50 protein-coding genes (1 of these 50 cut by a window edge) are annotated in these 55,141 nt (G+C 68.1%); 24 read left to right on the top strand and 26 right to left on the bottom strand.

Going from position 1 to position 55,141, the window contains the following annotated elements; genetic code table 11:
• The 3 genes in view from PMI12_RS00240 to mltG are tightly spaced (each overlapping or abutting the next) and all read right to left on the bottom strand, a layout consistent with a single transcriptional unit that may run on beyond the window.
• Positions 1 to 695, bottom strand: partial view of a DNA polymerase III subunit delta' gene (locus tag PMI12_RS00240; protein ID WP_007827706.1) — the 5' portion only. Its footprint begins 319 nt before the window's first position; only the first 695 of its 1,014 coding nucleotides appear in the window; the start codon lies at positions 693 to 695; the stop codon falls past the left edge of the window.
• Positions 692 to 1,348, bottom strand: a complete 657-nt coding sequence (tmk, locus tag PMI12_RS00235) for a dTMP kinase (RefSeq protein ID WP_007827704.1) — start codon at positions 1,346 to 1,348, stop codon at positions 692 to 694. Before tmk ends, PMI12_RS00240 begins: the two co-directional genes overlap by 4 nt.
• Entirely contained in the window at positions 1,345 to 2,370 is a 1,026-nt protein-coding gene (gene mltG, locus PMI12_RS00230; RefSeq protein WP_007827703.1) for an endolytic transglycosylase MltG, read from the bottom strand. Before mltG ends, tmk begins: the two co-directional genes overlap by 4 nt.
• A 113-nt stretch (positions 2,371 to 2,483) precedes the next feature.
• On the opposite strand from mltG, the gene ygfZ reads away from it, so the two are divergent.
• The gene (ygfZ, locus tag PMI12_RS00225) at positions 2,484 to 3,410 is read left to right on the top strand and encodes a CAF17-like 4Fe-4S cluster assembly/insertion protein YgfZ (protein ID WP_042672528.1); all 927 of its coding nucleotides are present in this window, start codon (positions 2,484 to 2,486) and stop codon (positions 3,408 to 3,410) included.
• Between the two features lie 147 nt (positions 3,411 to 3,557).
• Positions 3,558 to 4,466, top strand: a complete 909-nt coding sequence (locus PMI12_RS00220; RefSeq protein ID WP_007827701.1) for a hypothetical protein — start codon at positions 3,558 to 3,560, stop codon at positions 4,464 to 4,466.
• Here PMI12_RS00220 and PMI12_RS00215 read toward each other — a convergent pair.
• Together PMI12_RS00215 and PMI12_RS00210 are read right to left on the bottom strand one after the other, a co-directional pair.
• Positions 4,460 to 5,350, bottom strand: coding sequence for a YbgC/FadM family acyl-CoA thioesterase (locus PMI12_RS00215; RefSeq protein ID WP_007827699.1), 891 nt, complete (start codon positions 5,348 to 5,350; stop codon positions 4,460 to 4,462). The genes PMI12_RS00220 and PMI12_RS00215 overlap by 7 nt on opposite strands.
• Complete coding sequence (locus PMI12_RS00210; protein WP_007827697.1) at positions 5,347 to 6,261, bottom strand: alpha/beta hydrolase; 915 nt, start codon at positions 6,259 to 6,261, stop codon at positions 5,347 to 5,349. The genes PMI12_RS00215 and PMI12_RS00210 overlap by 4 nt, the downstream gene beginning before the upstream one ends.
• Positions 6,262 to 6,395: 134 nt before the next feature.
• Here PMI12_RS00210 and PMI12_RS00205 point away from each other — a divergent pair, with 134 nt between their 5' ends.
• From PMI12_RS00205 to PMI12_RS00175, 7 genes are all read left to right on the top strand, one after another.
• Positions 6,396 to 7,532 carry an iron-containing alcohol dehydrogenase gene (locus tag PMI12_RS00205; protein ID WP_007827695.1) on the top strand — a complete coding sequence of 379 codons (1,137 nt, stop codon included), beginning with the start codon at positions 6,396 to 6,398 and terminating at the stop codon, positions 7,530 to 7,532.
• A 141-nt stretch (positions 7,533 to 7,673) separates the two neighbouring features.
• Positions 7,674 to 10,016 (top strand): type VI secretion system Vgr family protein, encoded by a 2,343-nt coding sequence (tssI, locus tag PMI12_RS00200; RefSeq protein WP_007827693.1) that lies wholly within the window; start codon positions 7,674 to 7,676, stop codon positions 10,014 to 10,016.
• Between the two features lie 8 nt (positions 10,017 to 10,024).
• Positions 10,025 to 10,462, top strand: coding sequence for a hypothetical protein (locus PMI12_RS00195; protein WP_007827692.1), 438 nt, complete (start codon positions 10,025 to 10,027; stop codon positions 10,460 to 10,462).
• A 24-nt stretch (positions 10,463 to 10,486) separates the two neighbouring features.
• On the top strand, positions 10,487 to 13,126 hold the full coding sequence (locus tag PMI12_RS00190; protein ID WP_007827691.1) for a DUF2169 family type VI secretion system accessory protein: 2,640 nt from the start codon (positions 10,487 to 10,489) through the stop codon (positions 13,124 to 13,126).
• Positions 13,123 to 14,241 carry a pentapeptide repeat-containing protein gene (locus PMI12_RS00185; RefSeq protein WP_007827690.1) on the top strand — a complete coding sequence of 373 codons (1,119 nt, stop codon included), beginning with the start codon at positions 13,123 to 13,125 and terminating at the stop codon, positions 14,239 to 14,241. The genes PMI12_RS00190 and PMI12_RS00185 overlap by 4 nt, the downstream gene beginning before the upstream one ends.
• 2 nt (positions 14,242 to 14,243) lie before the next feature.
• Positions 14,244 to 14,984 (top strand): DUF3540 domain-containing protein, encoded by a 741-nt coding sequence (locus PMI12_RS00180; RefSeq protein ID WP_193386523.1) that lies wholly within the window; start codon positions 14,244 to 14,246, stop codon positions 14,982 to 14,984.
• Positions 14,985 to 15,007: 23 nt separating this feature from the next.
• The gene (locus PMI12_RS00175; protein ID WP_007827688.1) at positions 15,008 to 15,394 is read left to right on the top strand and encodes a DUF4150 domain-containing protein; all 387 of its coding nucleotides are present in this window, start codon (positions 15,008 to 15,010) and stop codon (positions 15,392 to 15,394) included.
• A 17-nt stretch (positions 15,395 to 15,411) separates the two neighbouring features.
• Here PMI12_RS00175 and PMI12_RS00170 read toward each other — a convergent pair whose 3' ends face one another.
• From PMI12_RS00170 to PMI12_RS00160, 3 genes are all read right to left on the bottom strand, one after another.
• Entirely contained in the window at positions 15,412 to 16,392 is a 981-nt protein-coding gene (locus tag PMI12_RS00170; RefSeq protein ID WP_007827686.1) for a tripartite tricarboxylate transporter substrate binding protein, read from the bottom strand.
• A 78-nt stretch (positions 16,393 to 16,470) separates the two neighbouring features.
• Complete coding sequence (locus PMI12_RS00165) at positions 16,471 to 17,892, bottom strand: sensor histidine kinase (RefSeq protein WP_007827684.1); 1,422 nt, start codon at positions 17,890 to 17,892, stop codon at positions 16,471 to 16,473.
• A complete protein-coding gene (locus tag PMI12_RS00160) occupies positions 17,885 to 18,589 on the bottom strand; it encodes a response regulator transcription factor (RefSeq protein ID WP_042672540.1) in 705 nt (234 codons plus the stop codon). The genes PMI12_RS00165 and PMI12_RS00160 overlap by 8 nt, the downstream gene beginning before the upstream one ends.
• A 209-nt stretch (positions 18,590 to 18,798) precedes the next feature.
• Here PMI12_RS00160 and PMI12_RS00155 point away from each other — a divergent pair, with 209 nt between their 5' ends.
• From PMI12_RS00155 to PMI12_RS00135, 5 genes are read left to right on the top strand one after another with little or no spacing between them, the layout of a single operon-like run.
• Complete coding sequence (locus tag PMI12_RS00155) at positions 18,799 to 19,929, top strand: efflux RND transporter periplasmic adaptor subunit (protein ID WP_237726021.1); 1,131 nt, start codon at positions 18,799 to 18,801, stop codon at positions 19,927 to 19,929.
• Positions 19,922 to 23,017, top strand: coding sequence for an efflux RND transporter permease subunit (locus PMI12_RS00150; RefSeq protein WP_007827678.1), 3,096 nt, complete (start codon positions 19,922 to 19,924; stop codon positions 23,015 to 23,017). The genes PMI12_RS00155 and PMI12_RS00150 overlap by 8 nt, the downstream gene beginning before the upstream one ends.
• A gap of 16 nt (positions 23,018 to 23,033) precedes the next feature.
• Positions 23,034 to 24,539, top strand: a complete 1,506-nt coding sequence (locus PMI12_RS00145) for an efflux transporter outer membrane subunit (RefSeq protein WP_007827676.1) — start codon at positions 23,034 to 23,036, stop codon at positions 24,537 to 24,539.
• Positions 24,536 to 24,916: a RidA family protein gene (locus tag PMI12_RS00140; protein ID WP_007827674.1), complete on the top strand. Its 381-nt coding sequence runs from the start codon at positions 24,536 to 24,538 to the stop codon at positions 24,914 to 24,916. The genes PMI12_RS00145 and PMI12_RS00140 overlap by 4 nt, the downstream gene beginning before the upstream one ends.
• Positions 24,916 to 25,281: a hypothetical protein gene (locus PMI12_RS00135; RefSeq protein ID WP_007827672.1), complete on the top strand. Its 366-nt coding sequence runs from the start codon at positions 24,916 to 24,918 to the stop codon at positions 25,279 to 25,281. Before PMI12_RS00140 ends, PMI12_RS00135 begins: the two co-directional genes overlap by 1 nt.
• Here the strand turns inward: PMI12_RS00135 and PMI12_RS00130 are convergent.
• From PMI12_RS00130 to PMI12_RS00115, 4 genes are all read right to left on the bottom strand, one after another.
• Positions 25,245 to 26,318, bottom strand: a complete 1,074-nt coding sequence (locus PMI12_RS00130) for a patatin-like phospholipase family protein (protein WP_007827670.1) — start codon at positions 26,316 to 26,318, stop codon at positions 25,245 to 25,247. The two genes, PMI12_RS00135 and PMI12_RS00130, sit on opposite strands and share 37 nt — an antisense overlap.
• A gap of 34 nt (positions 26,319 to 26,352) precedes the next feature.
• The gene (locus PMI12_RS00125) at positions 26,353 to 28,728 is read right to left on the bottom strand and encodes a Tex family protein (protein ID WP_007827667.1); all 2,376 of its coding nucleotides are present in this window, start codon (positions 28,726 to 28,728) and stop codon (positions 26,353 to 26,355) included.
• A 79-nt stretch (positions 28,729 to 28,807) separates the two neighbouring features.
• Positions 28,808 to 29,776 carry a sensor histidine kinase gene (locus tag PMI12_RS00120; RefSeq protein ID WP_007827665.1) on the bottom strand — a complete coding sequence of 323 codons (969 nt, stop codon included), beginning with the start codon at positions 29,774 to 29,776 and terminating at the stop codon, positions 28,808 to 28,810.
• Between the two features lie 8 nt (positions 29,777 to 29,784).
• A complete protein-coding gene (locus tag PMI12_RS00115; RefSeq protein WP_007827664.1) occupies positions 29,785 to 30,579 on the bottom strand; it encodes a LuxR C-terminal-related transcriptional regulator in 795 nt (264 codons plus the stop codon).
• Positions 30,580 to 31,093: 514 nt separating this feature from the next.
• On the opposite strand from PMI12_RS00115, the gene PMI12_RS00110 reads away from it, so the two are divergent.
• From PMI12_RS00110 to PMI12_RS00095, 4 genes are read left to right on the top strand one after another with little or no spacing between them, the layout of a single operon-like run.
• Positions 31,094 to 31,600: a hypothetical protein gene (locus tag PMI12_RS00110; RefSeq protein ID WP_007827663.1), complete on the top strand. Its 507-nt coding sequence runs from the start codon at positions 31,094 to 31,096 to the stop codon at positions 31,598 to 31,600.
• On the top strand, positions 31,597 to 32,103 hold the full coding sequence (locus tag PMI12_RS00105; RefSeq protein ID WP_237726020.1) for a GIY-YIG nuclease family protein: 507 nt from the start codon (positions 31,597 to 31,599) through the stop codon (positions 32,101 to 32,103). The genes PMI12_RS00110 and PMI12_RS00105 overlap by 4 nt, the downstream gene beginning before the upstream one ends.
• A gap of 55 nt (positions 32,104 to 32,158) precedes the next feature.
• Positions 32,159 to 32,734: a DUF2239 family protein gene (locus PMI12_RS00100; protein ID WP_007827654.1), complete on the top strand. Its 576-nt coding sequence runs from the start codon at positions 32,159 to 32,161 to the stop codon at positions 32,732 to 32,734.
• Entirely contained in the window at positions 32,731 to 34,146 is a 1,416-nt protein-coding gene (locus PMI12_RS00095; protein ID WP_007827652.1) for an MATE family efflux transporter, read from the top strand. Before PMI12_RS00100 ends, PMI12_RS00095 begins: the two co-directional genes overlap by 4 nt.
• A gap of 17 nt (positions 34,147 to 34,163) precedes the next feature.
• Here PMI12_RS00095 and PMI12_RS00090 read toward each other — a convergent pair whose 3' ends face one another.
• From PMI12_RS00090 to PMI12_RS00040, 11 genes are all read right to left on the bottom strand, one after another.
• Positions 34,164 to 34,640, bottom strand: a complete 477-nt coding sequence (locus PMI12_RS00090; RefSeq protein ID WP_007827643.1) for a VOC family protein — start codon at positions 34,638 to 34,640, stop codon at positions 34,164 to 34,166.
• A gap of 106 nt (positions 34,641 to 34,746) precedes the next feature.
• Positions 34,747 to 35,748 carry an NAD(P)-dependent oxidoreductase gene (locus PMI12_RS00085; protein ID WP_007827642.1) on the bottom strand — a complete coding sequence of 334 codons (1,002 nt, stop codon included), beginning with the start codon at positions 35,746 to 35,748 and terminating at the stop codon, positions 34,747 to 34,749.
• Entirely contained in the window at positions 35,745 to 36,818 is a 1,074-nt protein-coding gene (locus tag PMI12_RS00080; RefSeq protein ID WP_007827641.1) for a LacI family DNA-binding transcriptional regulator, read from the bottom strand. The genes PMI12_RS00085 and PMI12_RS00080 overlap by 4 nt, the downstream gene beginning before the upstream one ends.
• Before the next feature lie 140 nt (positions 36,819 to 36,958).
• Complete coding sequence (locus PMI12_RS00075; RefSeq protein ID WP_007827640.1) at positions 36,959 to 38,560, bottom strand: MFS transporter; 1,602 nt, start codon at positions 38,558 to 38,560, stop codon at positions 36,959 to 36,961.
• A gap of 154 nt (positions 38,561 to 38,714) precedes the next feature.
• Positions 38,715 to 39,335 (bottom strand): PqiC family protein, encoded by a 621-nt coding sequence (locus tag PMI12_RS00070; protein ID WP_007827638.1) that lies wholly within the window; start codon positions 39,333 to 39,335, stop codon positions 38,715 to 38,717.
• A complete protein-coding gene (locus PMI12_RS00065; protein ID WP_007827637.1) occupies positions 39,332 to 40,975 on the bottom strand; it encodes a PqiB family protein in 1,644 nt (547 codons plus the stop codon). The genes PMI12_RS00070 and PMI12_RS00065 overlap by 4 nt, the downstream gene beginning before the upstream one ends.
• Positions 40,972 to 41,691 (bottom strand): paraquat-inducible protein A, encoded by a 720-nt coding sequence (locus PMI12_RS00060; protein WP_007827636.1) that lies wholly within the window; start codon positions 41,689 to 41,691, stop codon positions 40,972 to 40,974. Before PMI12_RS00060 ends, PMI12_RS00065 begins: the two co-directional genes overlap by 4 nt.
• On the bottom strand, positions 41,688 to 42,329 hold the full coding sequence (locus PMI12_RS00055; protein ID WP_007827635.1) for a paraquat-inducible protein A: 642 nt from the start codon (positions 42,327 to 42,329) through the stop codon (positions 41,688 to 41,690). Before PMI12_RS00055 ends, PMI12_RS00060 begins: the two co-directional genes overlap by 4 nt.
• Positions 42,330 to 42,399: 70 nt before the next feature.
• On the bottom strand, positions 42,400 to 43,848 hold the full coding sequence (locus PMI12_RS00050; protein WP_007827634.1) for an MFS transporter: 1,449 nt from the start codon (positions 43,846 to 43,848) through the stop codon (positions 42,400 to 42,402).
• A complete protein-coding gene (locus tag PMI12_RS00045) occupies positions 43,848 to 45,062 on the bottom strand; it encodes a multidrug effflux MFS transporter (RefSeq protein WP_007827633.1) in 1,215 nt (404 codons plus the stop codon). Before PMI12_RS00045 ends, PMI12_RS00050 begins: the two co-directional genes overlap by 1 nt.
• Positions 45,063 to 45,191: 129 nt before the next feature.
• Positions 45,192 to 46,052 (bottom strand): CmcJ/NvfI family oxidoreductase, encoded by an 861-nt coding sequence (locus PMI12_RS00040; protein ID WP_007827632.1) that lies wholly within the window; start codon positions 46,050 to 46,052, stop codon positions 45,192 to 45,194.
• Positions 46,053 to 46,348: 296 nt separating this feature from the next.
• Here PMI12_RS00040 and PMI12_RS00035 point away from each other — a divergent pair, with 296 nt between their 5' ends.
• From PMI12_RS00035 to PMI12_RS29130, 3 genes are all read left to right on the top strand, one after another.
• Entirely contained in the window at positions 46,349 to 48,211 is a 1,863-nt protein-coding gene (locus PMI12_RS00035; RefSeq protein WP_007827631.1) for a M48 family metallopeptidase, read from the top strand.
• A gap of 73 nt (positions 48,212 to 48,284) precedes the next feature.
• Complete coding sequence (locus tag PMI12_RS00030) at positions 48,285 to 49,583, top strand: MFS transporter (RefSeq protein WP_007827629.1); 1,299 nt, start codon at positions 48,285 to 48,287, stop codon at positions 49,581 to 49,583.
• 154 nt (positions 49,584 to 49,737) lie between these two features.
• On the top strand, positions 49,738 to 49,899 hold the full coding sequence (locus tag PMI12_RS29130) for an HHHH-motif protein (protein ID WP_165403270.1): 162 nt from the start codon (positions 49,738 to 49,740) through the stop codon (positions 49,897 to 49,899).
• 116 nt (positions 49,900 to 50,015) lie between these two features.
• Here the strand turns inward: PMI12_RS29130 and PMI12_RS00025 are convergent, their stop codons facing one another.
• On the bottom strand, positions 50,016 to 51,182 hold the full coding sequence (locus PMI12_RS00025; protein WP_042672536.1) for an MFS transporter: 1,167 nt from the start codon (positions 51,180 to 51,182) through the stop codon (positions 50,016 to 50,018).
• A gap of 78 nt (positions 51,183 to 51,260) precedes the next feature.
• Between PMI12_RS00025 and PMI12_RS00020 the strand changes: the two genes are divergently transcribed.
• Positions 51,261 to 52,148, top strand: a complete 888-nt coding sequence (locus tag PMI12_RS00020) for a LysR substrate-binding domain-containing protein (protein WP_007827626.1) — start codon at positions 51,261 to 51,263, stop codon at positions 52,146 to 52,148.
• Between the two features lie 76 nt (positions 52,149 to 52,224).
• Positions 52,225 to 53,448, top strand: coding sequence for an MFS transporter (locus PMI12_RS00015; protein ID WP_007827625.1), 1,224 nt, complete (start codon positions 52,225 to 52,227; stop codon positions 53,446 to 53,448).
• Between the two features lie 17 nt (positions 53,449 to 53,465).
• Here PMI12_RS00015 and PMI12_RS00010 read toward each other — a convergent pair whose 3' ends face one another.
• Complete coding sequence (locus PMI12_RS00010) at positions 53,466 to 54,002, bottom strand: methylated-DNA--[protein]-cysteine S-methyltransferase (protein WP_007827622.1); 537 nt, start codon at positions 54,000 to 54,002, stop codon at positions 53,466 to 53,468.
• Complete coding sequence (locus tag PMI12_RS29540) at positions 53,999 to 54,127, bottom strand: hypothetical protein (protein WP_007827620.1); 129 nt, start codon at positions 54,125 to 54,127, stop codon at positions 53,999 to 54,001. Before PMI12_RS29540 ends, PMI12_RS00010 begins: the two co-directional genes overlap by 4 nt.
• Before the next feature lie 481 nt (positions 54,128 to 54,608).
• Between PMI12_RS29540 and PMI12_RS00005 the strand changes: the two genes are divergently transcribed.
• Positions 54,609 to 55,141 (top strand): AMIN domain-containing protein (locus PMI12_RS00005; RefSeq protein ID WP_443259913.1); only part of this gene is annotated, 533 nt, incomplete at its 3' end.

Raw genomic sequence — 55,141 nt, 5'->3', positions numbered from 1 at the left:
GGCGACTGACCCGAGCGCGCGAGCCGCAAGGCGTCGCTCGGCCGGCCGCCGGCGGCGCGCAGCAATGCGGCCGCATCGGCGGCGGGCACGTCCTGCGCGGCCAGCCAGGCTTCGGCCTGGGCGGTTTCAGGCCAGGGCAGCGTGAAGCCCAGGCAGCGGCTGCGGATGGTGGGCAGCAGTTGCCACGCGGCCTCGCTGGCGAGCACGAAGCGCACATCGCCGACGGGCTCTTCGAGCGTCTTCAGCAGCGCGTTCGCGGTGATGGTGTTCATGCGCTCGGCCGGATACACCAGCACCACCTTGCCACGGCCGCGCGCGCTGGTTCGCTGCGCGAAACCGACCGCATCGCGCATCGCCTCGACGCGGATCTCGCGGCTCGCCTTGCGTTTCTTGTCGTCGATGTCGGCCTGCGCCTTCTCGTCGAGCGGCCAGTTCAGTTCCTGCATGGCGACTTCGGGCATCAGCACGCACAGGTCGGCATGCGTGCGAACCTCGATGGCATGGCAGCTGGCGCAGTGGCCGCAGGCTGTGCCCTCCGGCGTCGGCTGCTCGCACAGCCATGCGGACGCGAGCGCCAGCGCGAGTTCGTACTGGCCGATGCCGGAGGGACCTTGAAGCAGCCAGGCATGGCCGCGCTGGCGCAGCAACTCCGTGAGCGGCTGGCGCAGCCAGGGGGACAGGGCCGGCACGCTCATCGGGCGGATCCTCGGTTCAGCACGCCACGCGCCACCAATGCCGTTTCGACCTGCTGCCACACCTGGTCGCGGGCCTGGCTGGCATCGATGCGCACGAAGCGGTTCGCATCAGCGGCCGCGCGGGCCGCGTAGCCCTGGGCGACGCGGCTGAAGAATTCGACGGGCTGGGCTTCGAACTTGTCGGGCACGCGGGCGCCGGCCAATCGCTGCGCCGCGATCCCGGGCGCCAGGTCGAACCACAGCGTGATGTGCGGCTGAAGCGGCGCCGCCCTGCCCGCCTCCGCCTGCACCCATTGTTCGAGCGTCGACAGCACGGCTTGATCGAAGCCCCGCCCCGCGCCCTGGTAGGCAAAGGTCGCGTCGGTGAACCGGTCGCACAGCACCACGTCGCCGCGCGCCAGCGCCGGCTCGATGACCTGCGCGATGTGGTCGCGCCGCGCCGCGAACACCAGCAGCGATTCGGTCAGCGGATCCATCAGCTGCTCGAGGATCAACTCGCGCAGCGTCTCGGCCAGCGGCGTACCACCGGGCTCGCGCGTGCGCACGACCTCGCGGCCCTGCGCCCTGAACAGGGCTTCCAGCGCATCGAGGTGGCTCGACTTGCCCGCCCCGTCGATGCCTTCGAGCGTCAGAAACAGACCGTTGTCACTCATTGGGTCGCCTTCGGTTTGGAATCGCTGCCGCCCCCGCGCTGATAGCGGTTGACCGCGCGGTTGTGGTCGTCGAGCGAACTGCTGAATTGGCTTGTGCCGTCGCCGCGCGAGACGAAGTACAGCGACTTGCTCTGCGCCGGCTGCACCGCAGCCAGCAGCGCTGCCTTGCCGGGCATGGAAATCGGCGTCGGCGGCAACCCGCCGCGCGTATACGTGTTCCAGGGCGTGTCGGTCAGCAGGTCTTTCTTGCGCAGGTTGCCGTCGAAGGCGGTGCCCATGCCGTAGATCACCGTCGGGTCGGTCTGCAGCGGCATGCCGATGCGCAGGCGATTGGTGAAGACAGCCGCGATTTCCGAGCGGTCTTTGGCCTTGCCTGTCTCCTTTTCGACAATGCTGGCCAAAATAAGAGCCTCATCGGCCGATTTCAGCGGCAGATCGGAAGCGCGGGCGGCCCAGGCGGCTTCGAGCTTCTTGTCCATGGCCCGCATCGCGCGCTGCATCAGGGCGATGTCGGTCGAGCCTTTCGAGTAGGTGTAGGTGTCCGGAAAGAAACGCCCTTCCGGATGCAGGCCCGGCTTGCCCAGCCTGGCCATCAGCGCCTCGTCGCTCAGGCCCACGCTGTCTGGCTTGAGCTGGTCGGCCTTGGCGAGCGCGGCGCGCACCTGGCGGATGTTCCAGCCCTCGACCAGCACCAGGCTGCGCGTGGCTTCCTCGCCGCGCACCAGAATGTTGAGCAGCAGCTTGGGCGAGACGCCGCGTTCCAGCTCGTAGCTGCCGGCGCGCATCTGGCGGTCTTGTCCCGAGATGCGGAACCACAGGTAGAGCAGCTGCGGCTGCACGTCGACGCCCGTGTCGGCCACGGCTTGTGCGATGCCGCGCGGCGTGGTGCCGGGCTCGACAGACAGGTCGACGCTGGGCGCCGGCAGCTTGAGCGGCTGGTGCACCCACCAGAGACCGGCGCCGCCGAGCGCGAGCGCGATCAGGGCAGCGAGCAGGAAAAGCGTAAGGAAGAAGCTGCGCACGGATCCGATATGGGGAAGACGGAAAAAGCCGGAGAAAACCGATGGATTCGCAGGCTGCAGGGAAGGAGCCCCTGCCGCCCCGAAGGAACAGGCCCGGCCATGATAATTCAGCGATGACCACAGTCGTTCTCAATGGCGTGACCGCCCTCTCCCACCTCGGTGTGATCCGTGCCGAGGGCCCGGACGCCGCAAGCTTCCTGCACGGCCAGCTCACCCAGGACTTCTCGCTGCTCGGGGCCTCCGACGCCCGGCTGGCTGCGCTGTGCACCGCCAAGGGCCGTGTGATCGCGAGTTTCATCGGCATCAAGCCGCAACCGGAGCTGATCCTGCTGGTGTGCAGCCGCGACATCCTGGCCGCGACGCTCAAGCGCCTGTCGATGTTCGTGCTGCGCGCCAAGGCCAAGTTGACCGACGCCACCGAGCAGTTTGCGCTGTATGGCCTGGCTGGCACCGCCCTGACCGGCAACGGCCTCGACGCCGCCGCTTCGCCCGGCAAGCGCACGGCCGTCGGCGAAGACGCCAGCGCCGTGTCGCTGTATCCGGCCGACGGCGTGCCACGTGCGCTCTGGATCGCGCCGGCCGGCCACGCCGCACCCACGGGCCCCGCGCTAGATGCCGCCCTGTGGCAGTGGAGCGAGGTGCGCAGCGGCATCGTGACGCTGACCACGCCGATCGTCGACGCCTTCGTGCCGCAGATGATCAACTACGAATCGGTCGGCGGTGTGAACTTCAAGAAAGGCTGCTACCCCGGCCAGGAAGTGGTCGCGCGCAGCCAGTTCCGCGGCACGCTGAAGCGGCGCACCTACCTCGTGCAGGCCGATGCGCCCGTCTCCGCCGGACAGGAGGTGTTCGCGGCCGCCGATGCCGAGCAGCCCGTGGGCATCGTGGCGCAGGCCGCGCCGGCGCCCGGCGGCGGCTGGTCCGCGCTGGTCTCGATGCAGATCACGGCGCTCGAGGCCGGTGGCCTGCACGCGGGCGCGGCCGACGGCGCGGCACTCACGGTCGATCCGCTGCCCTACCCCCTGCTCGAGGACATCTGAGTCTCCCATTCCCCCAACGCCCTTGAAGAAAAGGGGCGTTCGGCGCTATCGAACAGATGGCGCCATTTTTTTGCGCGTCGTTTAACCCTGCCGCCGATGCTGCGCCGTAGAAGCCTGCACCGATCAACTCCCGGCAAGGAAGACACCATGAAGCGCAGACTCTTTTCCACCGCCCTGGCCCTGAGCGCCGCGGCCTCCTTCTCGGCCTGCGCGCAGAGCCCGGAGCGGCCTTACGCCCCGCCCACGCCGCCCAGCCGCATCGGCTCGCTGATGCAGATCAGCGTGGTCGACCGCGGCACCGGCACCGAACTGCCGATCTACCGCCACCGTGGCGAATACTGGGTGGCCGGCCGCCCCGGAGCGCGCTACGCCATCCGGGCGCGCAACGCGACGGGCGAACGCATCATGGCCGTGATGTCGGTGGACGGCATCAACGTCGTCACCGGCGAAACGGCCGGCGTCGGGCAGAACGGCTATGTGTTCAGCGGCAGCGAGCGCAGCGACATCACCGGCTGGCGCAAGAGCGATTCGCAGATCGCGGCCTTCGAGTTCGCCGCGGCCGGCAACTCCTATGCGAGCCGCACGGGCCGCCCGGACGACGTGGGCGTGATCGGTGTCGCGATGTTCCGCGAGCGCATGCCCGAGCCGCCCCCGCCGCCGGTCACGCCTTTTCCGTACCGCGACGAACGCGGCGAGCGCGAGCGCCGAAGCGACTCGTCGTCCCTGGGCGATGCGCGCGCGAAGGCCGGTTCGGCCGACGGTGCCACCGCGGCAGCGGAGTCCCCCGTGGGCAGCCTGCGCCAGCCCGCGCCCAGCCCGAGCCTGGGCACCGCGCACGGCCGCCGCGAAACCTCGTATGTCGGCAAGACCACCTTCGAGCGCGCGCAGTCGTCGCCCGACGAAGTGGTCCGCATCCGCTACGACAGCCGCGAGAACCTCGTTGCCGCGGGCGTGATCCCGGTGCCGCCCGCGCCGCGCTGGCCGCGTCCGGCCGGTCCGTCGCCGTTCCCGGGTTCCGACCCAGGCTACGTGCCGGACCCGCCCGCTCGCTATTGAGAAGAAGAAGGAAGAAGGGACCGGCGCATCTCGATGTGCGGGATGCCGGCCTCCTCGAAGCCGTCGCCATGCGGCACATAGCCCAGCCGCGCATAGAAACGCTCGGCGCTGCGCTGCGCATTCAGCGCCACCACGCTGTCGCCGCGCGCCCTGGCGGCGTCTTCGAGCACCTGCATCACCGCAGCGCCGTGCCCGCCGCTGCGCAGGTTGCGGTGCACCGCCATGCGGCCGATGTGCGAGACGCCGTTCTCGGCCGCCAGCAACCGCCCTGTGGCGATGACCTGCCCGATGCGGTTGCGCGCCACCGCGTGCAGCACCACGGCGTCCTGCGCGTCCCATTCCATCGCCTCGGGAATGTTCTGCTCCTCGATGAACACCGCGCGCCGCAGGGCGCCAGCGCCTCCGCCCAGGGTGGCCCAGTCGCCGGTCTCGACGGTGCTCATCGTCTCGCCGGCCTCGTAGCCGGTCAGCACTTCTCGCAGGGCTGCAGGCACCGGCTTCGAGGTCTGCGTCGCCGGGTCGGCGAACACATAGACCAGCTCGCAGCCGACCAGGAACTGGTCCTGCCGGAAAAGCCCGCCCTCGAACACCATCGACGAATTGCCGATGCGCGCGCAGCGCACGCCCATGTCCAGCATGTCGTCCATGCGCGCCGAGGCGCGGAAGTCGATGGTGGCCTTGCGCACGTAGAGGTCGCCGCCCAGCGCATGCATCGCCTCTTCGTACGGCAGCGCCAAGGCGCGCCAGTAGTCCGAGATGGCGGTGTCGAAATACATCAGGTAGTGCGCGTTGAAGACGATCTTCTGCATGTCGACTTCGGCCCAGCGTACGCGCAGGCGGTGGAAGAAGCGGAAATTGCTGCGTTGGGTGGCTGCTTCGCTCATGGTGCCAGTGCTTCCTTGAGTGCGCGGGCCGCGTCCTCCTGCGCCTGCAGCGCCTCGGGAATCGCCCGCCCCATCTTGACGAATTCGTGGATTACGCCGCGGTAGATCTCCAGGTCGACCGGCACGCCCGCGGCGCGCAGCTTGTCGGCGTAGGCGATGCCTTCATCGACCACCGGATCGCATTCGGCGAGGCCGATCCAGGCCGGCGCCACGCCTTCGACGTCGTCGGCCAGCAGCGGCGCAAAGCGCCAGTCGTCGCGGTCGGCCGGCGTGCGGACGTATTGCGCGAAGAAGAAATCGATCATCGCCTTGGTCAACAGCGGGCCGTTGACGTGGCGCTGGTGCGAGGCCGTGTCCTGGTGGGCTGTCATGCCGGGGTAGATCAGCATCTGCAGCGCGAGCGGCAGGCCAGCATCTCGCGCCAGGATCGCGCACACGGCCGCGAGCGTGCCGCCGGCGCTGTCGCCGCCTACCGCCAGGCGCCGCGTGTCGACACCGACGCGTCTACCCTCGTGGGCCAGGAAGGCGAAGGCGTCCCATGCATCGTTCGACGCCGTCGGAAACTTGTGCACGGGCGCGAGGCGGTAGTCCACCGACACCACCGCGCAGCCACTCTTGGCGCTCAGCACGCGGCACAGCGTGTCGTGCGTGCGGATATTGCCGACGGTGAAGCCGCCGCCATGAAAGTACATCAGCGCGGGCAGCACATCGGTGGACGGCGCATACAACCTTGCCGGGATCGCGAAGTCATCGCGTGCGGGAATGGTGAAGTCTTCAACCCGCGCCAGTTCGGGCTTGGGCACTTCGAGCACGCCGGCGCCCTTTTCGTAGGAGGCCTTGGCCTCCTCCGGCGTGAGCCGGTCGAGTGGGGGGTGGCCGGCGCGCGCCATGCGTTCGACAACGCTGGCCATCTTCGGGGTAAGTCGTATGGCGGGGGGTGTTCCCGGCGCGACAACGGCAAGGGTTTCTTTCGTGTGCAAGACTGATCGCTCTTGTTAGATTGGGCTGGTCGGCAATCGTACTGCCCCACGGCATATCCACATTCATGGCACTCATCCAATACCTCACCCAGATCCAGTTCGAATTCGGCGCGATCAAGCTGCTGTCCAGCGAGTGCGCGCGCATCGGCATCAATCGCCCGTTGATCGTGACCGACGCCGGCGTGCGCGCGGCCGGCGTGCTGCAGAAGGCGCTCGATGCCATTTCCGACCTGGAAGTCTCGGTGTTCGACCAGACGCCCTCCAACCCGACCGAAGCTGCGGTGCGCGCGGCCGTCGAGCTGTACCGCAGCGGCCGCTGCGACGGGCTAATCGCCGTGGGCGGCGGCTCGGCCATCGACTGCGCCAAGGGCGTGGCCATCGCGGCCACGCACGAAGGACCGCTCAAGACCTACGCCACCATCGAAGGCGGGTCGCCCAGGATCACCGAGCGCGCAGTGCCGCTGATTGCGGTGCCCACCACCAGCGGCACGGGCAGCGAGGTGGCACGCGGCGCCATCGTCATCGTCGACGACCACCGCAAGCTCGGCTTCCACAGCTGGTTCCTGATGCCCAAGGCCGCCATCTGCGACCCCGAGCTCACGCTCGGCCTGCCGCCCAGGCTCACGGCCGCCACCGGCATGGACGCCATCGCGCACTGCATGGAGACCTTCATGTCGGCCGCGTTCAACCCGCCGGCTGACGGCATCGGCCTCGACGGGCTCGAACGCGCCTGGGGCCACATCGAACGCGCAACAAAGGACGGCAGCGACCGCGAGGCGCGCCTGAACCTGATGAGCGCATCGATGCAGGGCGCCATGGCCTTCCAGAAGGGCCTGGGCTGCGTGCATTCGCTGAGCCACAGCCTGGGCGGCGTCGATCCACGCCTGCACCACGGCACGCTCAACGCCCTCTTCCTGCCCGCGGTGATCCACTTCAACTCGGGCGCCGAATCGGTGCAGAAGGAGCAGCGCCTTCAGCGCATGGCGCAGGCCATGCACCTCGATTCGGCCGGCGATCTCGGCGACGCCATCCGCGACATGAACGCGCACCTCGGGCTGCCCAAGGGCCTGGCCGAGGTGGGCGTGACGCCCGCGATGTTCGAGCAGATCATCGACGGCGCCATGGCCGACCACTGCCACAAGACCAACCCGCGCCTGGCCACGCGAGACGACTACAAGGCCATGCTCGAAGCCTCGATGTAAGGGCTTCTTCTACGCCTGTTTTCAGGGGGGGAAAGCGGCCCGTGCCGCGCCTGCGCGTCATGTATATGACATAAGGAATTTCTAGACTGCCCATCGAAGGTTTCGCATCCGCAGAAGCCCCATGGGTCAGGGAAATTCCGAATGCCGCGTACCGTCCAAGTCCACACCGTCCTGAGCGCCGAGCAGCTCAAGTTCCGCGCCATGCGGGGGCGGGAGGGGCTCTCGCAACTCTTCGAGTTCGAGGTGGACATGGTCAGCACCAGCTTCAGCCTCGACCTGAAGCAACTGCTCGGCACCTCGCTCACGCTGGAGCTGGCCGACGAAGGCGCGCCGCGCTTTCTCAACGGCACGGTGGTGCGCTTCGAGCTTGTAGGCCGCGCCAACGAAACCGGCCGCCACTACATCTACCGTGCGCTGGTGCAGCCGTGGCTGTGGTACCTCACGCGCACCACCGACTGCCGCATCTTCCAGAACAAGAGCGTGCCCGAGGTGCTCGACGAAGTGCTGGGCAAGTACGGCTTCCAGTTCGACAAGCGCCTCACGGGCAGCTACCCCGCCATGGAGTACTGCGTGCAGTACCAGGAAAGCGACTTCGCCTTCGTGAGCCGCCTCATGGAGCACGAAGGCATCGCTTATCACTTCGAGCACGGCAACGGCGCGCACCTGCTGGTGCTGGTCGACGACACCGGCAGCTACAAGCCGCTGCCCGGCCACGCCAGCATCGCCTATCGCCCGCGCGACCGCGTGCTCAATGCGCTGGAGCCCTGCATCGACCAGTGGCGAGTGGCCGAGCAGATCACCTCGGGCCGTGTGATGCTCGACGACTTCGACTTCAAGAAGTCGCGCGCCTCGCTGCAGAGCGTGCAGCAAGACCCCAAAGCCCACGAGCATTCGACCTACGAGGTCTACGAATGGCTGGGCGGCTACAGCGAGCACCAGCAGGGCGATGCCTACGCCAAGGTCCGCCTGCAGGAGCTGCAGTGCGCGCACGAGCTGGCTTCGGGCCACACCAACGTCGTGGGCATGGCGCCGGGCTATCTGTTCGAGATGACGCACTGCCCGCGCGAATCGGACAACCGCGAATACCTCGTCACCGAGACCCGCTACAACCTGCAGGAGCCCGAGTACTCCACCGGCGGCAGCAGCGAATCGGTGTGCGAGTTCGACTTCACCGTGCTGCCCTCCTCCGTGGCCTACCGCCCCGCCCGCACCACGCCGCGCCCGCGCACCAACGGCCCGCAGACCGCCACGGTGGTCGGTCCCGAGGAGATCTGGACCGACCGCTTCGGCCGCGTGAAGCTGCAGTTCCGCTGGGACCGCTACGGCCAGTCGGACGAGAACAGCTCGTGCTGGGTGCGCGTGTCCAGCAACTGGGCCGGCGCCAACTACGGCACCATGCACATGCCGCGTGTGGGCCAGGAAGTGATCGTCGATTTCATCGGTGGCGAGCCCGACCGTCCCATCATCACCGGCCGCGTCTACAACAGCGACCAGATGCCGCCATGGGAGCTGCCCGCCAACGCCACGGCCAGCGGCATCCTCACGCGCTCCAGCGCGGGCGGTGCGGCCAACCAGGCCAACATGCTGCGCTTCGAGGACCGCTCGGGCGCCGAGCAGATCCTGCTGCACGCCGAGCGCAACCTCGACGTGGAGGTGGAGGCCGACGAGACGCACACCACCGGCGGCACCCGCACCACCCTCATCAAGGGCCACGAGTCGGCCACCTACCAGAGCGGCGAGACGCGCGACATCACCGCGGGCGCCAAGGAAACCATCAGCGGTGGCGACACCCGCAGCGTGACCGGTGGCTTCACCGAAACAGTGGCCGGCGGCGTGACGCAGACCATCTCCGGCGGCAAGACGCGTTCGATCGGCGGCGGGCTGAACGACACCATCACGGGCGGCGTCAAGCTGGCGATCAGCGGCGGCTTCAACGGCACCATCGACGGACAGGAAATCCGCTTCGTGAGCGCGGGCCGCCAGGACACCATCAACGCCTCGAACACGGTGCAGGTCAACGGCCCCTCGACCACCACCGTCACCGGCCCCACGGTGCACACCTCGCCGGACGTGACCTTCAACACGACGAACCACATCCACAACACGACGCAGCACGTCATCAACACCAGCGTCTACAACACGACGTCGAACACCTACAACAACCTGACGAACAACTACACCAACAACTCCGTCAGCTACACCAACAACTACGCCAAGAGCAGCGACTGGCGGCTGGCGCGTTCGGGCGGCGTGGGCTTTCGCTTCGGAGCCGTGGGCGCCTCGCTGGACTTCTGGGGCGTGCGGCAACAGTTCTACGGCATCAATTCGCAATACGCCGTGCTCAAGGTGGACTTCCTCACCTTCAAGATCGCGAACAAGGGCACCGACATCACCAAGGAAGCCATACAGGTCGGCAACGCCGCGCTGCGCTTCCTGATGGACGGTCTCGCGACCTATGCGCAGGCCATGCACATCGTCATGTGAAGGACACGATGCCTGTCTGGGAAATTCTTCTCTGGGTTGTCTTCGCCGTCGTCATGACGGCGGTCGTCGTGTTCTCGATCGGCGCAGTGGGCTACATGCGCCGCGAGAGCCGGCTGTATTCGGCTGAACAGAAGCTGTGGCTGTCGCTCGCGCAAACGGGCCAGCCAGCCGACGGCGTGCTTCGCAGCCTGCGCATGCACCCGGGAAACATGACCCGCGGCGGCTCGCGCGGGCAGACCGTTTGCGCCGTGGTGCTCGACGTGGACTACGCCGACACCGCCGGCACGCTGCACACGGCGTCGATCCGCACATTCGTCGAGGACGCGCTGGTGCCCCGGTTCCAGGAACCGCTGAAGATCGTTCATCTGCGCTACGACCCGCGAAACGCCGCCTCGGTCGCGATCGACCGCGAGCGCACGCCGCTGGAGATCCCGCGTGCGTCCTGAGCGGATGCCGCGGATGCGCCGCCGATGAAGACCGTCAAGCCATTGCGGCTGAGCGTCACCACGCGGCCGTTCCTGCGCGGTGGCGAGCAGCGCCTGGCCGTGACCACGCTGTGCATGGCATCGATGGGCGAGCAGCCCGTGCTGACGCCCGAACCCGAGTTCTGGAAAGCGCTGTCCGACGAACTCGGTCCGGCCACCGCCATCGACCTGGGCCTGCCGAAGATCCGCGCCGAGGTGCTTGCCACCGGTTTCGCCTACACCGCGCACCAGGCGGAAAAGACGATGTGCGCCGCACGGCTGCAACTCGGCGGCCTTGCCAAGGACCTGGCCGTCTTTGGTGACCGCTATTGGATTGGCGGCCGTGCCACGCAGCCGCAGCCCTTCGAGTCCATGCGCGTGGACTGGACGCGCGCCTATGGCGGCCCCGCCTTCGCGGACAACCCGCTGGGCCGCGGCCACGGGCTCGAACAAGTCGATGGCCGCGAGGTGCAGCGCCTGCCCAACATCGAAGACCCCTCCCACCGCGTGCACCGGCCCGGCGACCAGCCCGAACCCGCCGGCTTCGGCCCGCTCGACATCGCCTGGCCCCGGCGCATGCGCATGATCGGCAGGCAGTACGACGAGCACTGGCGCGCCCACCTGTTTCCGGGTTTTGCCGAGGACATGGACTGGCAGCTCTTCAATGCCGCGCCGCCCGACCAGCGCCTGGCCGGTGCCCTGGAGATCGCTCCGGGCACCCCCTATGCGGTGTGGAACATGCACCCCGGCGTGCCGATCCAGCGGGGCCGACTGCCCAGCTGGCGCGCCCTCGCCTTCATCGCGCGGCGCCGGTCGCCGGGGCAGATCGAGGACATCGCGCAGCGGCTGACCACCGCGTGGTTCTTCCCGCACCTGGAGCGCGTGGCGCTGGTCTTCCATGGCGAGACCCTCATCGAAGAAGACGACGCCAGCGACGTCACCCACGTGATGCCCGCGCTCGAAACGATCGACGCACCACGCGGCCTCGCGCACTACGAGACCGTGCTGCGCCAGCGCTGCGACCCGGAAAAGGGCGCGCTCTACATGTTCCGAGACGATGAACTGGTGCCCCCGGGGGCCATTGGTCCATGGCTCGAACAGCCCGAAACCACCGAATCAGCGCTGGTGCGCAACATGCGCGAACTCGGCCGGCAAGCCCGCGACGAACTCAAGCAGATGGCGCTCGACGCCGGGCACAAGGCGCGCCATTTCAGGGAGCGCGCTCTTCCTGCGCCCTTCCAGCGCACACCCACCCTGCACGAGTTGCCCGGGTTCGTCGAGCAGGCGGATGCCTATGCCCGCGCGCAGCGCGCGCAAGGCGCTGTCGAGCGCGAACGCCTTCAGCGCGAAGCCGACGCCAACGCCAGCGAGTCGAGGAAGGTCGGCTTCGACACCGGCAAGCTGGTGCGCGAGCATGACCGCGCCGAGATCAAGGGGCCGCCGCGCGTGGATGGCGCGTCGGTGCTGCGCGGCTTCACGGGCATCGCAGCGGCCACGGGCACCGCGCCCATGCCGCCGGACCAGGTGGAATCGATGCGAAAAATGACAGAGGCCGGCGAGCGCGGCCTGCTCGCGCTGTACCGCGGCACTGCCCAGCATCAGGCCAGCGTCGATCCCCTGCCCCCCGAGCGGCTTGCGGCACTGCGTGCCCATGTGGCGTCGGTGCTCGCAGGCAGCCGCGATTTCACCGAGATGGACCTGACCGGCGCCGATCTCTCGGGCCTGGACCTGCGCGGCGCATGCTTTCGCCGCACGCTGCTGGAAAGCGCCGACCTGCGCGGCGTGCAATGCGACAGCGCCGATTTCAGCCAGGCCGTACTGGTGCGTGCGCAACTCTCGGGCGCCCGGTTTCATGACGCGGTGCTGCGCGACACGAACCTCGGAGGTATCGCCTGCGAACAGGCTGACTTCTCGCGCGCCGATCTCGAAGGCGCGAAGCTGGACAAGGTGACGCTTGCCGGCTGCAGCTTCGAGGGCGCGCGCCTGCACCATCTGCACCTGATCGATTCGCGGCTGCGCGGCTGCAATTTCGACGACGCCGACATTGCCTACGCCGGCTTCCTTTCCGACGTGACCATCGAAGGCTGCAGCTTTCGGCGCGCCCGCCTCTACAAGGCTGCCTTCCTGTCGTGCCGCGTGGCGCGGCTCGACTTCACCGGCGCCACGCTCGAAGCCTGCGCATGGACCCACACGCCGTGCGACGAGGGCATGGTGTTCGCGGCGGCCCTGCTGCGCACCACCTGCTTTGCCGGCAGCACCAGCCTGCGCGGCGCCAGCTTCGAGGCGGCCACGCTGGTGCAGTGCAGCCTGCGCGCGATGGCCATGGAAGATGCGCGGCTCGCCCGCGCCACGCTCGACACCTGCGACTTTTCTTCCTGCAACCTGAGCGGCGCCGACCTCGCCGAAGTGCAGGCGCCCGACAGCCTCTTCATTCGCGCCGACCTGAGCCGGGCGTCGCTGCGGGGCGCCAACCTGATGACCGCCAACTTCAACAAGGCCCTGCTGCCTAGCGCCGACCTGCGCGAGGCCAACCTGTTTCGCGCCGACATGTCGCAGATCCGCATCGACGGCACCACCGCCACCCAGGGTGCCTACATCGAGCAGACCAAGACCGTGCCGGCCCCGCGCGCGACGCCGATCCGATGAGCCCGCAGGAGCTGGTGCTTCACATCCGCAACGGCAAGCGCATGGAAGGAGAAGATTTCACCGGCATGCCGCTCGACGGCCTCGACCTTTCGGGCGGCATGTTCAGCGAATGCCGCTTCACGCGGGCCTCGCTCGCCGGCAGCCGGCTGGACGACTCGGTGTTCGAGCGCTGCACCTTCGATGACGCGACGCTGGCGTCGGGGCGGCTGGATGGCGTGTCGCTCCTGCGCTGCAGCCTGCGGGGGGTGGATGCGACCGCCAGCCATTGGCCGCGCACCGTCGTGACCGAGTCCGACCTGCGCGACGCGCGCTGCGCCGGTGCACAGCTGGCGGAAACGGTCTTCTACGGCTGCGAGCTGCACGGCGCCAGCTTCGAGCGCGCCACGCTCACCAAGACGATCTTCAACGACAGCCGCATGGGCAACGCGGACCTGCGCAATGCCTCGCTCACGAGCGCGGTGTTCTTCCGCAGCGACTTGCGCGAGGTCGCGTTCCAAACCGCGCGCTTCCACAACGCCGTGTTTTCCGAGGCCGACCTGCGCGGCCAGTCGTTCGCGGGGCAGGCCTTCGCGATGTGCCAGTTCACGGACGCGCGCATGTCCGGCTGCGTGTTCGAGGACGCGCAGCTCGCGCAATGCAACTTCAAGGGCGCAAGGCTCGACGGCGCGCGCATGGCCCGCGTGCAAGCGCCGCAAACCTTGTTCGTCGAGGCAGACCTGCGCGGCGCCGATTTCCGTGGCGCGGCGCTTGACCAGTCGCTCTGGGCCGACGCCTGGCTCGCGAGAGCCGACTTCTCCGGCGCGAGTCTGGAACAAGGCGTCTTCCTCCGCGCCCGCTGCGAGAACGCGAGCTTCGAGCGCAGCCGGCTCGTCTACGCCGATTTCTCCTGCGCGGACCTGCGCGGCGCGAACTTCGAGAAGGCCCGCTTCGAGCGCACCCAGCTGCACCGGGCCGAGCTGGGCGGCTCGCGCTGGAGCGACCGCATCGGTGTGCTCGACAACGACCCCCACCTGTACGAGGCAGAGCGCATCGCCCGCCAGCGCCCGGCCCGCGCCATCCGCCTCGACCGCGACGCCGAGGGTCGCCTCTCCATCGACGCAAAGGACATCGCATGACGATGAGCGCACGAAGCTCCCATTCCACCGCCCCCCCTGCAGACGTCCACGGCGAAAGCGAACTCGCCCCCCTGCTGCACAAGGCGCCGCCCGCCAAGCGGCAGGCCGCCGCGCAGCCCCCGGGCATTTGCATGGCGAAGGTGGTGGCCAGCCATTCGGACGACAGCCACGATGTGGTCCCGACGGGAGAGACCCGGTCGCGGCCCTGTCGCCGCGCCGCCAGCTGCCTGCTGGTGCCCGCGCCGGGCGACATCGTCATGGTCGCAGGCCCTGACGAAGACGAGCTTTACCTGATCGCCGTTGTCGCACAGGCCGACCAGGGCCATGCGGTGCTCGCGGTGAACGGCGACCTGACCCTGGCGTCGAGGCACGGCGGCATCGCCGTGCGCAGCTCCGGCGCACTCGATCTGCAATCGGACACCGCCGTCGCCACCCGCGCACCCGAATGGAACCTCACGGCCGGGCGCGGCCTGTGCAAGGTCTCGGAGCTCGACTACCAGGGCGCCGAGGTGCGCTTCAGCGCGCTGGTCTCGCGTTTCGTGGGCCGCGCGTGCGAGGTGGTGCTCGACCGCCTTCACCTGCTCACCCGGTCGAGCTTCCGCTTGACCGAGGAAGTCGAACAGGTGCGCGCGGGCCAGATCGATATCCAGTCGTCGAGCACCTTGCGCCTGCATGCGAAGAACACGCTCGTCACCAGCAAGGAGCTGGTCAAGATCGACGCCGAGCAGATCCACATGGGCTGATGCCCGGAAAAGGAGCCCCCGCCATGTTTGCCAACTCCCAGATGATGGGCATGGACCTCGCCTTCCCCGATGTCTGCAAGACTCCGCCGGCCGTGCCCGTTCCCTACCCCAACTTCGCGCTGGGACCGACCGCCATTCCCAATGCCTGGAACATCCTCTACGGCGGCACGCCGGCGCACAACCTTGCCACGATCACACCGATCACCAATGGCGACAACGCGGGCGTGATGATGGGCGTGGTGTCGCAGACCGTGATGGGTCCTTCGCGACACATCACGGGCGCGTTCACCGTGCTGCTGAAGGGCTCGCCCTGCACGCGCATGACGAGCCTGTCGGTGCAGAACCGCAGCAACATCGTCGGGATGCGGATCGTGCCGAGCCAGTGCAAGGTGCTGGTGCTGGCGGCTTGAGGCCGGGGCCTCCGGAGCTACTCCGCCTTCACCCCCGCCGTGCGGATCACCTTGCCCCACTTCGCCGTTTCAGCCGTGATGAAAGCATCGAATTCCTCCGGCGTGCTGCCCGCCGGAATGGTGCCCATCGCATCCAGCTTGGCGCGCGTGTCGTCGCTCCTGATGATGCGCGCCACCTCTTCCGACATGCGCTTGACGATGTCGCGCGGAGTGCCCGCCGGCGCCAGCATGCCGGCCCAGGTGCTGCCGGTGAAGCCCGCGAAACCCTGCTCGATGAAGGTCGGCACATCGGGCGCTGCCGCCAGCCGCTTGTCGCCCGCCACGCCGATCAGCCGAACCTTGCCGGCCTTGGCCTGGTTGATGAGGCCCGTCGGCGCATCGAAGAAAAGCTGGATCTGCCCGCCCATCAGGTCCGTCAGCGCAGGCACCGCTCCGCGGTACGGGATGTGGATCATGTAGGTCTGCGTCAGCGACTTCCACAGCTCGGTGGTCAGGTGCGCAGCCGAGCCGTTGCCCGAGGAGCCGAAGCTCACCTTGCCCGGATTGGCGCGCGCATAGTCGATGAGCTCGCGCGCCGTCTTGAAAGGCGCATCGACGTTCACGGCCGCCAGCAGCGGCGACACGCCCATCAGCGAAACGCCGGTCAGGTCCTTGCGCGGGTCATACGGCAGCTTGGGGTACAGCGTGGTGTTGGCCGCATAGGCCGCGATGACGACGCCGAAGGTGGTGCCGTCGGGTGCCGCCTTGGCGATCGCATCGACGCCGATCAGGCTGTTGGCGCCGGGCTTGTTGTCGACGAGCACCGGCTGCCCCAACTTTGTCTGCAGCCCGATCTGCACCAGCCGCGCCATCTGGTCGGTGAAGCCGCCGGGCGTGTAGGGCACGATCACGCGGATCGGCTTGTTGGGCCATGCGGTCTGCGCGAAGGACGGCAAAGCGAGGCTTGCTGCGGCGGTGGCAATCGTGAACCGGCGGCGGGACAGCGTGGTTTGGGGCATGGCGGAGGGGACCCTTCTTCGTTGCGTTGCTTCGGGAAATGGACCGGGCCATTCTCGAAGCGCCATCCACCCATCCGGTCAGGGTTTGCCCGGCACTGCCAGCGGCAACCTCATGTCGAACCGCGCCCCGCCACCGCTCTCGTTCGCCGCCTCGATCCGCCCGCCATGCGCGTGCACCACAGCCTGCGAGAGCGCCAGCCCTAGCCCGAGGCCCGGTGTCTTCTCGTCCGAGCGCGCCGTGGCGCCGCGGTAGAAGCGCTCGAAGAGGTGAGGCATTTCGTCGCCGCGTATGCCGGGGCCACTGTCGGCCACGCTGATGACGGCCTCGTTCGCCTCGTTGTCCGCCCGCAGGCTCACACGCACCGTGGTATCGGGCGGAGAGAACTTCAGGGCGTTGTCCAGCAGGTTGGCCAGCGCGAGGCTGGCCGCGCCACGGGCGAAGCGCGCGGCCACGGGCGAAGCGGGCGCCAGCGACAGGGCAAGGCGCCGCTCGCGCGCCAGTGGTTCCAGCCGCCTCAGGGCCTCTTCGGCGAGCTGATTCAGCGACACCGTTTCCACCGCGTCGCGCTCCTGGCCGGCGTCGAGGCGGGCCAGCACCAGCAGTTCCTCGACCAGCAGCGTGAGCGACTCGACCTCCTCCAGCGAAGAGCGCAGCGTTTCCACATACGCGGCCGGTTCGCGCGGCCTGCGCAGTGCCAGTTCGAGTTCGGTGCGCAGGCGCGACAGCGGCGAGCGCAGCTCGTGCGAGGCATCCGACGTGAAGCGCCGCTGCGCTTCCATGCCCTGCTCGATGCGCGCCAGCATGTCGTTGAGCGTGTCCACCAGCCGGCCGATCTCGTCGCGCGTGCCGGGGTGCGGCAGCCTTTCGCCGAGGTTCGCGTCGCCGATGCGGTGAGCCTGCCGCACCACGTCGTCGATGGCGCCGAAGGCACGCCGGGTGATGAGCGCGCCCGCTGCGCCCAACGCCAGCAGCAGCGCTCCGCCGAGGATGATGAACAGCACGCTGGCCATGGCCACGGTGCGGTTCACGTCGTCCAGCGAGCCGGCCACCTGCACCGCCAGCAGCGAGGCACGGCCCGGCACGGGCACCGAGACCATGCGCGTGGGTTCCTCGCCGTAGCCGTCGAGCGTTTCGAACACGGTTTCGCCCGCCGCGAGCCGCTCGCGCAGCACGGCCGGAATGGGCAGCTGCGCCTCGCCGAGGTTGCTGCTGCGCGCGAGCACGCGGCCGTCGGCATCGACGATCTGCACCAGCCGGTCGAGCCGCACGAATGACGGCGCGCCCGGGCCCGGCGGCGCTTCGTGGACGATGACCGTGTCGCCCTCGCCGGCCGACAGCAGCATGCCCATTTCGGTCTCGGCCAGTGCCAGCAGCGCAGCATCGAGCTCACGGTGCACGTTGCGCGAGAACACGAGGTACGAGCCGAAGGCGGCGACCGCCATCACCACCACGATCGCGCTGACGTGCGCGAGCGCCAGCCGCTTGCGGAAACTAAGCATGCGCAACGCCACCGGTGCTGCCGTCGTCCGCCAGCGCCAGCCTGAAGCCGCGCCCGCGCACGGTCTGGATCAGGGGCGCGGCCGGCGGCGCGTCGACCTTGCGGCGCAGGTTGCTGATGTGCACGTCGATCAGGTTGTCGATGGCGATCAGGTCATCCTTCCACACCTGCTCGGCCAGGCGCGAGCGGCTGACCACCTCGCCGGCATGGCGCAGCAGTATCTGCAGGATCGCGAACTCCTTGTGGGTCAGCTCCAGCACCGAGCCGCCGCGCAGCACGCGCTGGCTCATCGGGTCGAGGCTCAGGTCGGCCAGCGAAAGCACCATCGGGCGCACGAGCTCGGAGCGGCGCAGCAGCGCGCGCACGCGGGCCAGCAGTTCGTCGAAGGCGAAGGGCTTGGTCAGGTAGTCGTCGGCGCCGGTGTTGAGGCCGGCCACGCGGTCGCTGAGCGCGTCGCGGGCGGTGAGCATGAGCACGGGCGTCTTGCAGCCGCGCTGGCGCAGGTCGCGGCACAGGGTGAGGCCGTCCTTTCCGGGCAGCATCCAGTCGAGCACGATCAGGTCGTAGGCGACGACGAAAGCCTCCTCGTCGCCCTCCTCCGCGGTGTGCACCACGTCGACCACGAAGCCCTCTTCCTGCAGGCCCCGGGCCAGCAGCCGGGCGGCCTTGCGGTCGTCTTCGATCAGCAGAATTCTCATGGCGCGGATCATGCCGCGTGTTCCTGACTGCCGGCCACTGGGCCGATTCTTAAGAGAACTTCAGGATTTCTTGGGAGCTTCTTCAGACGCCTTTTCTTACGCTCCCCGGCAGGAGACGGGAGCGGATCGAGGGCATGGGAAGGCGTCCCGTGCACGGCGCGCCTGTCCCTCGACATCCGCATGCGATGAAGAAGAAATCCCTCTACCAAATGACTCCCGCGCGCATCGTCTTCGGCGTGATGACCTGCGCGGCCCTGTGCGTTGACTCCTTCGACGGCGCCGCCCATGCAGCCACCACCGTGGCCGCCGCCCCCGCGCCGATGCTGGTGCGCCAGGGCAATCGCCTGAGCGTGCCCGCCGGCTCGCCGCTGCGCGATCGCCTGCTGGTCGCCACTGTCGGCCAGGACATGCTGCCGCACGAGGTGAGCCTGCCCGCCACGGTGGAAGCCAACCCGGCCAATACCGCCAACATCCTCCCGCCGCTGACCGGCAGGCTGCTCGAGCTGAAGGTGCGCCTGGGTGACACCGTCAAGCGCGGCCAGGTGCTCGCGACGATGAGCTCGCCCGACCTCGCGCAGGCCTTTGCCGATGCGCAGAAGGCCCGCGACGCTCTCGACCTCGCGCAGCGCGCGCTGGTGCGGGCGCGCGGCGTGAACGAGGCCGGCTCCAACGCCGCGAAGGACGTGGAAGCCGCCAGCAGCAGCGTCGCCCAGCAGAAGGCCGAGCTCCAGCGCAGCGAGGCGCGCCTGCGCAGCCTGGGCGCGGACGCGAGCGGCGCCCAGGCCGGCCAGGTGCTGAAGATCGTCGCGCCCACGTCCGGCACGGTCACGGCGCTGAACGCGGCCGCCGGCTCCAGCCTGAACGACGCCAACGCGGTTCTGATGACGGTGTCGAACCTGGATTCGGTCTGGGTCACGGTCAACGTGCCCGAGGGCGTGGTCGGCACGGTCGCGCCTGGGCAGAACGTGGTGGTCACGCTGGCGGCCTACCCGGGGCGCAGCTTCACCGGCAAGGTGGCCTTCGTGAGCGCGGTGCTCGACGCGGACACGCGCCGCGCCCGCGCGCGCATCGTCTTCGCCAACCCCGACGGCATCTTCAAGCCCAACATGTACGCCACGGCCGTGCTGGGCGTGCCGCAGGGCGTGCAGCCGCAGGTGCCGGCATCGGCGCTGCTGATGAACAACGACAGCGTGAGCGTCTTCGTCGAGGCCGAGCCCTGGACCTTCGTGCGCCGCACGGTGGAGCTGGGCCGGGAAGACGGCGACAAGGTTCGCATCCGCAGCGGCCTGGCCGCCGGCGAGCGCGTGGTGGTCCGCGGTGGTGTGCTGCTGAATGATTAACCTCATCATCACCCAGTTCTTCCGCCGCAGGCACCTGGCCTGGGCGATGTCGGTGGCGCTGGTGCTCTTCGGCGCGTGGTCGTGGACGCAGATGACGGTGGAGGCCTACCCCGACCTCGGCGACGTGAACGTGCAGGTGACCACGCAGGTCAACGGCCTGGCCGCCGAGGAGATCGAGCAGCAGATCACCACGCCGCTGGAGCGCGCGCTGAGCAACACGCCGGGGCTGGCCTCAATCCGCTCGAGCAGCACCTTCGGGCTGTCGCTCATCACGCTGACCTTCAAGGACGGCACCGACGACTACTTCGCGCGCCAGCGCGTGACCGAGCGCATCGGCCAGGTCAGCCTGCCCTCGGGCGCGCAGCCCGGCCTTGGGCCGGTGGCGGGGCCGGCCGGCGAGATCTACCGCTACACGCTGGAGTCGGACACCAGGAACCTGATGGAACTGTCGGAGCTGCAGCGCTGGAAGGTGATTCCCGCGCTCAAGCAGGTGGCGGGCGTGGTCGACATCAACAACTTCGGCGGCTTCACCCGCGAGTTCCAGCTGGAGCTCGACCCGGCGCGCCTGCAGAAGTACGGGCTGGTGCTCAACGACGTGGTCACGGCCATCAACAACAACAGCGCCAACGCCGGCGGCGGGCGCATCGCGCGCGGCGACCAGAGCTACGTGGTGCGCGGCATCGGCCAGATCCGCACGCTGGACGACCTGGGCACGGTGGTGGTGGCGCAGAGCAACGGCTCGCCGGTGCAGGTACGCGACCTGGGGCGGCTGCAGTTCGACCACCAGGAGCGCGGCGGCATCCTGGGCAAGGACACCAACCCGGACACCATCGAGGGCATCGTGCTGATGCTCAAGTACGAGAACCCCTCGCGCGTGCTGGAGGGTGTGCACAAGAAGATCGACGAGCTGCAGGCCGAGCTCGCGCCCATGGGCGTGAAGATCGTGCCCTACATCGACCGCGACGACCTGGTGAAGCTCACCGTCGACAAGGTGACGCACACGGTGCTCGAAGGCATGGCGCTGGTGTGCTTCGTGCTCATTCTTTTCCTGGGCAGCCCGCGCAGCGCGGTGGTGGCTGCCGTGGCCATTCCGATGTCGCTGGTGACGGTGTTCATCGTGATGCACTTCACCCGCATGCCGGCCAACCTGTTCTCGCTGGGCGCGATCGACTTCGGCATCATCGTGGACGGCGCCATCGTGGTGATGGAGGCCATCCTGCGGCGCCGGGAAGAAGAACCGCACGCCACGCTCACCGAGGGCAACATCCTCGAGACGGTGAGCCACGTGTCGGGGCCGATCTTCTTCGCGACGCTGATCATCATCACGGCCTACTTCCCGCTGTTCGCCTTCGAGCGGGCCGAGGGCAAGCTGTTCAAGCCGATGGCCTTCACGGTCGGCTACGCGCTGGTGGGTGCCCTGCTCTGCGCGCTCACGCTCATTCCGAGCCTGGCCTACGTGGCGCTGCGCAAGCCGAGCAAGCCCTTCGTCAACAAGCCGCTGGTGTGGCTCACCGGTGCGTACCGGCGGGTGCTGGCGCGGCTGCTGGAGGTGCCGGCCATCGCCTACGGGCTGAGCGTGGCGGCGCTGGCCGCGGTGGTGGTGCTGGGCGCCACGGCCGGGCGCGAATTTTTGCCCGACATCGACGAAGGGGCGTTGTGGCTGCAGGTGCAGTTGCCCTCGGGCCTGTCGCTGGACAAGGCCAGCGAGATGGCGACCGAGCTGCGGCACGTGCTGCTCGAATACCCCGAGGTCTCGTACGTGGTGACGCAGCTGGGCCGCAACGACGATGGCACCGACCCGTGGACGCCCTCGCACATGGAGGTGCCGGTGGGTCTCAAGCCTTATGGCGAGTGGCCGGCCGGGGTGAAGAAGGCCGACTTCGTGCGCACCCTGACCGAGCGCTTCGCGCGCATGCCGGGCTTCGACGTGGGCATCAGCCAGCCCATCATCGACGGCGTGAACGACGCCGTGGGCGGCGCGCACAGCCCGCTGGTGCTGCGCATCTACGGCGACGACCTGAAGGAAAGCCGGCGCATCGGCAACCAGATCGTCGACCTGCTCGAAACGGTGCGCGGCACCGCCTCGGCGTCGCTGTTCCAGGAGCCGCCGATTCCGCAGGTGGTGATCCAGCTCAACCGCGAGGCGGCGGCGCGCTTCGGCGTGAACGCGAACGACGTGGCCAGCCTGATCCAGACCGGCATCGGCGGCGCGCCTGTCATCACCGTGTACTCGGGCAACCGCACCTACAACGTGTCGGTGAAGATGCCCAGGAGCGCCAAGGGCAATACCGAGGCCATCGGTTCGCTGCTGCTCAACAGCTCCAGCGGGGCCAAGGTGCCGCTCGCGCAGGTGGCCGACATCCGCCTGCAGACCGGCGAAAGCACGATCTCGCACGAGATGAACGAGCGCCAGATCACGGTGCGCGTGGACAACCGCGACCGCGACCTCGCCTCCTACCTCGACGAGGCGCGCGATCGCATCGCGAAGGAAGTGAAGTTCGACCCCACGAAGTTCCGCCTGCAATGGGCCGGCCAGTTCGAGAACCAGCAGCGCGCGCAGGCCCGGCTGAGCGTGTCGCTGGCCATCGTGGTGAGCATCATGGCGGTGCTGCTGTTCTTCCAGTTCGGGAAGATCCGGCAGGTGGCGCTGATCCTCGGCGTGGTGCCTATGGCCACGCTGGGCGGGCTGATCGCGGTGCACGTGGCGGGTGAAACGCTCAACGTGGCAACGGCCGTGGGCTTCATCGCGCTCTTCGGTGTCTCGATACAGAACGGGATCATCATGGTCGCGAACTTCCGCCGCGTGCGCGGCGAAGGTCTGGAGCTGCAGGCCTCGGTGCTCGAAGGCGCGACCGAGCGGCTGCGGCCGGTGCTGATGACGGCCACGGTGGCATCGGTGGGCATGCTGCCGGCGGCGTTGGCCACTGGCGTGGGCACCGACGTGCAGCGCGGGCTGGCCACGGTGGTGGTCGGCGGGCTGGTGGTGTCGACGCTGCTGACGCTCTTCATCCTGCCCACGCTGTACTTCGCGATGGAACGCGTGTTCGAACGCAAGGGCTGGGGCACGCGCTCGCGGCGCGACCGCTAGGAAAGCAGAACAAGCAATGACGACAAAGAAGACAAACCTGGCGACGCCCGTGGCGGCCGGCATCGCGGCGATGCTGCTGGCCGGCTGCGCGGTCGGCCCCGACTACGCCCGCCCGCAGTTGAATCTGCCTCAGCAGTACACGCCCGCGCCACCTGTAAGCAAGGAAGCCGAAGGCGTGCCGCTGGCGCGCCTGTCGCCCGATCTCGACGTGCCGGCCCAGTGGTGGCAGGCCTTCCGCAGCGAGCCGCTGAACGCGCTGGTCACGCAGAGCCTTGCCGGCAACCCGACCATCGAGGCGGCCGACGCCGCCCTTCGCGCGGCGCAGGAGAACGAAGCCGCCGACCGCGCCGCCTTCTGGCCCAGCGTGGCGCTGGGCTATTCGCCGACGCGGCAGCGCGTGGCCAGCGCGGTGGCGAGCCCGGTGTCGTCCAACGCGAGCCTGTACACGCTGCACACGGCGCAGGTGACGGTGTCGTACACGCCCGACGTGTTCGGTGCCACCCGCAGGCAGGTGGAAGGCGCGCAGGCCAATACCGAGCTGCAGCAGTTCCAGGGCGTTGCCGCAAAGCTCACGCTCAGCAGCAACGTGGTGACCGCCGCGATCACCGAGGCCTCGCTGCGCGCGCAGCAGGCCGCCACGCTGAAGATCATCGCGGGCCAGAAGGAAGTGCTCCAGGCCTACCGCAAGCAGCTGGCGCTGGGCCAGGTGGCGCCAGCCGACGTCGACGCGCAGGAAGCCGCGCTGGCCGCCACCGAGGCCACGCTGCCGCCGCTGGACCGGCAACTGGCGCAGCAGCGCAACCTGTTGGCCACGCTGGCGGGCCGCTTCCCGAGCCAGGGCGTGGAGGCGCGGTTCGATCTGGATGCGCTGCAGCTGCCGACGGAACTGCCGCTGACCCTTCCTTCCAGTCTGGTCGAGCACCGCCCCGACGTGCGTGCTGCCGAAGCACAGCTGCAGGCAGCCAGCGCCGCCATCGGCGTGGCGGTCGCGGCGCGGCTGCCGAACGTGACGCTTGGCGTGAACTCGTACGGCTCCTCGGCCTACCGGCTGGCGGACCTGTTCAAGTCGTCATCGCTCTTCTGGACGGTGGCCGCGAGCGTGACGCAGCCCATCTTCGACGGCGGCGCGCTCAAGCACCGCGAGGCAGCCGCGCGCGCCTCCTTCGACCAGGCAGCCGCGCAGTACCGCGCGACGGTGCTCGCCGCCTTCCAGGACGTGGCCAATACGCTGGAAGCCATCGATGCCGACACCCGCGCGCTGCAGGCGGCGGTGAAGGCCGAGCGCACGGCTTCGCAGAGCCTGGCGCGCACGCAGGCGCAGGTGCGGCTGGGCGATGCCAGCGCGCTCTCGCTGCGCATTGCCCAGCAGGCCCAGCAGCAAGCACTGCTGAATCTCGTACAGGCCCGTGCGCTGCGGCTGACCGATGCCACCGCCCTCTTCCAGGCGCTCGGCGGCGGCTGGTGGAATGCGCCACAACCTGCCATCGTCTCGTCTTCTTCCATTTCCACCGCATCGCCATGAACATCATCCGCCACGACATGGGCCCCCGCTTCAGCGAGATGGTGACCGTCGACCTGGGCGCTGCGCGCCTGCTGTACCTCTCCGGCCAGGTGGCCGAGAACCCTTCGCTCGACATCACCGGGCAGATGCGCGAGATCCTGCGCCACATTGATCGCCTGCTCGCCACGCAGGGAGCGACCAAGCAGGACCTGGTGAGCGTGACGATCTACCTGCGCACCGTGGGCGACTACGCCGCGATGAACTCGGTGTGGGACGAATGGGTGCCCGCCGGCCACACGCCGGCGCGCGCCACGGTGGGGGCGAAGCTGATCGACTCCGAGTACCGCGTCGAGATCCAGGCCACGGCGGCCATCACCGCGATGGGGCCGACGCCGTGATGCGCACGGTCGTTCTTTGGGGGCTGATGCTGGGCGGCTGCTCGGCCTTCGATGCGCATTCCTTCGACCGTTCCGCCGGCTGGCGGGCCGCGCAGGTCGTCAGCGTCGGGCGCACGAGCGATCTGGCAGCCACTGCCGATCGCGATTGCGGTGCAGACGGCGGTGCCGCGACACCCTACGCCGTCGTGCGCTACCGCTACGGCGGCGTGCACACGCGCTCGGTAGGCACGGGGCGATGGCCTCAAGGCGCCGAACTCAAGGTCGGCGATGCGGTGGAAGTGAACATCCTCGACTGCGCGGCACCCTTGGCACTGCTGGCGCCGGTGGGTCAGAGCGGCAGCAGCTCGGGCACGCCGTCGCGCTGAAGCCAGCCCTCGAACTCGTCGGACAGCCGCCGCGCTTCGCGCGTGGCACGGCCCCACGCGGCGATGCGTGCCTGCGCGTCGTTCGCGAAGTGGATGAAGTCCTTGCGGTCGGGGAGCTTGCCGTTGGGCAGCGAGCGCACCCAATCGGGGTCGGGCGCGAGCAGCACCATGCGGTCGAGGAAGCCGCTGGCCTTGTGGCGCCAGCGCAGCCCCTTGTCGAGCCAGCCCGGCACCACCGCCTGCTGGAAGTGCGGGTAGAGCACGATGCCGTCGTCGGCCGGCTGGTAGTCCAGGTGCAGGTGGTAGTCGGTGATGCCGCCGTCCCAGTAGGCGCCGCGCGGCGCGCCGGGAATGTCGTGCACCGCAGCCAGCAGGAACGGAATGGAGCACGAGGCCTGCAGCACCATGTTGAAGTTGGCCTCGCTCAGTGCATGCTGGCGCGTGCGGAAGTCGCGCGTACCGAAGGGCAAGGAGGCGCCGGGCGTGGAAAACACGCAGCGCTCCAGCCACGCGCCCAGGCTCCTGCGGTGCAGGCTGTTGGTCGCGAAGGCGCCCAGGTAGCCGACGGGAGTGCGCGCCCTGCCCTCGCGCCCGAGGATGTGGCGCCCGCGCGAAGTCACCACGTGCAGGCGGTAACGCGGATGGTTCAGCACCTCGCCGATGCGCCCGCCATAGAAGTCTTCGAGGCTCTGGGCGAACTTGTCGCTGAGCTGGCGCGGGCTGAGCCGCTTCTGTCCCGGCGGCACCTCGAACTGCTGGTGCACGTAGTCGTGCTCGAAGCGTTCGAAAGCTGTGTCAGGGTCGGCCAGGCAGGCCGTCGACAGCCGCCACGCGCCGATGGAGGCGCCCACCAGATGCACCTGCTGGCTCGACTGCGTGAGCCAGCGCCCGAAGATGAAGCGGTCGAGCGGCCCGAGGATCAGCCCCTTGGGACCGCCTGCCGCGCCGGGGATGGTGCGCACGTCCTGCGAGCGCAGGCCGTGCCGTTCGATGTGCTTGCGGGCCGCGGGGCCGGCGTAGATGCGCAGGGCTTTCATGCCGGATGCTTCCGCAAGAACCGTGCGTTGCCGACTACTTGCGCAACCCCTGCAGCTTGGCAAACGCGCTCGCCATCTGCCCCGCCGGCTGCGGCGAGTTGTCGCGCCGGCCTTGCTGCTGCTGGCCGCGCCCTGCCCCTTCGAAACGGTTGTCGCGCGGGCCGTCACGGCGCGCGGGCGCTGCATCGAGCTTCATCGACAGGCCGATGCGCTTGCGCGCCACGTCCACTTCCATCACCTTGACCTTGACGATGTCGCCGGTCTTGACGACTTCGCGCGCGTCGTTCACGAACTTGTGGCTCAGCTGGCTCACGTGGACCAGGCCGTCCTGGTGCACGCCGAGGTCGACGAAGGCGCCGAACTGGGCCACGTTGCTCACGGTGCCCTCGAGGATCATGCCCTCGGCCAGGTCCGAGATGTCATCCACGCCGTCGTTGAAACGCGCCACCTTGAAGTCGGGGCGCGGGTCGCGGCCCGGCTTCTCGAGTTCGCCCAGGATGTCCTTGACCGTGATGACGCCGAATTTCTCGTTGGCGAACAGCTCGGGCTTGAGCGCCTTGAGCATGTCGGCGCGGCCCATCAGCTCGGCAATCGGCTTGCCGGTCTTCACGATGATCTGCTCGACCAATGGATAGGTTTCCGGGTGCACGCCGGTGATGTCCAGCGGGTCGGTGCCGCCGCGGATGCGCAGGAAGCCCGCGCTCTGCTCGAAGGCCTTGGGGCCGAAGCCGGTCACGTCGAGCAGTTGCTTGCGGGTGGAGAACGCACCATTGGCCTCGCGCCAGCGCACCACGGCCTTGGCCACGCTGCCCGACAGGCCCGAAACGCGCGACAGCAGCGGCACGCTGGCCGTGTTCAGATCCACGCCCACCGAGTTCACGCAGTCTTCGACCACGGCCTGCAGCGTGCGTGCGAGTTCGCTCTGGTTCACGTCGTGCTGGTACTGGCCCACGCCGATGCTCTTGGGATCGATCTTCACGAGTTCAGCCAGCGGGTCTTGCAAACGTCGCGCGATGGAGGCTGCGCCGCGCAGGCTCACGTCGACATCGGGCATTTCCTGCGAGGCGAATTCACTGGCGGAGTACACCGAAGCGCCCGCCTCGCTCACCACGACCTTCTCGACCTTGATTTCCGGCGCGCCGGCCTGCGCGGCCATCTTGGCGAGCAGCTTGATGAGGTCGGCGGCCAGCTTGTCGGTTTCGCGGCTGGCGGTGCCATTGCCGATGGCGATCAGGTTCACGCCGTGCTTGGCGCACAGCTTGCCCAGCGTGTGCAGCGAGCCTTCCCAGTCCTTGCGCGGCTCGTGCGGGAACACGGTGGCGGTCTCGACCAGCTTGCCGGTGGAATCGACCACGGCCACCTTCACGCCGGTGCGGATGCCAGGGTCGAGGCCCATCACGACACGCGGTCCGGCCGGCGCAGCCAGCAGCAGGTCGCGCAGGTTGTCGGCAAACACCTTGATGGCGACCTTCTCCGCGTCTTCGCGCAGGCGGGTAAACAGGTCACGCTCGGTCGACAGCGCCAGCTTCACGCGCCAGGTCCAGGCCACGCACTTGCGCAGCAGGTCGTCCGACGGGCGGCCCGCATGGCTCCAGCCCAGGTGCAAGGCGATGCGGCCTTCGGCGATGCTCGGCTTGCCCGGTTCGGGCTCGACCGGCAGCACCAGCTTTGCATCGAGGATGTCGAGCGCGCGGCCGCGGAAGACGGCCAGCGCGCGGTGCGATGGCACACGGCCAATGGGCTCGTCGTACTCGAAATAGTCGCGGAACTTGGCGACGTCGGCGTTGTTCTCGTCCTTGCCGGCCATCAGGCTGGACTTGAGCAGGCCTTCGTTCCAGAGCCATTCGCGCAGGCCCTGGACCAGAGCAGCGTCTTCGGCCCAGCGCTCGGAAAGAATGTCGCGCACGCCGTCGAGCACGAGCGGCACTGTGGAGAAATCGGGGCCCGGCTTGCCGTCGTCCAGCGTGGTGGCGGGCTGCAGGAAGGCCTTGGCTTCCACGGCCGGGTCCAGCATGGGGTCGGCCAGCAGCTTGTCGGCCAGCGGCTCGATGCCGAATTCGCGGGCGATCTGGCCCTTGGTGCGGCGCTTCTGCTTGAACGGCAGGTACAGGTCTTCGAGCTCCTGCTTGGTGGGTGCGAATTCGATCGCGGCGCGCAGTTCGGGGGTCAGCTTGCCCTGCTCGTCGATGGCCTTGAGCACGGCGCCGCGGCGGTCTTCAAGTTCGCGCAGGTAGGAAAGGCGAGCTTCCAGCTCTCGCAGCTGCACGTCGTCGAGGCCGTCTGTGACCTCCTTGCGGTAGCGGGCGATGAATGGAACCGTGGCGCCCCCGTCGAGCAGTTCGACGGCGGCCTTCACCTGGTTCTCGCCGACCTTGATCTCGGCGGCGAGCTGGCGAATGATTTTCTGCATGCTTGAGCGCGTCCCTGGCAAAGCGCGGAAGTTTGCCATAGGCGCACGGTGCCCGGCCGGGGCCGTCCGGCGGGGCGCGTTACAGCATGCTTTCCGCTTCGGGCCGGGTGCCGGCCTGCGCCCGGCTTGGAACTACCAGTTGCACACACAGTCCACGGGGCACGATATTCGCCAGCGTCAGTTTGCCGCCAATGGCGTCGGCCCGCGTGCGCATGCTGCGCAGGCCCTTGCCCATCGAGGCGGAAGAGGCACTGCGGGCAGCCCCCAGGCCGCGGCCATCGTCGTGCACCTCCAGCACCAGCCCTTGCGGGTGGGCCTGGATGCCGAAGCGCAGTTCGACGCGGGTCGCACGGGCGTGCCGCAGCGCATTGGACAGAGCTTCCTGCGCCACCCGGCAGATCTGCATGGCGGTTTCGGGCGGCACCGAATGGGTTTGTGTCTCGCTCGAGATGTTCCATACCAGCGCGATGCCCAGCCGGTCGAATGCGGGCTGCAGCCGGTAGCGCAGATGGGCCAGCCGCTCGACGACGGTGGCGGAGGTCTGGTCGTCGAGGTCGTCCACCGTCATCTGGAGTTCGAGCAGGCAGGTTTGCAGGGCCATCGACAGGCTGCCTGGGCCGGTGAACCGGGGGTCCTGGCTGGCCAGCAGCGCTACCAGCCGCGAGCCGACCCCGTCGTGCAGGTCATGGGCGATGCGCCGCCGCTCGGTCATCACCTCCTGCGAGGGTCCGTGGCTTTCCGCGCGGTGCCGGGAAACGAGCCAGATGCCGACGACCGTGGCAAGCACCCCCAGGTTCAGCGCCTGCATTGCCCAAAATGTGAATGGCATGTCATTCCCCATCAAGTTGGCGGCCGATGCAGCCCGGATCACCTGCGCGGTCACGGGGGTCAGATGCAGCGCCGCCGCCAGGCCAGCCCACATCAGCAACCGCCTGCGCGAGATGCGCAAGCGCAGCCACATCAACAGCACGCCCCACGAGCCGATCGACAACCACACGAACTGGTCTTCCAGAAAGTGCGGTAAATGAAGGACCTGCGGCGAGAGCATGGCATGGCCTACAGGAGCCCCCGGTGGGAGGCAAAGCTCACGGCCTGCGCGCGGGTATGGGCGTGCAGCTTGCGGTAGATGTTTTTCACATGCGCATTCACCGTCTGGGCGCTGATGGTGAGCTGCAGCGCGATCTCTTCGGTTACGTAGCCCGTCGCCACAAGTCGTAACACTTCGCGCTCGCGCGTGGATAACGTCGCCTTGCTCTCAGGTGGACGTACCGGGTTCACGTTGGAACGCTTGTGATCGAGGTGCACGAGCAGCCGCCGCGCCAGCCGGGGGGTGATGGCGGCCCCGCCGTTCACCACCTGCAGCACGGCCTGGGCATAGCTCTGGAACCACGCGTTCTTGACCAGATAGCCGGAGGCGCCAAGCTCGAAGGCGTGCAGCACCTGGGGTTCGTCCTCGAGCGCCGAGATGACAATGATCTCCGCCGCGCTGCGATGCCGCTTGGCCTCTTCGATGAGCTCGAATCCACTCCCGTCACCGAGGCGGATGTCGACCATCAGCACGTCGAACTCATGCTGCATCAGCAATCGTCGCCCTTCGCGCAGCGTGCCGGCCTGCCCCTCGAGCTGGATGCGCAGGTCGCCCAGCAGTTCCTGGGCGATGACGCGACGCACGAAGGGGTCGTCGTCCACCAGCAGGACGCGCACGGGTTTGGTGTGCTGCCCGGTAAGAAAATCGGGCCACGGGAGCGTGTCGGCGGACGGCGCGAGCAGCCCGCCAAACTGACCGGGGTTGGCATAGTGCTTAGCCCCATTCCCTGTTTCCGTCAACGAAATGTCGAGATCGCTTTCCATTCCAGCCCCTTTGTGACAATTAATGCACTTTGTTCGTGTCGAAAAGTTAATCCATTTCTATTCAGATTTCGAGTTTCGGCTTTTTTGATTACTTTGGTTGCATCTTGTTTCCATTGATTTTCGATGTCAACTGAAAGTTGTAATTTCCATGTTGGCGTCGCGTGAAAGGACGCCTTCCGATGCCAGCGGAGAGGGAGCAAACCACTACTTTCGTCATAGCCTTGCACTACCCAGCATGAGACATCTTTGGCTGGTTTCCCGACCCGGAAACTGCGCTCCGGTCATGGCGAAAGCATCTAAACCGCGCCGCTGCCCGAGCCAAGGCCGGATCGTCCGGTGATCGAGCGGGCGGCGCGGTCAGCTTCGCGGGACTTCGGATCGGCGGGCGCGACGGCAAGCGGTTCGGCGACCACGCAGGGCCAGGTAACCAGCATGGCCGCGACAACCGGCAACGGCCTTGCAACAGGCGGAGCGTTCCCGTGGCCGAGGGCACGCGCTGCCTTACCCTTCGCGGATGACCTCATTCGCCCGTGCACTGCGCGCACTGCTCCGCGCCATCGGTATCGTGCTCGTCGTTCCCGTGCTGCTCTTCGAGGAGTGGGGCTGGGAGCCACTGGCCGCGCTCGCCGCGCGGCTGTCCCGCCTGCCCTTCTGGGCAGCGCTCGAAGAACGGCTGCGCCGCCTGCCGCCCTGGGGCGCATTGCTGGCTTTCTTCGTGCCGGTTGTGCTGCTGCTGCCGGTAAAGGTACTGGCGCTCTTTCTCTTCAGCCGCGGGCACGCGGCCAGCGCCCTCACCGTGCTCGTGCTGGCCAAGCTGGTGGGCACGGCCATCGTCGCGCGGATCTTCCAGTTGGTCGAAGGGCCGTTGATGCGCATTCCGTGGTTCGCCCGTTGGTATCCGCGATGGAAGGCATGGAAAGACAAGGTGCTCACGCTCGTTCGCCAGAGTCGGCCCTGGCGCGTGGTGCGGGCGCTGAATCGGCGCATCTCGCGCGGCTGGCGTCGGCTTAGAGAAGGTTGAGCAGTTATTTTTACCCGGGTATATTGCCACGCGCATTTAACCCGGGTAATATTTGGAGCATGAACCTCTCACCAGAAAGCCGGCGAGCCATCTCCCGCCAATACAAGGAAACCGCGCGCCCGGCCGGCGTCTTCGTCATCCGCAACGGGCTGACAGGCCGGGTCTATGTGGCCGGCAGCCTCGACGTCGAAGGCGCCATGAACCGTGCCCGCTTCGAGCTGAACATGCGCTCGCACCGGAACAAGGCGCTCGGGCGGGACTGGATCGCGCACGGCGCCGATCGGTTCACCTTCGAGGTGATCGACCGGGTCAAGGAAAGCGAAGACCCGGCCTTCGACCGCGCGGAGGAACTCGAGAAACTCCTTGCGCTCTGGCGCGAAGAACTCCAATGCGACGGCGACAAGGGCTACAACACGCCATCCGCCCCGGCGGCCGAAAAAAGCCTGCCGCAAATCAACGCCGCGCTTCTTGCGCTTTGCCTCGACGACACACCAAACGCCTGAGCCGTTCAACGGGTAGATTACGCACCTCGTTTCGAACGGACCGGAAGAAAGAACAATGCCCTCCGACACGCCACCCACCAACCTGATCGTTTTCGCCGGTTTCAAGTGCATTGCCCAGGGAAGCACCGCCGACGTGCTCGCGCAGTTGCGCGAGCGCAAGGACGACACGCCCTACCTCGTGTTCAACGAGCAGACCGGCGAGCCGCTCGACTTCGACGTGCACAACCGGGCCGGCCTCGTGCCGCACGCCGCCGGTGCAGAGACCCATGAAGACGCGCCCCGCGGCGTAGGCCGCCCGAAGCTGGGCGTGGTCGCGCGCGAAGTCACCCTGCTTCCACGCCATTGGGACTGGCTCAACCGCCAGCCCGGCGGCGCATCGGTCGCGCTGCGCCGCCTGGTGCAGGAGGCGAGCCGCGTCAACGCCGACCGCGACGCCGTGCGCGCTTCGCGCGAGGCCACCTATCGCTTCATGACCGCGATTGCCGGCGCCCTGCCCGGCTTCGAGGAAGCCACGCGCGCGCTGTTCGCCGGCGAGCGCAATCGCTTCGAAGGACTCATCGACGCCTGGCCCGTGGACCTGCGCTCCCATCTTCAAAAATTGTCAGCCGCCGGCTGGAGCACTCCCGCATGAGAGCAACCCCCGAGACTTCCGCAACCGGCCGCAGCGGCCTTCAGGGCGTGCCCGTGGCGCCCGTGGGCGCAACGCGTCCGTTGTGGAAGGTCTTTCTTTTCTTCCTCGCGCCGATGCTGCTCAGTAACATCCTGCAATCGCTCTCGGGCACGCTCAACAACGTCTACGTGGGGCAGATGCTCGGCGTGGGCGCGCTGGCCGCCGTGTCGAGCTTCTTCCCGGTGATGTTCTTCTTCATCGCCTTCATCATCGGCCTGGGCGCGGGCGCCTCGGTGCTCATTGGCCAGGCCTGGGGCGCGCGCGACGTGGCCAAGGCCAAGGCCGTGGCCGGCACCACGCTCACGGTGGGCGTGCTCATGGGCCTGGTGATCGCAGTGTTCGGCGGCGCCTTCACCACGCCGATGCTGGCCGCACTGGGCACGCCGCCCGATGTGCTGGCCGACTCCACGCGCTACGCCCGCATCATGCTGATCGCGATGCCGGGCGTGTTCGTGTTCCTGCTCGCCACGGCCATGCTGCGCGGCGTGGGCGACACCGTCACGCCGCTGCTCACGCTGGTGATCTCGACGCTGATCGGGCTGGTGGTCACGCCCGCGCTCATCCGCGGCTGGGGCGGCCTGCCGCAGCTTGGCGTGGCCAGCGGTGCGTGGGCCTCGGTGCTGTCCTTCGCGGTGGCGACCACCTGGCTCGGCTTCCGGCTGCACAGCCGCAAGAGCCCGCTCGCGCCCGACGCAGCATTCGTGCGCAACCTGCGCATCCAGCCGCACCTGCTGAAGGCGGTGCTGAAGATCGGCGTACCCACGGGCGTGCAGATGATCGTGGTCGCTCTGGCCGAGGTGGTGCTGCTGTCGATGGTCAACAGCTACGGCTCGAGCGCCACAGCGGCCTACGGCGCGGTGAACCAGGTGGTGGCGTACGTGCAGTTCCCGGCCATCTCGATCGCCATCGCCGCGTCGATCCTCGGCGCGCAGGCCATCGGCGCGGGCCGTGCCGACCGGCTCGGCGCCATCGCCAAGACGGCGCTGCTGATGAATCTCGTGCTGACCGGCGGCCTCGTGCTGCTGGGCTACCTGTTCTCGCGCCACCTGATGGCCTTCTTCATCACCAGCGCGCCGGTGCTCGAGATCGCACAGACGCTGCTGCACATCATGCTGTGGAGCCTGGTGATCTTCGGCATGGCCGCGGCGCTGTCGGGGATCATGCGCGCCAGCGGCTCGGTGCTGGTGCCTACGTTGATCTCCATCCTCTGCATCCTCGGAATAGAAGTGCCGGTGGCCTGGCTCATGAGCCATCGCATCGGCCTGAACGGCATCTGGATCGCCTACCCGGTGACCTTCGGCGCGATGCTGCTGCTGCAGACCGCGTACTACCAGCTGGTGTGGCGCAAGAAGGGAATCCGCCGGCTGGTATAGCCGCCGCCGGTGGCGGATCACTCCCCGTCGAAGGCCCTCTGCACCGTGGCGATGTCGAGCTTGACCATCTTCATCATCGCCTGCATTGCGCGGGCCGCCTTGGCCGGGTCCTTGTCCTGGAACATGCGGATCATCGGCATGGGCGCGACCTGCCAGGACACGCCGTAGCGGTCGGTGAGCCAGCCACACTGCACCGGCTGGCCGCCGCCTTCGAGCAGCTTCTCCCAGTAGTAGTCGACCTCCGCCTGGGTCTCGCATTTCACGAGCATCGAGATGGCGGGGGTGAACTTGTACTCCGGCCCTCCGTTGAGCACCATGAACTCCTGCCCTTCGAGTTCGAAGGTTGCGGTGAGCACCGAGCCCTTCTTGGCGGGGTTGACGTCGCCCCAGAGCAGCTTGTCGGTCACGTGCGAGTTCGGAAAGATCGCGGTGTAGAAATTCAGCGCGTCTTCGCCGTTGCCATCGAACCAGAGGCAGGGAACGATCTTTTGCATGGGATCTCCTTCGCTTGAATGATGAACCAGAGAGTTCAGTATCAAATCGGCAGGAGGGCCTTGTCAACCCGTGCGGCGCCTGTCAGCGGGAAGTTCCCATCGAGGCTCAGGCACCCACCCTGAACGCTTGCCGCCAGCGGAATGCCTCGGCCGCATTGACCGCGCCCTGCGGTGCCCTGCCCTGGAAAATCTCCGCCAGCTGCGACACGGTCTCCATGGCCTGGTGCTCCACGGCCGGCGGCGTGAGTCCGCCGATGTGCGGCGTGGCGATCACGCGCGGGTGCGCCGCCACGCGCAGCGACGGCATCTGGTCGGGTGCACGGCCCACGTCCAGCGCGCAGCCGGCAATGACTCCTGCATCGAGCGCAGCGAGCAGCGCGTCTTCATCCACGAGATCGCCGCGCGATGCATTGATGAAGAAGGCATGGGGCTGCATCGCTGCGAAGGCTGCGGCATTCATCATGTTCTCGGTCTCCCCGGTGGCGGCTGCGAGGCAGGCCACGAAGTCGGCTTGCGCCAGCAGCGCTTCGAGCGTCGCCTGTGCGAACTCGGCCCGGCCGGTTGCGGTGTGCGGGTCGTGCACGACGATGCGCATGCCCAGCGCCAGCGCGATGTCGCACAGGTAGCGGCCGATTTGCCCGTAGCCGATCACGCCCAGCGTGCTGCCACGCAGTTCGCGACCCATTGCCGATGCCACGGTCCGGCCTGCGTGGTAGCCCTCGGACGACGCGCTGATGTGCCGCCCCAGGTCGATCATTGCGCCCACGATCCACTCGGCCACCGCAGGAACGAACCCCGCGCTCGCCCGCGTGACCAGCACACCATGCCGGCTGGCCGACGCCACGTCGATGTTGCGGATGTCGATGGCGCAGCGCACGAAGGCTTTCAACTGCGGCAGCGCGGCGAACAGCGCCTCGTCGCCCGCCGTCTGGCGGTAGGAAACGATGGCGTCGCAGTCCCGCGCCTGTTCGGCCAGGTCGGCCGACGAAAGATCGGTGTCCGTGGGGTTGAAGCGCACCTGCGCGATGGCCTGCAAGGCGGCAGAGGCCCGGTCGCCGAAATAGTGCGCGAGCTTGCTCTGCGGATGGCTGACGAAAACCGTGGTCATGAAAAAAGCACCTGTCCGGCTGGCGACTCTCCGCGCAGCGGCGCTGCGACCGAATCGCGTGCCACCAGCGTGGGCGCAAAGACAAACTCCTGCGCCGGCAGCGACGGGTCCGACAGCCGGTTCATCACGCGCTCCACCATCACCTGCGCCATCTCGGGTACGGGCACGCGCACCGAAGTCATGGCGGGATACATCAGCGTCGATAGAAACACGTTGTCGATGCCGATGACCGACACGTCCTGCGGCACGGCAAGCCCGGCATCGCGAAAACCCGCCATCAGGCCGAAGGCCAGCAGGTCGTTCACGCCGATCACGCCGGTCGGGCGCTGTTTCGACTTCGCCATCAGCACCGCCTGCGTGCGGCCCAGTTCGCTCATCATCGAATCGCCGTACTCGTCGACCGGCAGGCCTTCGACCACCTGGGCGCTGCCTTCGAGGCCCGCAGTCCGGACGGCAGCGAGGAAGCCGTCGACCTTTTCGCTGCGGCTCATAGTGCGTCCGGAGGGCGTGACGAACGCCAGCCGCAGATGTCCCTGCTCGATCAGGTGCTGGGTGGCGAGGCGCGAGGTCTCGAAGTTGTCGACGGTCACGTGGTCGATGACCGAGGCCATGCCCGGCGTGGCGCGCCGGTCGTAGCTGACCACCACCAGCCCGCCCTCGGCGGCGGCCTCGACGTGCTGCTCGTCGAGCAGCGACGAGATGATGATCACGCCGCGCACGCCGTGCGCCATCAGGTCCTCGAAGAAATGCGCTTCCTTCGCGGCGTCGCGGTAGGTGTTGCCGATCATGATCCGGAAGCCGTAGCGCTCCTGCGCCAGCGTTTCGACTTCGCGCGCGATGAAGCCGTACATGGGGTTGGCCATCGACGGCACCAGCAGGCCGATCAGCGGCGTGTGCCCGGTCTTGAGCTGCCGCGCCGAGGTGTTGGGCCGGTATTTCAGATCGCGGATGGCGGCCTCGACGCGTGCCAGCGTTTCCTTGGCCATGCGATCGCTGCGTCCGTTCATCACGTTCGATACGGTGCTGTTCGAAACGCCTGCCCGCCGGGCCACGTCGCTGATTCTGCTCATGGCATCTCCCCCTTCTGTCTTATGTTTTTCGAGTCGCTCCCCCGCGTGCATTGGCGGCCACGCGGAACACGCGGGCGCTTCCGCCAACGCACAACGAAGGTAACGGACTTCGTCGAGTCCCGCCTCCGTACCCGCCCTAGCTATTTCTCCGTGGCCGGCCTGGCCGCAGGCACCGCACCGATCATCAGCCAGGCACTCACCGCGCTCAGTACGGCCAGTCCCGCGCTCAGCAGCATCACCCAGCGAAAGCCAGCCACGAAGGATTCGGCCACGGCCCTCTTGAGGGCTGCCGCCGTGGCCGCATCCACGCCCGGCGGCAGCGCCGCGCCCGCCAGCTTGCTGCGCTCGCCTTCGAGAAAAGCCGCCACCTGCGCCGAAGCGCCCATGCCCCGCAGATGCTCTTCCAGCGCGACGTCGAAGGCCCAGGCCATGATTGCGCCGAACACCGCAATCGCCAGCACCGCCGCCGCACGCGACACGGCGTTGTTCACGCCCGAAGCCACGCCCGCCAGGTCCGGCCCGACCGCATTCATGACGGTGGTGGTCAACGGCGCCACCGTCACCGTCATGCCGAAGCCAAGCACCGCCACCGCCGGCAGGAAGCCGCTCCAGTAGCTCGCGCCGACGCCCGGCACGGCAAAGAGCGCAAAGCCGACCGCCGCAATCGAAGGCCCGATGACCAGCGGCAAACGCGGCCCGAAGCGGTCGACCAACTGTCCGGCCCAGCGCGAGAGCGCGAACATGGTGAAGATGAAAGGCAGCAGCGCCGCGCCCGCCACGGTGGCCGAGTAGCCCTGCACCTGGATCAGGTTGAGCGGGAAGAAGTACAGCCCGCCGCCCAGCGCCGCGTAAAGCAGCAGGGTCAGCAGATTCGCGCCGCTGAAGTTGCCGATGCGCAGCAAGGTCAGCGGCAGCATCGGCGTGCGCATCTTGCGCTCGGCGGCAATGAAGCCCGCGCTGCCCAGCACACCCAGGGCCAGCGCCCCGAGCACGGCCGGCGAACCCCAGCCTTGCGTGGGCGCCTCGATGAAGGCATAGACGACGCCGCCAAGCCCGGCCGTCGCCAGCAGCGCGCCCCAGAAGTCCAGCCTGCCGGTGGCCGATGCGCCGCGGCTCTCGGGCACGTGGCGCCACACGATCCACAGCACCAGCAGCGCCATCGGTACGTTGATGAAAAAGGCCCAGGTCCACGAGAAGTGATCGACCAGGAAGCCGCCCAGCACCGGCCCCACCGCCGCCGTGATGCCGCTGAAGCCTGACCATGTGCCGATGGCCTTGCCGCGCTCCTTCTCGGGAAACGACGCGCTGATCAGCGCCAGGCTGCCCGGCACCAGCAGCGCGCCGCCGATGCCCTGCACCGCCCGCGCGGCAATGAGCTGCTGCACGGTGGCCGCGAGCCCGCAGGCCACCGAAGAGAGCGCGAAGATGCCGACGCCGATCGCGAAGATGCGCCGCCGGCCATAGCGATCGCCCAGTGCGCCGCCCACGAGCAGCAGTGCCGCCAGCAGCAAGGCATACGACTCGACCACCCATTGCGCCTGGAACGCCGTGGCCTGCAGCTCGGCCTGGATGGCCGGCAGCGCCACGTTGACCACCGTGCCGTCGATGAAGGCCATGCTCGACCCCACGACAGCCGCGCCCAGCACCCAGGGCTTGGAAGCCTCGGGACAGGTCCCCTCTTCCGCCCGCGCGCCATGCAGGATCAACGTGTCGTCGCAGGGAGCCTTGCCGATCTGTGCCATGGGATCTCCGTCGATTGGATTCCGTTTTGCTCCTTCCCCCTCTGGGGGAAGGTTGGGATGGGGGCTGCCCCTGCACGATACGCCATGCTTGATCGATCGCCGTCGCGCGCCCCCACCCCAGCCCTCCCCCAGAGGGGGAGGGAGAAAGACGAGGTCAGGTCGTCACGCAGGCAGTGGCCGACGGATTCGCACGCGCCGCATTCACGCTGCGCGCCATCGCTGCGGCCGCCGCCGACGCCACGCGCTGCGCCCCTTGCGCCACCGCGTCCATCCCGGTGCCCACGGCCTCGCCGAGGTCCAGCTGGCACACCACCGTGCGTGCCTCGTCCGAACGCCGCAGCGTCCAGCCGAAGCTGGCATCGACGCGCCCGCCATCGACCGCGTCGAACTGCCGCAGCTGCACCGCGATGCGCCACACCGGCTGCGAGCCCTGCCGGCCGCCCTTGGTCACGTCCAGCGCGCCGAGGCGCCCGGCGATGCCGCTGGCCAGTGCATCGCGCAGCTCGTTCTCGAACGAAGAGGCCCAGCGGTGCTGCTCCAGCACCTCGACCTGCACGCTGCCGTTGGGCTGGCGCACCACCATCTGCGGCCGCGCGAAGCGCTCGGGCACGGCCACGGGCGCGAGCTCGATGTAGAGCGGCGCGGCGCTGCCGAGCGTCGAAGGCGCAGCCTCGGCGGCGGCCACCGGGCTGGCCAGCGTGTAGTAGCTGTCGGGCTTGCTGGCGCAGCCCGCGAGCAGGGCCGCCAGCGCGAGGAAGGCTAGGTTCTTCTTCATTTCCTGTCGTCCGGTTTGCCGCGCAGCAGCGACTCGGGATGGCGTTCGAGGTAGTCGGTCAGCACGCGCACCGAGCCCGCGGCGCGCGTCAGCTCCTGCAGCGTCTGGCGCATGTCCTGCTGCAGCGGCGAGTCGTCGGCCAGCGTGCGCTCGGCCGAGCTCACGGTCTTGCGCACGTCCTTCATGGCCGCGGCCAGCTCGGGCGTGACGTCGTTGTTGATGCGGTTCACCGTCTGCTCGGTGGTCGTCAGCGTCTTGTTGAGCGCCGCGAGCGTGGTGCGCAGGTCGCCCGCGATCTGCTCATACGGCACCTTGTTGAGCTTGGTCGCGATTTCCTGCACCTGCGACTGAATCTCGTCGAGGCTGTTGGCCACGGTGGGCAGCTCGACCGGATTCTTCGTCAGGTCGATCTTGACCGGCGGCGCCTTCGGGAAGAAGTCGAGCGCCACGTAGACCTGCCCCGTCAGCAGGTTGCCGTTGCGCAGCTGGGCGCGCAGGCCCTTCTCGGCCAGGAAGCGCAGCCGCTCCTGCTGGGTGGCGCGCGATTCGGTGCCGCTCTCGCCGGCGCGGCGGCGCAGCCGGTCGGGGTAGACCTGCACCAGCACCGGCATGCGGAACTCGCGCTCGGCGCGGTCGAACTCGACGCCGATCGACTTGACCTCGCCGATCACCACGCCGCGGAAATCCACCGGCGCACCCGGCGTCAGGCCGCGCAGCGACTGGTTGAAGTACATCAGCAGCGGTTGCGAAGGCCCGTCGGGCTCCTTCATGGCGGCGGCTTCGTCCTGCGCCAGCGCGAAGGCGGCATTCTCCTTCGCGACCGGGCCCATCGTGTCGTCGGGCGCCTGGAAGGCGATGCCGCCGAGCAGGATGGTCGCCAGCGACTGCGTGCGCAGCGTGAAGCCGCTGGCGCTGAGCTGCGCGTCGATGCCGCTGGCCTGCCAGAAGCGCGTGTTCATGCCCACGAACTTGTCGTAGGGCGAGTTCACGAAGACGCGCATGGTCACGCCGCGCCCATCGCCATCGAGTTCGTAGGCCGCCACCTGCCCTACCTTGATGCGCCTGAAGTACACCGGCGAGCCCACGTCTAGCGAGCCCACGTCGTTGGCGCGCAGCAGGAACTGCTTGCCCGAGTCGTCGCGCGTGACGATGGGCGGGGTTTCGAGCCCGGTGAACTCGCCCGCGGTGTCTTCCGACACGCCCGCGTCGGCGCCGATGTAAGCGCCCGACAGCAAGGTGTTGAGCCCCGAGATGCCCGAGGTGTCGAGCCGGGGCCGCACCACCCAGAAGCGCGAGTCCGCGGCGGTGAAGCCCTTGGCGTCCTTGTTGAACTGCACCAGCACGCGCACGTGCGAGCGGTCGCGCGCCAGCCGCAGATGGGTGACGAGGCCGATCTGCACGTCCTTGTACTTCACGGCGGTCTTGCCGGCCTCCAGCCCCTCGGCCGTCTTGAAGGTCAGCACCACCTCGGGCCCGCGCTCCAGCAGGATGCGTGCGACCAGCGTGATGCCGACCAGCGCAGCCACGATGGGAATCAGCCAGATCAGCGAGGGCAGCCATTCGCGCCGGCGCACCACGCGCGGCCTGGGCAGCGCGGGCGGGGGCGTTGGTTTGTCCTGGGGTTGGTCTTCTTCACTCATGCTGGTTTCTCGTCTCCGATTTCATGTCCCTGTGCCACTTCGCTGTCCCACGTGAGCTTCGGGTCGAAGCTCAGCGAGGCCAGCATGGTCAGCACCACGACCGCCCCGAAGGCCGCGATGCCCACGCCCGCGGTGATGACAGCGAAACCCTGGATCTGCACCAGCCCGGTCAGCAGCGACACCACGAACACGTCGAGCATCGACCAGCGGCCGATGACCTCGATGATGTGATACAGCTTCGCCCGCTCGCGCCGGCGCCAGGTACTGCCGCGCTGCGCCAGCACCACGAGCAGGAAAAGCACCGCCAGCTTGAACAGCGGCACCAGGAAACTCGCGATGAAGACGATGGCCGCGAGGCCGTAGGCGCCCGACACCCAGAAATAGATCACCCCGCTCAGGATGGTGTCGTTCTGCGTGCCGAACAGCGTGCGCGTGATCATCACCGGCAGCAGGTTGGCCGGGATGTACATCATGCACGCCGCGATCAGCAGGGCCCAGGTGCGGTTCAGGCTCTGCGGCTTGCGCGTGTGCAGGCGCGTGCCGCAGCGGCCGCAGGCCTCGCCCTCTTGGGCCCCCTTCCAGACGGCGGCGCAGTGTGGGCAGGCCGTGAGGCCGAGCGAGGCGGCGGTGGGGACATGCGCGTCCTCGTCGTGGAGGTCGTGAGCATCGTCGACCTCGCGGGGTCCGCGCGGCCACGGGAAGGCGAACAGCTTCATGATGCCGGCGCTCCTTCATCCTGCGCCTCGCCCTTCGGTCGGAACGTCATTTCCCAGAACGCGCCGGGGTTGAACGACAGCACCACCGTCAGCATGACCGTGAGCGCCATGAAGGCCCACAGCGCCGCGCCCGGCACCACGGTCGCCATGCTGGAGAGCTTGACGATGGCCACCAGCACGCCGAGCAGGAACACTTCGATCATTCCCCAGGGCCGCAGCGACTGCATCAGCCGCACCAGCAGCGCGAAGCCCCCGGGCCGGCGCTCGCGACTCAGCGGAACCAGCAGGTACGCGAGGATGCACAGCTGCAGGAAGGGAAAAAGAATGGTCGTGGCCAGCACCAGCAGCGCCACCACCGACATGCCCTCGGCGCCCAGCGCCACCACCGCGCCGGCCAGCGTGGTCTGGCTGCGCAGGCCCTGAAGCTCGATCTCGACGATGGGAAACAGGTTCGCGATGGCGAACATGATCAGGCAGGCCACCGTCAGCGGGAGAATGCGGTGCTCCTGCCGGCCGGGGTGCCGGTCGAGCTCGGTGCCGCAGCGCGGACAGTGCGCCACGTCGCGCGGCTGCAGCGGCGTGCGGCTGTAGACCGCATCGCAACCCGGGCAGACCACGGTGTCAGGTACTTCCGTCATAGGTGAGTACCCTAACTCATTCAGCCGCCGGGGCCTGGAATTGAAACCAATTAACCGCCCTCGCCCGGCCCTACGTCCTGAGGCGCAGGGTGCTGAAAACCGCCGCCACCGCGGCACAGCTGGCTGCCAGCACCAGCGCCACCACCGGGCCATGCCCCCCGTGCGGGCTCCAGACACTGAAGACCCCCGCCAGCACCACCGCCCCCAGCGTCTGCCCGGTCAGCCGGGCCGTGCCCAGCATGCCGCTGGCCGCGCCGCTGCGGTGCGCGGGCGGAGAGGTCACGATGGTGTGGTTGTTGGGCGACTGGAACAGTCCGAAGCCCAGCCCGCACAGCGCCATGCGCCAGGCGATGTCGGCATCGCCCGGGTGCGCAGGCAGCGCCGCCAGCAGCGCCAGGCCGCTGGCCAGCAGGCCCAACCCGATGCCGCCCAGCAGCCCGTCGGGGTAGCGGCCGATCAGGCGCCCGGCGATGGGCGCCATCACCACGATGGCCAGTGGCCATGCCGTGATCAGCAGCCCGGCCTCGATGTGGCTGCGCCCGTACACGTCCAGCAGCAGGAATGGCAGCGCGATGTAGGCCAGCATCTGAGCGCAGAACGCGGCGACCGAGGTGCCCATCGACAGCGCGAACACCGGAATGCGCAGCAGGTCGATGGGGAACAGCGGCACTGCCTGCCTGCGCTGGCGCTGCAGGTAGATGAAGCCGACCACCACCCCGGCCAGCAGGATGCCCCAGGCCGAGGCCTGCGAACCGCCAGCGCCCTGCACCGCCCCCTCGCGCACGCCGAGCCGGTCCACACCGAGGAACACGAGCGAGAACATCAGCACGTTGAGCGCCACGTCGACCGGCGAGAACCGCAGCCCCGCAGCCGGCGCCACGCGGTTGAACGGCAGCGCCCGCATGCCCAGCGCGAAGGTGACGATGCCCAGCGGCACGTTGATGGCGAAGAGCCACGGCCACGAGGCCACCGACAGGATGGCCGCAGCCACCGAAGGCCCGGCCACGGAAGACGTCGCGACCACCAGCGAGTTGATGGCCATGCCCTTGCCCAGCTGCGCCGACGGATACGTCAGCCGCACCAGCGCCGCGTTCACGCTCATGATGCCGGCGGCGCCCAGCCCCTGGAAGGCGCGCGCGGCGATCAGCGTGCCGAGCGAATTGGCAAACGTGGCGGCCAGCGACGACAGCGCGAACACCGCCATGCCCACGAGGTACACGCGCCGGTAGCCCACGAGATCGCCCAGCGAAGCCAGCGGCAGCAGCATCACCAGCGTCGCGATCTGGTACGCATTGACCACCCAGATCGCCTGGGACGGGCTGGCCTGCAGCTCACGCGCGATGCCCGGCAGTGCGAGGTTGACGATGGTGCCGTCGAGCACCGCCACGATCAGCCCGAGGATGATGACCAGCATTGCCCAGCCGCGCTCCGGCAGGGCCAGCCCGTCCAAGGGTTTGCGGGCTGCATCGTCGTGGTCTTCGGCCACCGGGAGCCCGGCGCCTGCGCGTACCGTGTTCATCAGGCCCGCTGCGCCCTGCGCGCCTGTTCGGAGCCCACGCCGCCCAGCGTGAGCCAGGTCAGCACCAGTGCGATGAGCGCGCCACCGGCCATGCCGGCCACCATCGGCAGCGGCCGGCCGTCGGTGAAAAAGCCCACCACCGCCATCGCCAGTGCGCCCGTCAGCATCTGCAGCGTACCGAGCAGCGCCGAGGCGGTGCCTGCGATCGCGCCGTGCTTCTCGAGCGCCAGCACGCCGGTGGTCGGGATCACCAGTCCCATGAAGCCCGAGGCGATGAAGTACAGCACGATGAGCACCCAGAGGCTGTCGCCGCCCATCGCGAAGTAGGCGAACATCGCGAGCATTGCAACACCGCAGCACACCACACCGAACTTCACGAGATTGACCAGCCCGTAGCGCTCGCCCAGCGAGCCGGTGAATTGCGAGGCCCCGATGAAGGCCGCCGCGTTCACGCCGAAGGCCACGCTGTAGAGCGCGGGCGACAGGCCGTAGTGGTCGATCATCACGAACGATGAATTCGCGAGGTAGGTGAAGAAGCCCGCCATCGCGAAGCTGCCGATGAACACCAGCCCGAGGTAGTGCGCGTCGCGCAGCAGCAGCCAGTAGGCTGACAGCGCGCTGCCGAGGCTGCTCTCGACGCGTTCCGAGGCGGGGCGCGTTTCGTCGAGCAGCTTGACCATCATCGCGAGGCCCGCGACGGCCGCGACGGTCACGGCCCAGAACACGCCGCGCCAGCCCGCAACCGCGATCACCGCGCTGCCCGCGAGCGGCGCGAGGATTGGCGACACGCTGAACACCAGCATCAGCAGCGACATGAGCCGTGCGGCATCGGTGCCCGTGTGCAGGTCGCGCACCACCGCACGCGGGATCGCCATGCCGGCCGCGGCGCCCAGGCCCTGGACGAAGCGCAGCACGATCAGCGTCTGGATGTCGGTTGCCATCGCGCAGCCCACGCTGGCGAGCGCGAACAGCAGCAGCCCCGCATACAGCGGCGGCTTGCGGCCCACCATGTCGGAGATCGGCCCGTACAGCAGCTGGCCCGCGCCGAGCGACAGGAAGAAGGCCGTGAGGCTCATCTGCACGGCGCCGATGTCGGCGCGCAGGCTTTGTCCGATGGCGGGCAGCGCCGGCAGGTACATGTCGATGGCGAATGGCCCGATGGCCGAGAGCAGGCCCAGCAGCAGGGCCATCTTGAAGAAGGGGGAAGAACGCATTGAACCGATTGTCGTCAAGCACGGCAATCGCTGCAGGCGTGGGGTCTGCTTCTGGCCAGAGCTAATCCTGGCCAAAGAATCGCGCAGGCGCGAGGCTGCGAAGACTTCGCCCGGATGAACGGTTTCGACTTACTTGCCGGCGGGCCAGAACACCAGCGCGCGCAGTTCGATGCTGCGGCGAGGCGGCGCCTCGCGCGAACCGGTCGGGTCTTCGAACGCGGTGTGCGCGGTGAAGCGCGCCACGCCGTCTTCGCGCGAGTCGTAGATTTTCAGCAGCAGCGCCTCGTCGGGCCGCAGGCGCGGGAACCAGTACCACCGGTGGTTCGGGTTCCAGGTGAAGGAATAGATTTCGCCGACCTTGTCCGGATAGACGAGGTCGCTCGGCACCATGTCTTGCAGTGAAATGGAGCGTGTATCGCACAGCGCAAGCGGCAAGCGCTCGACCGTGGCCAGCGGGCGCCACAGGTTGATGATCGCGAAGCGCTGCTTCAGGCGTTCCTCGGCCTCTTCGGGGGGCAGATGGTCGCGCACGCGGCGCGGCGCGGAAACGAAAGTCTGATCGTTGTGCACGCGACGCACCGGCTCGCGCAGTTCGGCCGTGCGGCGCGAGCCTTGTGCGCTGTCACGCAGCGTGTGGTCGAACACGACGATCTTCTCGGCACCGGTGAGGTCGCGCAGCAAGGCCTCGGACTCGCGGTAGTAGATGTCGCGGATCGTTTCGTCACGCGAGAAATCGGCGAGCGCGCTGCGATGCGAAATCTGCGTGAAGCCGCTGCGGTCCAGCGTCAGTTCGTTCAGCGCCACCAGCGGGCGGCCATCGCGGATCGTCACGCGGCGCGGCTCCAGTTCGCCAGCCACCCAGGGCGTGCCCGGCGGCGGCTCGAAGGTGTAGCTCACGGGCCGGCCCTGGCCCGCCTTCAGGTAGTTGAGCTCCGCCACTACCGAAGGCAGCGTGGCTGCCAGCATCTGTCCGTTTGACCCAGCACTCATGCGATGCGACTCCTCGAAACGATTGCTCGAATGGCCGCGAGCCTGAAATGGGAAGAAAGCACAGAAGAAGTGATGACGAAGCTTGCGGCCACGGATGATCGCCAAGGCTATACCTGCACCCCGCGAATCAGAAGAATGCAAAGGGCATAACCTTGCTCGGCGGCTGGTCGGTGCCCCGCGCCGCTTGACGCTGCAGCAGGCTTCACTCCACGCGCCGCACCCGCTACCCTATCGCCTTTCCGGACCGCCCCACAACAACTCACAGCATCCGCTATCCAGGAAGGAGCATCACTCTTATGGCCCTCGCCCGCACGATCCACGCAGACCTCTTGCGCGTTTTCGTTCTCACGCTCGTGTCACTGTTCGCCATTCCCGCGGCAACGCTGGCCTTCACCGAATACGCGCTGCGTTCGCAGGATGCGGCGTTCCTGCAATCGATAGAGAAGCGCATCGCCGGCGATGCGCAGCTCTCGTCCAAGGACAAGGCCGAAGCCACCGATTTCTATCGCAGCCATCCGCTTTCCAGGGCCTGCGACGCCACCGCGCCGGAAGACAGGAACTTCCACGACAAGGTGTGCAGCCCCTACTCGATGCAATGGCAGTTCCACTGGGCCGACCGCGCCGCTGTCTGGACCATCGTGCTCGGTGCTGCGCTGCTCGCGGCGGCGCTGGTGCTGGGCGCGCTGGCCTTCGCCAACCGCGGGTTGCGCTACGCCAGCTTCGTCGCGGGCTGGCGGCTGATGACGGTGTCGAGCGCGCTCGAGGTCGTGCTGCAAAGCGCGATGCTGGTGTGGCTGTCGTTCTGGCTCACGGCCTATTTCTGGCAGAGCTACTACGTCAAGCTGATCGCGCTGGCGGGCATCATGGCCGGGGCCGCGGTGTTCTACGCGATCTACACGCTGTTCAAGAAGCTGCCCTGGGGCAACGAGATCGAGGGCGAGCTGATCGCGCAGGCGGACGCACCGCGCCTGTGGGAGCGCATCCGCCAGCTGGCAGGCCGCGTGAAGACGGCGCCACCCGACCAGATCGTGGCCGGCATCGACACCAATTTCTTCGTGACCGAGGCACCGTGCGAAGTCAGGGGCCGCACCCTGCAGGGCCGCACGCTGTTCGTCAGCCTTCCGCTGCTGCGCGTGCTCGACCAGGCCGAGGCCGATGCGGTGCTCGCGCACGAGCTGGCGCACCTGGGCGGCGGCGACACCCGCAGCAGCGCGGCGCTCGGCCCCAAGCTGCTGCAGTTCGACCAGTACACCTGGAAGATGCGCAGCGGCGGCCTCACCATCGTGGCGCACTACCTGCTGCGGCTGTACCGCATGATCTTCGCGTTCGCCCTGGCGCGAGACAGCCGCGAGCGCGAATACAAGGCCGACCGCGTGGCCGCCGGCCTCACGGCGCCGCAGGCCATCGTGCAGTCGCTCATCAAGATCTCCGCCTATGCGAGCTACCGCAACGACGTCGAGCACAAGCTGTTCGCGCAGAACCGCGAGCATGACGGCGCACTGGGCATCGCCCGCTTCGTGGCGGACGGCCTGCCGCCCTACGCCAGCTCCGAAGCGTTCATCGAGGCGATGAAGACCGCCGACGTGCCGCACCCCTACGACAGCCACCCTCCGCTGCTGGAGCGCATGCGCAACGTCGGCCACCACGTGCCCGAGAGCGCCTACGGCGCCATCGTCGCGACCGCACCGCAAGCCTCGTGGGCCGACGACATCGAGACCGCCCCCGCCATCGAGCAACGCCTGTGGAGCGACTACGAGCAGCGCTTCGTGCAGAACCACGAGCTGAGCCTGGCCTACCGCTACGAGCCGGCCACCGAGGAAGAGCGTGCCATCGTGCTGCGGCACTTTCCACCGGTCGGCTTCGCGCTGAAGAACGGCGACCGCATCGACATCACCTATGCCGGCATGCACCCCAGTGCCGACGGCGGCTCGACGATCGCGTGGGACGAGGTCAAGGGCCTGACCTACAAGGACGGCAGCTTCGGCGACACGCTCATCGTCACCCACCACGACAAGGGCATGCTGGGCGCGCGCACCACCAAGGTGAAGCTCGCGGGCCTGGGCAAGCAGAAGGAAAACTTCAAGGCCGCCACCGGGGACTACTGGCAGCGGCACCAGATCATGAGGGCGCAGCAAAAGCAGCAGGAACAGCAGCCTTGACACCCCGGCGGCAATGCCCGCCCTTCCCCCTTCCCGACCAGCTCCATAAAACCATCCAACACCGGAGACACCCATGAATACCGTCGAACAAAGAGCCATCTCCAAGATCAGCTGGCGGCTCCTGCCGCTGCTGATGATCAGCTACTTCATCGCCTACCTCGATCGCGTGAACCTCGGCTTTGCAGGCGCGGCCATGTCCAAGGACCTGGGCTTCACCGCCGCCGTGTTCGGCAGCGCGGCTGGCATCTTCTTCCTGGCCTACTTCCTGTTCGAGGTGCCAAGCAACCTGGCGCTGGAGCGTTTCGGCGCGCGCCGCTGGATCGCCCGCATCATGTTCAGCTGGGGCATCCTCTCGGCGGCCCAGGCATGGGTGGGCGGCTCGACCAGCTTCAACATCGTGCGATTCCTGCTGGGCATTGCGGAGGCCGGCTTCTTTCCGGGCGTCATCTTCTACATCACGCTGTGGTTCCCGGCGGCGTACCGCGCGCGCATCGTCGGCTGGTTCATGTTCGCCATTCCGATCTCGACCGTGATCGGCTCGCCGATCTCGGGCTACATCCTGAACATGGACGGCATCGGCGGCATGCATGGCTGGCAGTGGCTGTTCATCCTGGAGGCGCTTCCTTCGCTGATCCTGACCTTCTTCGTGCTGATGTACCTGCCCGACGGCCCGAAGGATGCCAAGTGGCTCACCAAGGAAGAGCACAGCTGGCTGGAACAGACACTCGACACGGAGCGCCGCAACCGCGAGGCGATCAACCCGATCTCGTGGAAGCAGTCGCTGCTGAACCCGCGCGTGATCGGGCTGGGCTTCGTCTACATGGGCATCACCGTGCCGCTGTACGGCCTGAGCTTCTTCCTGCCGCAGATCATCAAGGGCTTCGGCGGGCTGAGCAACGTGGAGATCGGCTTCATCAACGCCTTCCCGTACCTGGTCGGCGCCATCGCCATGCTGTTCTGGACGCGTGCCTCCGACGCGCGCAAGGAACGCAAGTGGTTCCTGCTGATTCCGCTGGCCTGCATCTTCATCGGCCTGGTGCTGGCCGCCCAGACCAGCGCGCCCATTCCGAAGATGGCCGCCGTGACGCTCGCCGCCTTCGGCATCTTCAGCGCACTGCCCACCTTCTGGACCCTGCCCACCGCCATCCTGAGCGGTACGGCGGCTGCGGCGGGCATTGCGTGGATCAACTCCATCGGCAACCTGGGCGGCTATATCGGCCCGACGATCTTCGGCGCGCTGAAAGACAGGATGGGCAACGACATCTACGCGGTGATCTTTCTGGCGCTGCTGTCTGCGGTGGCGTTCGGGCTGGTGCTGATCATCGGGCACGACGCGCGCACGGAGCAGGCGGCGCTGCCCGGGCAGGCCTGATACGGGTTAGCCCCAACATTTCGGCCCCATTGATCTGTGCGATTTTTCACGCTTAGTTCGTACAAAACGTCATCCGAATGTGAACTCTGATCGTTTTTCAAGAGCGCCCGTTGAATGACGCATTTCTTCGATGTCTTTGCTTAGAAAGAACCCCATGAAGACCAAGCAGCTCATCCTCTCCAGCATCCTCGCGTTCGCCGGCCTCGCCATGCTGGCACCGAGCATCGCCTCGGCAGCGCCGTACCACCCCAAGAAGCACAAGGTGTGCAAGTGGGATGCACGTCATCACCACCGTGTTTGCCACTGGGTGCGTTGATTCTGTCGGTGCAGACCGCTCCAGGAAGCCCGCTGATGCGGGCTTTTTCTTGGGCGAACGTCGATGGAGTAGCAGTGTGGTCATGGCGATGATTCCTGAAGGAGGCATGTGGCCGGTCAACCGGCCGTGCGCGCGGCTTCGGCTTCAGGTGGCGATGCACTCCAGCCGCAGGCCAGCGCCATCAGCGCGAGCAGCGAGGCAGCCACGCCATAGATCCACGGCGGCGACGCGACCGGCAGCAGCAGGCCCGCGATCAGCGGCCCGGTGCCGGCGCCGATGTCGCGCCACACGGAGCGGGCCGCCAGCGCCTGCAAACGCTCCGGCCCCGGCGTGCGGCGGGCCACGATGGGCGGCAGCAGCGGCAGCTGCAGGGCGCGCAGCACCACGATCAGCGCCGCGCAGCTCCACAGCCAGCCGAGGCCGAAGCCCACGAGCGCGATGGCGGTGACGAGCGACAGGCTCACAAGCAGGCGCTCGGCGCCGAAATGCTCTGCCATGCGCCCGCCCACCGGGCTCAGCAGAATCTCCGCGAGGTAGCGCAACGCCATCAGTACGCCGGCCACGATCACGGCGCCGCCCGGCAGCAGGTCCTTGCCCAGGTAAGAGAGGCCGACGATGAAGAGCCCGTCGAGCGTCAGCCCTTCCATGAACGACCAGCCGTCCAGGCTGTTGGGCAGCTTGAAGCGCTTCGCCGGCCTGGTCACGGGATGCGGCGCCGCCGGAAGCCGCCGCGTGACGCACCACGCAAGCAGCGAGAACACCGCGAGGATGCCGAAGATCGCGCGCGGCCCCGTCCAGTGCGCCAGCAACGCGCCCAGCGGCAGCGCGAGCACCGGCCCCACCGCAATGAAGGCGCGCGAACGCCCGTTGCGCCGCGCGGCACCCACCGGGTCGGCCGTGGCCAGCGCCTGCGTCGACAGGTTCAGCGCCGCGAAGCACAGGCCCCACATCAGCCGCAGCGGCAGCAGCGCCCAGAAGCCCGAAAGCGTGGCGTAGCCCAAGCCGCACACGGCAGCCGCCACCACCGCAATGGTGCAGGTCAGCCGGTCGCCGTTGCGGGCGTAGAAGCGCGCGACGAAACCATAGCCGGCGATGCGCACCAGGCGGTTGGCCGCGAGCAGCATGCCGGTCTCGGCAAGCGTCACGCCGAACTGGCTGGCGTACATCGGCAGCAGCAGGTAGAGCACCACGTCGGCCGGCAGTGAAAGGCCGAGAGCCATCGCCGCGTGGCGGGAATTCAGGTCGGTGGACGTGGGGCTGGAAGCGGGTCGGGTGCGAGACATCGAGCGCTGATGGTGCGCCGCCGCCTGCCCCGCCGACAAACGACATTAACGCCCGTCATGCGTGAGAAAATTGCACGCATGCCGCTTCGAGAGCCTCCCCTCAACGCCGTGCGCGCCTTTACCGCCGCGGCACGTCACCTGAGCTTCACGCGTGCGGCGCTCGAGCTGCACGTCACGCACAGCGCGGTGAGCCGGCAGATCAAGAGCCTGGAGGAGTTCCTTGGCATCTCGCTGTTCGAGCGCCGCATCCGGCAGGTGGCGCTGACTGCCGAGGGACAGCAGTTCTTCGCGGAGGTGGAGCCAGCGCTTGCACAGATCGGCGCGGCGGCGCGGGCGCTGCAGTCGCGGGAGGCGGCCCGCGCGGTGCGGATCAACGTGCGCCCTTCTTTCGCGGTGCGCTGGCTCATTCCACGCCTGCCCTCCTTCGTCGAGCGCCACCCCGACATCGAGCCGCAGGTCGTCACCAGCACCGTCATGCCCGAACAGGCCGTCGGCAGCTTCGACATCGCGGTGCGTCGCGGCCTGGAAGGCTGGCCGTCCTCGATGGAGGTGCAGCCCTTTCTCGAAGACGAGGTGCTGGTGGTCGGTGCGCCCTCGCTGTTCAAGGCCCATCCGCTGGACGACCTGCGCGCGCTCGCCTCACACGTGCTGCTGTCGGCCAGGACCCGCAAGGACGACTGGGACGACTGGAGGAAGCAGGTCGGCGCGCCGCGCGCGCGGCCGGCGGGCCGGCTGCAGTTCGACCACCTGCACTTCGTGCTGCAGGCCGCGGTCGATGGGCTTGGCATTGCGCTGGCGCCGACATCGCTGGTGGCGCACGACCTGGCCTCGGGCCGCCTGCAGTCGCCGCTGCCCACGCTGCGCATGCCGCTGGAGCGGTACTACTACGGCCTGGCGCCCGATGCCGCGCCGGAAGCGGCGTACATGGCCGAATGGTTCGTGGAGATGCAGGCCCAGGGCGCGTAGTCGATCGGCGTGCGGCGGATGCTCGTGCGTCCGGAAACGGCCGGCGCCACGAGCTCGCCGCTCGCAAGATGAGTGCATGCCCCCTACATTCCTTCCCCCCTCCTTCCAGAACCTGGCCTGGTCCAACCTTGCCGCGCAGTCCGCCGAGCAACTGAGCCTTGCGGCCGTGCCACTGGTTGCCGTGCTGGCGCTCGGCGCAGGGCCGGGCGAAATCGGCTTTCTCGCGGCGGTGCAGACACTGCCCTTCCTGCTGGTCTCGATGCCCATGGGCCTGCTCGCGGACCGCATGCCGCGGCGGCAGCTGATGGTCTGGGCCGAGGGGCTGCGGGCGGTGTCGCTGCTCGTGTTGCTGGCGATGGTGTTCGCGTCGAAGCTCAGCATCGGCTGGCTGGCCGCGCTTGGTTTCCTGGGCGCGGTGGGCACCGTGGGCTTCAGCGTCGCGGCGCCCGCGCTGGTGCCGGCACTCGTGCCGCGTGAGGCGCTGGCCGTGGCCAACGGACGGCTCGAACTGGCGCGCAGCGCAGCATTCACCGCCGGCCCCGCGCTCGCGGGCTCACTGGTGGCGTGGGCCGGTGCGTCTGCCGCGTTCGTTCTGGCTGCGGTGCTGTCAGTGGCGGCCGTGGGCCTGCTGCTGCGATTGGGCGAGGTGCCCCGCGCACCCGCCTCCGGACGGCATCCGCTGCTCGAGGTGCGCGATGGCGCGCGCTTCGTCTGGCGGCACGAGATGCTGCGCCCGATGCTGATGACCGGCGCGGTCTTCAACATCTCGTGGTTCGTGCTGCAGGCCGGCTACGTGCCCTATGCGGTGCGGGTGCTTGGCCTGGGCGCGCAGGCGGTCGGCCTCACGCTGGCGATGTATGGCGCGGGCATGGTCGTCGGCGCGCTGCTGACGCCGCGCGCAGTGGCGTGCCTGGCGTTCGGCCGCGCGATCCAGGTCGGGCCCGCGGTCGCGGTTGTTGCAGCGGCGGCGATGGCGGCCACGCTCGTCGTACCGACCGCCGCGCTGGCTGCGCTCTCGTTCTTTCTGTTCGGCGCGGGTCCGATGGTGTGGGTCATTACCACGACCACGCTGCGCCAGAGCGTGACGGCAGCGACGATGCTGGGCCGGGTGTCGGCCGTGTTCCTCACGATCAATGCGGGGGCGCGGCCCATCGGCGCAGCACTGGGCGGCGTGGTCGGGGCCGCCTGGGGCGAGCCGGCCTGCCTGCTGCTGGCGCTCGCAGGGTTCGTGCTGCAGGCGGCGATCATCTTCGCGTCGCGCATCGCGGGGCTGCATCGGTTGCCGGTGCCGGTCACCTGAGCTGCGGGGAAGCGCCGCTAAAAAAGCGAAGCCATCCCGTTAGGCCGCGCATCCTCGATGTCGAGCATGCGCAGCTTGGTCAGCGCGCCGCCGCCGGCCGAGAAGCCGCCGGGCTTGTTGCCCGCCGCCAGAACCCGATGGCAAGGCACCACCGGCGCGAACGGGTTGTGGCCCATGGCCTGGCCCACGGCACGCGACAGGCCCTTGTCGCCCAGCTCCTCGGCGATCTCGCCATAGGTGCGCGTCTGCCCAGGTGGAATGCGCCGTGCGATCGCGTAGATGCGCTGGTGAAACTCAGACACGCCGCGCATGTCGAGTTCGATGTGGCCCAGGTCGTCGTGCACGCCTTGCAGCAGGCCCTGGATGGCGGTGATGGCGCGTTGCGCCGCCTCGCTCGGCGGCCCTTCGCTCAGTTCAGGGAAGCGTTGCTTCATCCGCGCCCGCGTGGCTGCCTCGCCCTTGTCGGCAGGCAGTTGCACGCCGACCAGTCCGCGCGGTCCCCAGGCCAAGGCGCACATGCCGATGGAAGTCTCGAACAAGGCAAACCCGGTCATGACGTCTCCTGCAGCGCATATGCAATGCGAGTGATGCCGAGCGACACCGCCGCGCCCATCGACAGCGCGAACGCGAGCCGCAGCGTGGGCTGTACGGGGACGGAGGAAGTGAGCGTCATCGACATCGAAACGGGCGGTCTGCCATTCTGTGCCCTCGGCAATTACCCTGAAAGCTGAGTATCTGAATTCCATTTTTCATGGCTGGCGCAAAGTACACGTTTTGGCAGACAATCGGCGCGCAAAGTTACCAAATGACACATGTGCCCTCGTCGCCGGAAGATCCGCATCTTTTGTGGGCGAGGACGGGCAGTGAATGCGAACGCGACTCTTGAGGGTCGACGAAGCCGCAGCGGCGTGTGATCGACATCCAAATTTAAACCGCCGTTGACGCGTATCTCATGCTGCTCCCTTTTCCCGTGCGCTTGCCGCGTGCCACGATGAATCCCCCGTCCGTCGCACTGACCAAGGGTTCGACCTCGCTCGGCCTGAGCAGGCTTACGCTGTCGGTTGAACCGTATGTCGTGATGGTGCTCGGCCATTCGATCTGAAACGAACCACGCACAAGTGGAAGACTCTGCGCACGCGATGCGCCCCTTCCCTTCTCGATTGCAGGACAACAACAAGTTGTCTCGGCGCTGGCGCATGAGGAGGTCGATCGTCATTGCGCGCTGCGTTCGCGCCGTGTGCTTGAGCCTGCTTGCCGCCGGCGCGTTCGGCGCCGCCTGTGCGCAAAATTCGATCAAGGCGGTTGCAGCCTCCATCCAACAGGGCGTCGAGGTGATCCAGATCGATCTGGCGCAATCGCTCGCCGCCGTGCCCAGCGGGTTTTCAGTCCAGAGCCCCGCGCGCATCGCACTGGATTTCCCCGGCGTCGCAAGCGATGTCGGACGCGCAGCCATCGAAGTGAATCAACCCAACCTGCGCTCGATCAATGTGGTTCAGGCAGGCGAGCGCAGCCGGGTGGTATTGAATCTCAGGCAGCCGACGCCGTACAAGGCAGAGATACGAGGCAATTCGCTGCGGGTCACGCTGCAGACCGTTGCCGAGACACGGTCGCCGGAGACATCCGCATCGGCAGACGCCGCAGTGGCGCCTGTTCGCGGCGGGCCGATCACGCTGAACTTCTCCAATGCCGACAT

This window comes from Variovorax sp. CF313, assembly GCF_000282635.1.
Classification (GTDB): Bacteria; Pseudomonadota; Gammaproteobacteria; order Burkholderiales; family Burkholderiaceae_C; genus Variovorax.
Note: the sequence above shows the minus strand (reverse complement) of the source record. Positions and strands in the feature narration are given on the sequence as shown.

What these genes read in the sequence shown, in the direction of transcription:
- tmk (WP_007827704.1), bottom strand. Translation starts at nt 1,348, where the DNA reads ATGAGTGACAACGGTCTGTTTCTGACGCTCGAAGGCATCGACGGGGCG.
- ygfZ (WP_042672528.1), top strand. Translation starts at nt 2,484, where the DNA reads ATGACCACAGTCGTTCTCAATGGCGTGACCGCCCTCTCCCACCTCGGT.
- PMI12_RS00220 (WP_007827701.1), top strand. Translation starts at nt 3,558, where the DNA reads ATGAAGCGCAGACTCTTTTCCACCGCCCTGGCCCTGAGCGCCGCGGCC.
- PMI12_RS00215 (WP_007827699.1), bottom strand. Translation starts at nt 5,350, where the DNA reads ATGAGCGAAGCAGCCACCCAACGCAGCAATTTCCGCTTCTTCCACCGC.
- PMI12_RS00210 (WP_007827697.1), bottom strand. Translation starts at nt 6,261, where the DNA reads ATGGCCAGCGTTGTCGAACGCATGGCGCGCGCCGGCCACCCCCCACTC.
- PMI12_RS00205 (WP_007827695.1), top strand. Translation starts at nt 6,396, where the DNA reads ATGGCACTCATCCAATACCTCACCCAGATCCAGTTCGAATTCGGCGCG.
- tssI (WP_007827693.1), top strand. Translation starts at nt 7,674, where the DNA reads ATGCCGCGTACCGTCCAAGTCCACACCGTCCTGAGCGCCGAGCAGCTC.
- PMI12_RS00195 (WP_007827692.1), top strand. Translation starts at nt 10,025, where the DNA reads ATGCCTGTCTGGGAAATTCTTCTCTGGGTTGTCTTCGCCGTCGTCATG.
- PMI12_RS00190 (WP_007827691.1), top strand. Translation starts at nt 10,487, where the DNA reads ATGAAGACCGTCAAGCCATTGCGGCTGAGCGTCACCACGCGGCCGTTC.
- PMI12_RS00185 (WP_007827690.1), top strand. Translation starts at nt 13,123, where the DNA reads ATGAGCCCGCAGGAGCTGGTGCTTCACATCCGCAACGGCAAGCGCATG.
- PMI12_RS00180 (WP_193386523.1), top strand. Translation starts at nt 14,244, where the DNA reads ATGAGCGCACGAAGCTCCCATTCCACCGCCCCCCCTGCAGACGTCCAC.
- PMI12_RS00175 (WP_007827688.1), top strand. Translation starts at nt 15,008, where the DNA reads ATGTTTGCCAACTCCCAGATGATGGGCATGGACCTCGCCTTCCCCGAT.
- PMI12_RS00170 (WP_007827686.1), bottom strand. Translation starts at nt 16,392, where the DNA reads ATGCCCCAAACCACGCTGTCCCGCCGCCGGTTCACGATTGCCACCGCC.
- PMI12_RS00165 (WP_007827684.1), bottom strand. Translation starts at nt 17,892, where the DNA reads ATGCTTAGTTTCCGCAAGCGGCTGGCGCTCGCGCACGTCAGCGCGATC.
- PMI12_RS00160 (WP_042672540.1), bottom strand. Translation starts at nt 18,589, where the DNA reads ATGAGAATTCTGCTGATCGAAGACGACCGCAAGGCCGCCCGGCTGCTG.
- PMI12_RS00155 (WP_237726021.1), top strand. Translation starts at nt 18,799, where the DNA reads ATGACTCCCGCGCGCATCGTCTTCGGCGTGATGACCTGCGCGGCCCTG.
- PMI12_RS00150 (WP_007827678.1), top strand. Translation starts at nt 19,922, where the DNA reads ATGATTAACCTCATCATCACCCAGTTCTTCCGCCGCAGGCACCTGGCC.
- PMI12_RS00145 (WP_007827676.1), top strand. Translation starts at nt 23,034, where the DNA reads ATGACGACAAAGAAGACAAACCTGGCGACGCCCGTGGCGGCCGGCATC.
- PMI12_RS00140 (WP_007827674.1), top strand. Translation starts at nt 24,536, where the DNA reads ATGAACATCATCCGCCACGACATGGGCCCCCGCTTCAGCGAGATGGTG.
- PMI12_RS00135 (WP_007827672.1), top strand. Translation starts at nt 24,916, where the DNA reads ATGCGCACGGTCGTTCTTTGGGGGCTGATGCTGGGCGGCTGCTCGGCC.
- PMI12_RS00130 (WP_007827670.1), bottom strand. Translation starts at nt 26,318, where the DNA reads ATGAAAGCCCTGCGCATCTACGCCGGCCCCGCGGCCCGCAAGCACATC.
- PMI12_RS00125 (WP_007827667.1), bottom strand. Translation starts at nt 28,728, where the DNA reads ATGCAGAAAATCATTCGCCAGCTCGCCGCCGAGATCAAGGTCGGCGAG.
- PMI12_RS00120 (WP_007827665.1), bottom strand. Translation starts at nt 29,776, where the DNA reads ATGCTCTCGCCGCAGGTCCTTCATTTACCGCACTTTCTGGAAGACCAG.
- PMI12_RS00115 (WP_007827664.1), bottom strand. Translation starts at nt 30,579, where the DNA reads ATGGAAAGCGATCTCGACATTTCGTTGACGGAAACAGGGAATGGGGCT.
- PMI12_RS00110 (WP_007827663.1), top strand. Translation starts at nt 31,094, where the DNA reads ATGACCTCATTCGCCCGTGCACTGCGCGCACTGCTCCGCGCCATCGGT.
- PMI12_RS00100 (WP_007827654.1), top strand. Translation starts at nt 32,159, where the DNA reads ATGCCCTCCGACACGCCACCCACCAACCTGATCGTTTTCGCCGGTTTC.
- PMI12_RS00095 (WP_007827652.1), top strand. Translation starts at nt 32,731, where the DNA reads ATGAGAGCAACCCCCGAGACTTCCGCAACCGGCCGCAGCGGCCTTCAG.
- PMI12_RS00090 (WP_007827643.1), bottom strand. Translation starts at nt 34,640, where the DNA reads ATGCAAAAGATCGTTCCCTGCCTCTGGTTCGATGGCAACGGCGAAGAC.
- PMI12_RS00085 (WP_007827642.1), bottom strand. Translation starts at nt 35,748, where the DNA reads ATGACCACGGTTTTCGTCAGCCATCCGCAGAGCAAGCTCGCGCACTAT.
- PMI12_RS00080 (WP_007827641.1), bottom strand. Translation starts at nt 36,818, where the DNA reads ATGAGCAGAATCAGCGACGTGGCCCGGCGGGCAGGCGTTTCGAACAGC.
- PMI12_RS00075 (WP_007827640.1), bottom strand. Translation starts at nt 38,560, where the DNA reads ATGGCACAGATCGGCAAGGCTCCCTGCGACGACACGTTGATCCTGCAT.
- PMI12_RS00070 (WP_007827638.1), bottom strand. Translation starts at nt 39,335, where the DNA reads ATGAAGAAGAACCTAGCCTTCCTCGCGCTGGCGGCCCTGCTCGCGGGC.
- PMI12_RS00065 (WP_007827637.1), bottom strand. Translation starts at nt 40,975, where the DNA reads ATGAGTGAAGAAGACCAACCCCAGGACAAACCAACGCCCCCGCCCGCG.
- PMI12_RS00060 (WP_007827636.1), bottom strand. Translation starts at nt 41,691, where the DNA reads ATGAAGCTGTTCGCCTTCCCGTGGCCGCGCGGACCCCGCGAGGTCGAC.
- PMI12_RS00055 (WP_007827635.1), bottom strand. Translation starts at nt 42,329, where the DNA reads ATGACGGAAGTACCTGACACCGTGGTCTGCCCGGGTTGCGATGCGGTC.
- PMI12_RS00050 (WP_007827634.1), bottom strand. Translation starts at nt 43,848, where the DNA reads ATGAACACGGTACGCGCAGGCGCCGGGCTCCCGGTGGCCGAAGACCAC.
- PMI12_RS00045 (WP_007827633.1), bottom strand. Translation starts at nt 45,062, where the DNA reads ATGCGTTCTTCCCCCTTCTTCAAGATGGCCCTGCTGCTGGGCCTGCTC.
- PMI12_RS00040 (WP_007827632.1), bottom strand. Translation starts at nt 46,052, where the DNA reads ATGAGTGCTGGGTCAAACGGACAGATGCTGGCAGCCACGCTGCCTTCG.
- PMI12_RS00035 (WP_007827631.1), top strand. Translation starts at nt 46,349, where the DNA reads ATGGCCCTCGCCCGCACGATCCACGCAGACCTCTTGCGCGTTTTCGTT.
- PMI12_RS00030 (WP_007827629.1), top strand. Translation starts at nt 48,285, where the DNA reads ATGAATACCGTCGAACAAAGAGCCATCTCCAAGATCAGCTGGCGGCTC.
- PMI12_RS29130 (WP_165403270.1), top strand. Translation starts at nt 49,738, where the DNA reads ATGAAGACCAAGCAGCTCATCCTCTCCAGCATCCTCGCGTTCGCCGGC.
- PMI12_RS00025 (WP_042672536.1), bottom strand. Translation starts at nt 51,182, where the DNA reads ATGTCTCGCACCCGACCCGCTTCCAGCCCCACGTCCACCGACCTGAAT.
- PMI12_RS00020 (WP_007827626.1), top strand. Translation starts at nt 51,261, where the DNA reads ATGCCGCTTCGAGAGCCTCCCCTCAACGCCGTGCGCGCCTTTACCGCC.
- PMI12_RS00015 (WP_007827625.1), top strand. Translation starts at nt 52,225, where the DNA reads ATGCCCCCTACATTCCTTCCCCCCTCCTTCCAGAACCTGGCCTGGTCC.
- PMI12_RS00010 (WP_007827622.1), bottom strand. Translation starts at nt 54,002, where the DNA reads ATGACCGGGTTTGCCTTGTTCGAGACTTCCATCGGCATGTGCGCCTTG.
- PMI12_RS29540 (WP_007827620.1), bottom strand. Translation starts at nt 54,127, where the DNA reads ATGTCGATGACGCTCACTTCCTCCGTCCCCGTACAGCCCACGCTGCGG.